The sequence below is a fragment of the Flavobacterium sp. NG2 genome (assembly GCF_034119845.1).
In the GTDB taxonomy this organism is placed as follows: domain Bacteria; phylum Bacteroidota; class Bacteroidia; order Flavobacteriales; family Flavobacteriaceae; genus Flavobacterium.
This window is the reverse complement of the sequence record NZ_CP139420.1, coordinates 1,770,144-1,827,814: the sequence shown is the minus strand read 5'-3', so window position 1 is coordinate 1,827,814 and position 57,671 is coordinate 1,770,144. Positions and strand designations below refer to the sequence as shown.

At 34.1% G+C, this 57,671-nt stretch carries 50 protein-coding genes and 2 tRNA genes (1 of these 52 only partly in view); 25 read left to right on the top strand and 27 right to left on the bottom strand.

The window, feature by feature from the left end; translation table 11 throughout:
• Positions 1-119 precede the first annotated feature (119 nt).
• Positions 120-269, bottom strand: a complete 150-nt coding sequence (locus SLW70_RS07850) for a hypothetical protein (protein WP_320891555.1) — start codon at positions 267-269, stop codon at positions 120-122.
• 109 nt (positions 270-378) lie between these two features.
• Here SLW70_RS07850 and SLW70_RS07845 point away from each other — a divergent pair, with 109 nt between their 5' ends.
• Both SLW70_RS07845 and SLW70_RS07840 read left to right on the top strand, forming a co-directional pair.
• The gene (locus tag SLW70_RS07845) at positions 379-1,002 is read left to right on the top strand and encodes a hypothetical protein (RefSeq protein WP_320891553.1); all 624 of its coding nucleotides are present in this window, start codon (positions 379-381) and stop codon (positions 1,000-1,002) included.
• A complete protein-coding gene (locus tag SLW70_RS07840) occupies positions 999-1,616 on the top strand; it encodes a hypothetical protein (protein ID WP_320891551.1) in 618 nt (205 codons plus the stop codon). Before SLW70_RS07845 ends, SLW70_RS07840 begins: the two co-directional genes overlap by 4 nt.
• Before the next feature lie 69 nt (positions 1,617-1,685).
• Here the strand turns inward: SLW70_RS07840 and bcp are convergent, their stop codons facing one another.
• Positions 1,686-2,141 carry a thioredoxin-dependent thiol peroxidase gene (gene bcp, locus SLW70_RS07835; RefSeq protein ID WP_320891549.1) on the bottom strand — a complete coding sequence of 152 codons (456 nt, stop codon included), beginning with the start codon at positions 2,139-2,141 and terminating at the stop codon, positions 1,686-1,688.
• A gap of 329 nt (positions 2,142-2,470) precedes the next feature.
• On the opposite strand from bcp, the gene SLW70_RS07830 reads away from it, so the two are divergent.
• On the top strand, positions 2,471-3,121 hold the full coding sequence (locus SLW70_RS07830; RefSeq protein WP_320891548.1) for an endonuclease III: 651 nt from the start codon (positions 2,471-2,473) through the stop codon (positions 3,119-3,121).
• A 48-nt stretch (positions 3,122-3,169) separates the two neighbouring features.
• On the opposite strand, the gene SLW70_RS07825 is transcribed toward SLW70_RS07830, so the two are convergent.
• From SLW70_RS07825 to SLW70_RS07785, 9 genes are all read right to left on the bottom strand, one after another.
• Entirely contained in the window at positions 3,170-3,310 is a 141-nt protein-coding gene (locus SLW70_RS07825) for a hypothetical protein (protein WP_320891547.1), read from the bottom strand.
• A 49-nt stretch (positions 3,311-3,359) separates the two neighbouring features.
• The gene (locus SLW70_RS07820; protein ID WP_320891546.1) at positions 3,360-3,944 is read right to left on the bottom strand and encodes an RNA polymerase sigma factor; all 585 of its coding nucleotides are present in this window, start codon (positions 3,942-3,944) and stop codon (positions 3,360-3,362) included.
• A 228-nt stretch (positions 3,945-4,172) separates the two neighbouring features.
• The gene (locus SLW70_RS07815) at positions 4,173-4,928 is read right to left on the bottom strand and encodes a glycoside hydrolase family 16 protein (RefSeq protein ID WP_320891545.1); all 756 of its coding nucleotides are present in this window, start codon (positions 4,926-4,928) and stop codon (positions 4,173-4,175) included.
• A 3-nt stretch (positions 4,929-4,931) separates the two neighbouring features.
• Positions 4,932-7,232 carry a beta-glucosidase BglX gene (gene bglX, locus SLW70_RS07810; protein WP_320891544.1) on the bottom strand — a complete coding sequence of 767 codons (2,301 nt, stop codon included), beginning with the start codon at positions 7,230-7,232 and terminating at the stop codon, positions 4,932-4,934.
• Between the two features lie 64 nt (positions 7,233-7,296).
• The gene (locus SLW70_RS07805; RefSeq protein WP_320891542.1) at positions 7,297-8,937 is read right to left on the bottom strand and encodes a family 16 glycosylhydrolase; all 1,641 of its coding nucleotides are present in this window, start codon (positions 8,935-8,937) and stop codon (positions 7,297-7,299) included.
• 11 nt (positions 8,938-8,948) lie between these two features.
• Complete coding sequence (locus SLW70_RS07800; protein ID WP_320891541.1) at positions 8,949-10,574, bottom strand: hypothetical protein; 1,626 nt, start codon at positions 10,572-10,574, stop codon at positions 8,949-8,951.
• Between the two features lie 10 nt (positions 10,575-10,584).
• A complete protein-coding gene (locus SLW70_RS07795) occupies positions 10,585-12,063 on the bottom strand; it encodes a RagB/SusD family nutrient uptake outer membrane protein (RefSeq protein ID WP_320891540.1) in 1,479 nt (492 codons plus the stop codon).
• A gap of 11 nt (positions 12,064-12,074) precedes the next feature.
• Positions 12,075-15,122 (bottom strand): TonB-dependent receptor, encoded by a 3,048-nt coding sequence (locus SLW70_RS07790; protein ID WP_320891539.1) that lies wholly within the window; start codon positions 15,120-15,122, stop codon positions 12,075-12,077.
• A 239-nt stretch (positions 15,123-15,361) separates the two neighbouring features.
• Positions 15,362-18,166, bottom strand: coding sequence for a triple tyrosine motif-containing protein (locus SLW70_RS07785; protein WP_320891538.1), 2,805 nt, complete (start codon positions 18,164-18,166; stop codon positions 15,362-15,364).
• 194 nt (positions 18,167-18,360) lie between these two features.
• Here SLW70_RS07785 and uvrA point away from each other — a divergent pair, with 194 nt between their 5' ends.
• A complete protein-coding gene (gene uvrA, locus SLW70_RS07780) occupies positions 18,361-21,147 on the top strand; it encodes an excinuclease ABC subunit UvrA (RefSeq protein WP_320891537.1) in 2,787 nt (928 codons plus the stop codon).
• A gap of 132 nt (positions 21,148-21,279) precedes the next feature.
• Here the strand turns inward: uvrA and SLW70_RS07775 are convergent, their stop codons facing one another.
• Positions 21,280-22,344, bottom strand: a complete 1,065-nt coding sequence (locus SLW70_RS07775) for an ATP-binding protein (protein WP_320891535.1) — start codon at positions 22,342-22,344, stop codon at positions 21,280-21,282.
• A 313-nt stretch (positions 22,345-22,657) separates the two neighbouring features.
• Between SLW70_RS07775 and SLW70_RS07770 the strand changes: the two genes are divergently transcribed.
• The 3 genes from SLW70_RS07770 (at position 22,658) to SLW70_RS07760 (ending at position 23,527) form a co-directional block, all read left to right on the top strand.
• Complete coding sequence (locus SLW70_RS07770) at positions 22,658-22,795, top strand: hypothetical protein (RefSeq protein WP_320891534.1); 138 nt, start codon at positions 22,658-22,660, stop codon at positions 22,793-22,795.
• A gap of 193 nt (positions 22,796-22,988) precedes the next feature.
• A complete protein-coding gene (locus SLW70_RS07765; protein ID WP_320891533.1) occupies positions 22,989-23,198 on the top strand; it encodes a hypothetical protein in 210 nt (69 codons plus the stop codon).
• Entirely contained in the window at positions 23,186-23,527 is a 342-nt protein-coding gene (locus SLW70_RS07760) for a type II toxin-antitoxin system RelE/ParE family toxin (RefSeq protein ID WP_320891532.1), read from the top strand. The genes SLW70_RS07765 and SLW70_RS07760 overlap by 13 nt, the downstream gene beginning before the upstream one ends.
• Positions 23,528-23,588: 61 nt before the next feature.
• On the opposite strand, the gene SLW70_RS07755 is transcribed toward SLW70_RS07760, so the two are convergent.
• Positions 23,589-24,416, bottom strand: a complete 828-nt coding sequence (locus tag SLW70_RS07755; protein ID WP_320891531.1) for an alpha/beta hydrolase family protein — start codon at positions 24,414-24,416, stop codon at positions 23,589-23,591.
• A 495-nt stretch (positions 24,417-24,911) separates the two neighbouring features.
• Here SLW70_RS07755 and SLW70_RS07750 point away from each other — a divergent pair, with 495 nt between their 5' ends.
• Both SLW70_RS07750 and SLW70_RS07745 read left to right on the top strand, forming a co-directional pair.
• Positions 24,912-25,577 (top strand): NAD(P)H-dependent oxidoreductase, encoded by a 666-nt coding sequence (locus SLW70_RS07750; protein WP_320891530.1) that lies wholly within the window; start codon positions 24,912-24,914, stop codon positions 25,575-25,577.
• Positions 25,578-25,584: 7 nt separating this feature from the next.
• Entirely contained in the window at positions 25,585-26,397 is an 813-nt protein-coding gene (locus SLW70_RS07745) for an SDR family NAD(P)-dependent oxidoreductase (protein ID WP_320891529.1), read from the top strand.
• 143 nt (positions 26,398-26,540) lie between these two features.
• Here SLW70_RS07745 and SLW70_RS07740 read toward each other — a convergent pair whose 3' ends face one another.
• Entirely contained in the window at positions 26,541-27,422 is an 882-nt protein-coding gene (locus SLW70_RS07740; RefSeq protein ID WP_320891528.1) for an AraC family transcriptional regulator, read from the bottom strand.
• A gap of 183 nt (positions 27,423-27,605) precedes the next feature.
• Here SLW70_RS07740 and SLW70_RS07735 point away from each other — a divergent pair, with 183 nt between their 5' ends.
• On the top strand, positions 27,606-27,899 hold the full coding sequence (locus SLW70_RS07735) for a putative quinol monooxygenase (RefSeq protein ID WP_320891527.1): 294 nt from the start codon (positions 27,606-27,608) through the stop codon (positions 27,897-27,899).
• Positions 27,900-28,034: 135 nt separating this feature from the next.
• Here the strand turns inward: SLW70_RS07735 and SLW70_RS07730 are convergent, their stop codons facing one another.
• From SLW70_RS07730 to SLW70_RS07710, 5 genes are all read right to left on the bottom strand, one after another.
• Entirely contained in the window at positions 28,035-29,111 is a 1,077-nt protein-coding gene (locus SLW70_RS07730; protein ID WP_320891525.1) for a LacI family DNA-binding transcriptional regulator, read from the bottom strand.
• A gap of 177 nt (positions 29,112-29,288) precedes the next feature.
• Complete coding sequence (locus tag SLW70_RS07725; protein ID WP_320891524.1) at positions 29,289-31,310, bottom strand: glycoside hydrolase family 97 protein; 2,022 nt, start codon at positions 31,308-31,310, stop codon at positions 29,289-29,291.
• 72 nt (positions 31,311-31,382) lie between these two features.
• Complete coding sequence (locus tag SLW70_RS07720; RefSeq protein ID WP_320891522.1) at positions 31,383-32,819, bottom strand: carbohydrate porin; 1,437 nt, start codon at positions 32,817-32,819, stop codon at positions 31,383-31,385.
• 291 nt (positions 32,820-33,110) lie between these two features.
• On the bottom strand, positions 33,111-33,923 hold the full coding sequence (locus SLW70_RS07715; protein WP_320891521.1) for an SDR family NAD(P)-dependent oxidoreductase: 813 nt from the start codon (positions 33,921-33,923) through the stop codon (positions 33,111-33,113).
• Between the two features lie 93 nt (positions 33,924-34,016).
• Positions 34,017-34,967: a PhoH family protein gene (locus tag SLW70_RS07710; RefSeq protein ID WP_320891520.1), complete on the bottom strand. Its 951-nt coding sequence runs from the start codon at positions 34,965-34,967 to the stop codon at positions 34,017-34,019.
• A 197-nt stretch (positions 34,968-35,164) separates the two neighbouring features.
• Between SLW70_RS07710 and SLW70_RS07705 the strand changes: the two genes are divergently transcribed.
• From SLW70_RS07705 to dnaN, 4 genes are all read left to right on the top strand, one after another.
• A complete protein-coding gene (locus tag SLW70_RS07705) occupies positions 35,165-35,995 on the top strand; it encodes an SAM-dependent chlorinase/fluorinase (RefSeq protein WP_320891519.1) in 831 nt (276 codons plus the stop codon).
• 14 nt (positions 35,996-36,009) lie between these two features.
• Complete coding sequence (gene gldF, locus SLW70_RS07700; protein WP_320891518.1) at positions 36,010-36,735, top strand: gliding motility-associated ABC transporter permease subunit GldF; 726 nt, start codon at positions 36,010-36,012, stop codon at positions 36,733-36,735.
• Entirely contained in the window at positions 36,735-38,420 is a 1,686-nt protein-coding gene (gldG, locus tag SLW70_RS07695; RefSeq protein WP_320891517.1) for a gliding motility-associated ABC transporter substrate-binding protein GldG, read from the top strand. The genes gldF and gldG overlap by 1 nt, the downstream gene beginning before the upstream one ends.
• A 110-nt stretch (positions 38,421-38,530) precedes the next feature.
• Positions 38,531-39,649, top strand: a complete 1,119-nt coding sequence (gene dnaN, locus SLW70_RS07690; protein WP_320891516.1) for a DNA polymerase III subunit beta — start codon at positions 38,531-38,533, stop codon at positions 39,647-39,649.
• A gap of 391 nt (positions 39,650-40,040) precedes the next feature.
• Here dnaN and SLW70_RS07685 read toward each other — a convergent pair whose 3' ends face one another.
• Together SLW70_RS07685 and SLW70_RS07680 are read right to left on the bottom strand one after the other, a co-directional pair.
• A complete protein-coding gene (locus SLW70_RS07685; RefSeq protein ID WP_320891515.1) occupies positions 40,041-41,534 on the bottom strand; it encodes a sulfatase in 1,494 nt (497 codons plus the stop codon).
• Positions 41,535-41,694: 160 nt separating this feature from the next.
• The gene (locus SLW70_RS07680; RefSeq protein ID WP_320891514.1) at positions 41,695-43,467 is read right to left on the bottom strand and encodes a MutS-related protein; all 1,773 of its coding nucleotides are present in this window, start codon (positions 43,465-43,467) and stop codon (positions 41,695-41,697) included.
• 364 nt (positions 43,468-43,831) lie between these two features.
• Between SLW70_RS07680 and dnaX the strand changes: the two genes are divergently transcribed.
• From dnaX to SLW70_RS07650, 6 genes are all read left to right on the top strand, one after another.
• Complete coding sequence (gene dnaX, locus SLW70_RS07675; protein WP_320891513.1) at positions 43,832-44,917, top strand: DNA polymerase III subunit gamma/tau; 1,086 nt, start codon at positions 43,832-43,834, stop codon at positions 44,915-44,917.
• A 278-nt stretch (positions 44,918-45,195) separates the two neighbouring features.
• Positions 45,196-45,540, top strand: coding sequence for a DNA polymerase III (locus SLW70_RS07670; RefSeq protein WP_320891512.1), 345 nt, complete (start codon positions 45,196-45,198; stop codon positions 45,538-45,540).
• A 318-nt stretch (positions 45,541-45,858) separates the two neighbouring features.
• On the top strand, positions 45,859-46,290 hold the full coding sequence (locus tag SLW70_RS07665) for a hypothetical protein (protein ID WP_320891511.1): 432 nt from the start codon (positions 45,859-45,861) through the stop codon (positions 46,288-46,290).
• 138 nt (positions 46,291-46,428) lie between these two features.
• The gene (locus tag SLW70_RS07660) at positions 46,429-48,957 is read left to right on the top strand and encodes a PIG-L family deacetylase (RefSeq protein WP_320891510.1); all 2,529 of its coding nucleotides are present in this window, start codon (positions 46,429-46,431) and stop codon (positions 48,955-48,957) included.
• 210 nt (positions 48,958-49,167) lie between these two features.
• Positions 49,168-50,898, top strand: a complete 1,731-nt coding sequence (locus SLW70_RS07655) for a sodium:solute symporter (protein ID WP_320891509.1) — start codon at positions 49,168-49,170, stop codon at positions 50,896-50,898.
• Positions 50,899-51,093: 195 nt separating this feature from the next.
• A complete protein-coding gene (locus tag SLW70_RS07650) occupies positions 51,094-51,351 on the top strand; it encodes a hypothetical protein (protein WP_320891508.1) in 258 nt (85 codons plus the stop codon).
• On the opposite strand, the gene SLW70_RS07645 is transcribed toward SLW70_RS07650, so the two are convergent.
• From SLW70_RS07645 to SLW70_RS07630, 4 genes are all read right to left on the bottom strand, one after another.
• Positions 51,306-52,148: a DUF2911 domain-containing protein gene (locus tag SLW70_RS07645; RefSeq protein WP_320891507.1), complete on the bottom strand. Its 843-nt coding sequence runs from the start codon at positions 52,146-52,148 to the stop codon at positions 51,306-51,308. The genes SLW70_RS07650 and SLW70_RS07645 overlap by 46 nt on opposite strands.
• A 75-nt stretch (positions 52,149-52,223) precedes the next feature.
• Positions 52,224-52,877: an HAD family hydrolase gene (locus SLW70_RS07640; protein ID WP_320891506.1), complete on the bottom strand. Its 654-nt coding sequence runs from the start codon at positions 52,875-52,877 to the stop codon at positions 52,224-52,226.
• Between the two features lie 36 nt (positions 52,878-52,913).
• Complete coding sequence (locus SLW70_RS07635; RefSeq protein ID WP_320891505.1) at positions 52,914-53,624, bottom strand: tRNA threonylcarbamoyladenosine dehydratase; 711 nt, start codon at positions 53,622-53,624, stop codon at positions 52,914-52,916.
• A 69-nt stretch (positions 53,625-53,693) separates the two neighbouring features.
• On the bottom strand, positions 53,694-54,344 hold the full coding sequence (locus SLW70_RS07630) for a TatD family hydrolase (RefSeq protein ID WP_320891504.1): 651 nt from the start codon (positions 54,342-54,344) through the stop codon (positions 53,694-53,696).
• A 292-nt stretch (positions 54,345-54,636) separates the two neighbouring features.
• On the opposite strand from SLW70_RS07630, the gene SLW70_RS07625 reads away from it, so the two are divergent.
• The gene (locus SLW70_RS07625; protein WP_320891771.1) at positions 54,637-54,777 is read left to right on the top strand and encodes an SsrA-binding protein; all 141 of its coding nucleotides are present in this window, start codon (positions 54,637-54,639) and stop codon (positions 54,775-54,777) included.
• Here the strand turns inward: SLW70_RS07625 and SLW70_RS07620 are convergent.
• Positions 54,774-55,286, bottom strand: a complete 513-nt coding sequence (locus SLW70_RS07620) for an adenine phosphoribosyltransferase (RefSeq protein WP_320891502.1) — start codon at positions 55,284-55,286, stop codon at positions 54,774-54,776. The two genes, SLW70_RS07625 and SLW70_RS07620, sit on opposite strands and share 4 nt — an antisense overlap.
• Positions 55,287-55,401: 115 nt before the next feature.
• Here SLW70_RS07620 and SLW70_RS07615 point away from each other — a divergent pair.
• Positions 55,402-55,475, top strand: a tRNA-Arg gene (locus SLW70_RS07615).
• Between the two features lie 142 nt (positions 55,476-55,617).
• Here SLW70_RS07615 and SLW70_RS07610 read toward each other — a convergent pair.
• Positions 55,618-55,695: transfer RNA gene (locus SLW70_RS07610), tRNA-Pro, on the bottom strand.
• Between the two features lie 236 nt (positions 55,696-55,931).
• Between SLW70_RS07610 and SLW70_RS07605 the strand changes: the two genes are divergently transcribed.
• The 3 genes in view from SLW70_RS07605 to SLW70_RS07595 are tightly spaced (at most 5 nt apart) and all read left to right on the top strand, a layout consistent with a single transcriptional unit that may run on beyond the window.
• Positions 55,932-56,699 carry an AAA family ATPase gene (locus tag SLW70_RS07605; RefSeq protein ID WP_320891501.1) on the top strand — a complete coding sequence of 256 codons (768 nt, stop codon included), beginning with the start codon at positions 55,932-55,934 and terminating at the stop codon, positions 56,697-56,699.
• Positions 56,700-56,704: 5 nt separating this feature from the next.
• Positions 56,705-57,604, top strand: a complete 900-nt coding sequence (locus SLW70_RS07600; RefSeq protein ID WP_320891500.1) for a ParB/RepB/Spo0J family partition protein — start codon at positions 56,705-56,707, stop codon at positions 57,602-57,604.
• Positions 57,604-57,671: the start of a DUF5683 domain-containing protein gene (locus SLW70_RS07595; RefSeq protein WP_320891499.1), read on the top strand. Its footprint extends 493 nt past the window's final position; only the first 68 of its 561 coding nucleotides appear in the window; its start codon is at positions 57,604-57,606; its stop codon lies off the right edge, out of view. The genes SLW70_RS07600 and SLW70_RS07595 overlap by 1 nt, the downstream gene beginning before the upstream one ends.

Here is a 57,671-nt window from a genome sequence, read left to right as displayed (position 1 = left end):
CTTAAACAGATATAAAGCAAGAACATTCGTAGTTCTTGCTTTATATTTTTCATTATAATACAAGAAATTTAGTCACTCCCAAATGTCTTAATTTCCACAAATAAAATTGCTCTGAAAACCTATATCATACATACTCGTTTCATCACCTTACTCGTTCTACTGTTTGGCCTATCCGCTATAAATGCCAAAGAAACAGAATGTATTTTCAGAATCAACGATACCATCATCTCCAAAACCAAATCAACAAATAAAGTAGCTACAGATAGCATCAAGATTCGGGTTAAAAAGAAAACTAAAAAAAAGCCCCTAAAAAAGACTAATTCAATTGTAACCTATACAATTTATAGCAACGGTACAATAGAAAAGTATATTCCGAAATTGATTAAAAAGGAATTTAAAGATAAATATAAATATGTCTACAAAGACTCCAAAGGTGGCCAACATGAATTAGGTGAATTCCGAATTTACAAAACTCAAAAATACAAAGGTCCCAAAGGCGAAACTGTAAATCTAATTAACTTGGAAGAAGTCCCTAAAAGTTATAAAAAAGGGAAATATCAGTACCATTTTAATGTTGACTCCCCCAGATCATATGTGAACGAAAGGACATTAGCCAGTTTTTTTGGAGCGATGTTAGAAGTTAACTATTTAGATATTGGATGTAACGGTTTCAGCCATAAAGACGGCTCATCTAAGCCTAGTAAAAGTCATATTAATGGAAACAATGGTGATTTTAAGTATCTTCGAATTGATAAAGCATTAGAGTGTGGTTCAGGAACAAGTTTAAACATCATCAAAAGTCCTGATTCCTTAGACTATAAAAGACAGAATAAATGGAATGATGCGTTATATAAATTTGGATGGAAATCAATGCTGGGATGGACTTATTTATCAAAAGGCAAGAAAAAATATCTAAATCATATTCCACATAACACGAAGAATCATTACCATCATCTTCATATTCAACATTATGAACCTCTTTATAAAGAAATAAAAGAATGAAAAAAATAGCCTTTCTAATGACACTAGCAGTCTTTTTTTCTTGTAAAAAAGAGACCGAAAAACCTATAATTTCTAAGGAAGTTAAACAAGATACTACAACCCTAATTTATGATTCTAAAGCAATAGCACCCTACTTTAAATTCGATGAAGAGCTTATTGAATATAAAATTGTTGGCTTAAAGGATAACCAAAAATTCACTCCAGATGAAATAACATTTCCGTTAAAAGAAAATGATTTTGATTATATAAAATCTCCTTCTTTTGATTATTATCTCGTCCATACATTTGATATTGACACGATACACTATAAGGTTCTTGCCTATAACAGTTATGGCGAAAATGACGCTAAAGTTTTGAATGTACAATTGAACAGTTATGTTTCTGGAAAACAAAAAGATGCATTATTATTAGACTGCCGATTTACTTTTGAAACCGAATATTATCGAAATTTCACTATCCGTTCCAATCGCACTATTGAAATTAAAAAAGTAGCTGTAGAAAGTTTAATTTTTAACGAAGCTGGTGATATAATAGGAAACAAAAAAGTAAACGACACCATTAGTGAAGTTGTAAAATACAAGATGAATCCATCGGGGAAATTCACAAAAATGTAGATTAATCGCTTCTTGATTGATATAAAAACAGAAAGCCTCCTCTTAATCGAGAAGGCTTTCTGTTTTTTTTTATTCCTTTAAAATTTGAGCAGCGTGCTCTTTAGTTTTCACCTTTTCGATTACTTCTTCAATGATTCCGTTTTCGTCGATGATAAAGGTTGTTCTATGAATTCCATCATACTCGCGTCCCATGAATTTTTTAGGCCCCCAAACGCCAAAAGCTTCAATGACTTCTTTGTCTTCATCGGCCAATAAGGGAAATGGGAAATGATATTTTTCTTTGAATTTGGCTTGTGCTTTGGCCGAATCAGCACTAACTCCAATTATAGCATAATTATTCGCTTGAAAGCGTTCAAAATTATCTCTTAAATCACAGGCTTCGGCAGTACATCCAGGAGTGCTGGCTTTTGGGTAAAAGAAAACTACTAATTTTTTTCCTTTGTAATTGGCTAATTCATGAACTTTTCCATCTTGGTCAATTCCCCAAAATTCGGGTGCTTTATCGCCTTTTTTAAGTGTTGTCATAGTTTGATTTTTTGTTTCAGGTTTCAGGTTTCAGGTTTCAAGTTTCAGGTTTCAAGTTTCAAGTTAACCTACTTTCAAGATATGAGTACAGCTAACTCTTAGCTTATATCCCAAGTCATGCTTTCACAAAAATAGGTAAAATGCCCCAGATGGTAGTGGAAAGCCCGGACTGAAAAAACCTATTTTTTTCTTGGTCAAAAAGAGCGACCGATAGGAAGCTCCTTTTTGACCTTAGAAAAAAAGGTTTTTGAAGGAGGACTTGTAACGTACAGCTGGATTAGGCGCATTGTACTTTTTATGCTATTTTTACATTCCATAAAATTACTAAAATGACGAAGCAAGAGCGTGTAACATTTGTTATAAATACGTTAAAAGAATTATATCCCACGATTCCGATTCCACTTGACCATAAAGACCCTTATACCTTACTGATTGCGGTTTTATTATCAGCGCAGTGTACTGATGTACGTGTCAATCAGATTACCCCTTTGCTGTTTGCGAAGGCTGACAATCCGTATGATATGGTTAAAATGTCGGTAGAGGAAATCAAGGAAATCATTCGTCCTTGCGGACTTTCGCCAATGAAATCGAAGGGAATTCATGGTTTATCACAGATTTTAATTGAAAAACATAACGGTGAGGTTCCTCAGAGTTTTGAAGCACTTGAAGAACTACCTGCTGTAGGGCATAAAACGGCGAGTGTGGTGATGTCACAGGCTTTTGGGGTTCCTGCTTTTCCTGTTGACACGCATATTCATCGCTTGATGTATCGTTGGAATTTGACTAACGGCAAGAATGTACAACAAACGGAAAAAGATGCTAAACGTATTTTTCCTGAAGAAATTTGGAACGATTTACATCTTCAAATTATTTGGTACGGACGAGAATATTCACCTGCTCGAGGATGGGATTTGGAGAAAGATATTATCACGAGAACCATTGGCCGAAAAACAGTAATTGATGACTATTATAAAAAATAAAATCACTAATTCGAATAGTCAAATTAGTGATTTAATTGGGGCAAAAAATCAGTTTGAAATAACTTCAATACTATTATTCTGAACCTTCAAAATACGTAATGCTTTTGAGTAATTCAATAAAAAAGAAACGACTTCTTTTTTAGGTTTTAATGTTTTTGGAACAACATTTTTTGAGTAAATTTTTGGCATAGTGTAGTATTTAAATTTATACTACAACGAGATTTTTATTTAAATATTGTTAATTAGTTAAAATAACTTGATGCTTATCAATTACCTTTCTCAAATTCATTAAGGCGTAGCGCATTCTACCTAAGGAGGTATTGATACTCACACCTGTAATTTCAGAAATCTCTTTAAAACTCATGTCTTGATACATGCGCATTACGAGCACTTCTTTTTGGTCAGCTGGAAGTTCTTCTAATAATTTTCGAACATCAGTTTCTACTTGTTCTAGAATTATTTTATTCTCGATATTCAGTTCCTCATCACTCATAATCGAAAAAATAGAGAATTCCTCAGTTTCGCGAAATAGGGGCATTTTTTTGTTTTTGCGAAAATGATCTATGATTAGATTGTGCGCTATACGCATTACCCATGGGAGAAATTTCCCTTCTTCATTATATGAATTGGATTTTAACGTTTTAATTACCTTGATAAAAGTGTCTTGAAAAATATCATTTGAAATATCTGTATCAGAAATTTTTGAATAGATAAATCCGTAAATACGTGATTGGTGTCTTTTGATTAATACTTCCAAGGCTTTTTCGTTCCCTGCTACATAATCTTTTACGAGCACAGCATCTGAGAGTTCTACAATAGCCATAATTATACCTTTTAGTTAGTTTTACTGGAGTTTATTTCTAAAAAAGTATTTTTATTGTATAGGCTAGGTGTTTTTACTGTTAATTCGTTTACCAAATTTAACAAATATTTATTCTAAAAAACAAATTTATGCTAATAAAAATATAAATAACCAAAAAAAGCAACTCCTTCTAAAATGTTTGAAACACAGAGGAATTGCTTTTCTAAATTGCAAAATTGCGCTTTGTAGCTACTGATAAACTTTGATGTAATCAATGCAAAAATCTTGCGGAAAAATGGTGTCATCCACTTCTGGACCTCCAAAACTTCCTCCTATTGCCATATTAATTATCAAATAAAAAGGTTGATTATAAGGCCAAATAGCTTCTGTTTTATTGATAGGGTTAAACGTATATACCAATGTATTATCTACAAAGAAATCAATCTTTTCCTTTGTCCAATCAATAGCATACAAATGATAACCTTCTTCAATATTATCTATACTAGTTTTCTTTGTATTGACAGTATTGCCATGGCTGTCTTGTGTATGAAGGGATGTAAAGACCATTTTAGGTTCTTTACCCACATATTCAAGGATGTCTATTTCTCCACATTTGGGCCATCCAACTTGGTCAATATTTGCCCCCAACATCCAAAATGCTGGCCAAATTCCATGACCAATAGGTAATTTAGCTTTAGCTTCTATATAACCATATTGAAATTCTTTTTTCCCTTTGGTCGTAATACGAGTTGAACTGTATTTATCTCCTTCTTTTTTGGCTGTAATAACTAATTTCCCGTTTACTAATGTATGGTTTTCATTAGTATACAATTGTCTTTCGTTATTACCCCAACCGCAGTTGGGGCATCCATCTCCTAGTTCAATGTTCCAATTTTTATTGTTTAGTTCTTTCGTTTTAAAATCTTCTTCCCATACTAATTTTTTACTTTTTGGCTGCGCAAAAGACAGAGTTGTAATGAGAATCAGGAATAAATAGCTTTTCATCCTTTAATTTTTTAAATATTGAAAATCAGCTTCCAGCGTTTTTACAGAATTCCCTCCAACAAACAGTTTAAATTCGCCTTCTTCAGCTTCCCATTTCGAATTTGCTGTATAGAACTCAATTGTTTTTTTGTTGATGGTAAAACGAACTTTTTTTGTTTCGTTAGGTTGTAATTCAATCATTTCAAATCCTTTCAATTCTTTTACAGGACGAGTTACAGAAGCAAAAACATCTCTTAGATACAACTGAACCACCTCTTTACCCGCATATTTCCCTGTATTTTTCACAGTTACAGTCACTTCTATACTACCCTCTCCAGAAAAAGATTTTTGATTTAATTCTAAATTTGAGTACTCAAACTGAGTATAACTCAATCCATAACCAAAAGGATACAGAGGCGTATTTTTTTCGTCGATATAATGTGACCAAAAAACGCTTTCAGGTTCATTCATCACTGGGCGTCCTGTGTTCTTGTAATTGTAGTAAATAGGTACTTGACCTACATTTCGAGGAAAAGTCATGGGTAACTTACCACTTGGATTATAATCACCATACAAAACCTGTGCTATCGCATTTCCGCTTTGAGTACCTAATTGCCAAGCTTCGACAATAGAAGGAATATTTTCATCAGCCCACGGAATAGCCAATGGTCTTCCGTTATTTAAAACCAATACAATATTAGTATTCACTTTATACACTTCCTCTAATAACTCTTGTTGTACTCCCGGCAAGCCAATATCAGTTCTACTTCGTCCCTCTCCTGATTGCAAACCGTGTTCTCCCAAAACCATTACCACTACATCAGCCGTTTTAGCAGCTGCAATTGCGGCAGGAAAGCCACTTTTATCTGTATTATTTATCTTTGTTTCCCAAACAAATTGCGTTCTACCTTCGGCAACATTAGCCCCTTTAACGTAAGACAATTGATTGCCTTTGTAGTTTTGCATTCCTTCAAGAACTGAAACAGCCGTTTCATCATCGGCGGCTATACGCCAACTTCCTAATGGACTTGTTTTATCATTGGCCAAGGCTCCAATCAAGACTATTTTTTGACCTGATTTTTTAAGTGGCAACAACTCTTTTTCATTCTTTAAAAGAACAATTGATTTTTTTGCCATTTCCAAAACACCGTCATGAAAAGCTTTTTTGCCAACTGTTTCTTTCTCATAATTTTCATCACAATACAAATACGGATTATCAAACAATCCTAATTCGAATTTCACTTTTAAAACTCGTCTTGCAGCATCATCAATTAGGCTTTCTTTTACTTTTCCTTCTTTTACCAATTCGGCTAAATGTGCCACATAAGCACTGGATTCCATATCCATATCTGAACCTGCATTGATAGCAATCTCAGCAGCCTGTTTATTATCCCTAGCATAACCGTGAGCAATCATTTCGTTGATAGATCCCCAATCTGAAACTACAAAACCATCAAATTTCCAATCCCCTTTCAAGATTTGTCGTTGTAAATATTTGTTTCCCGTAGCTGGTATTCCATTTAACTCATTAAATGAATTCATAAACGTTCTTACTCCCGCATCAACCGAAGCTTTAAATGGAGGAAAAACGATATTTTGCAAGGTAGACTCCCCTATATCTACGGTATTGTAATCTCTACCCGATTCGGCAAAAGCATAACCTGCAAAATGTTTGGCGCAAGCCAAAATAGTGTTCTTTGCTTTTAAATCCTCTCCTTGAAAACCTTGTATACGAGCAACAGCAATTTGACTCCCAAGATACGGATCTTCACCCGAACCTTCCATTACTCGACCCCAGCGAGCATCACGAGCAATATCCACCATAGGAGCAAAAGTCCAGTTGAGCCCTACTGAAGCCGCTTCTTCGGCAGCAATAGCCGCTGATTTTTTGATTTCAGCTAAATCCCAACTTGCTGCTTCGGCTAGCGGAATTGGACTGATGGTTTTATAACCATGAATAACATCAAATCCAAAAAGAAGTGGGATTCCCAAACGGGTTTCCTCTACTGCAATTTTCTGTAATGCCTTAATATCTTTAACTCCTTTTACATTCAGCATCGAACCTACTAAACCTTTTTTCAGGTCTTCGTATTTTTTGGCTGCTTGCCCCTCTTTGGGTGTCGGCCCAGTGATTTCCCAAAAACCGTTATATTGATTGAGTTGCCCTATTTTTTCATCCAAAGTCATCAATTTCAAAAGAGAATCTACTCTTTTCTCTAATTGATTCTCTTTTGAAAAAGAAACTTTTGGCTGGATTATTTTATTGCTACAACTGAATAGAACAATGGTAGTGACGACAAATGAAACCTTTTTTATTATTCTCATTTTCTTCTATTTTTATAATTAAAAGGCCGAAATAAATCGACCTTTTAATACTATTTATAATTCTCTATTGATACACTCTTACGTAATCAACTTCCATTGCTGATTGAGTGAAAGCAGAATCAATTGTTCCTCCAAATGTACCGCCCATAGCCACGTTTAATATCATAAAGAAATCTTTGTTGAACGGCAATGAACTATCATTCGCTACGGTATGAAACAAGACATCATCAACATAAATTTTAACAGTTGCTGGACTCCATATTGCTTTATAGATATGAAATTCAGAAGAAGCATTGGTAATGGTTTTAGTACTTCCGTTTCCATTTCCTCCAGAACGACCAGGATAATGCAAAGTACCATGAATTACATTAGGTTCGTTCCCCTTATGTTCCATAATATCAATCTCACCACAAGCAGGCCAAGTATTGGTTGCATAATCCGACCCAAGCATCCAAATGGCAGGCCAAGTACCACCACCAGCTGGCAATTTTGCTTTCACCTCAATTTTACCATAAGTAAATTTGAATTTACCCTCTGATTTCAATCTTGCTGAAGTATAACCAGACCCAACTTTTTTGGCAGTAATTTTTAAAGTTCCTCCAGAAACCACCACATTATCAGTAGCACTAGTATAGGTTTGAACTTCGCTATTTCCCCAACCGCCAGCACCTAAATCATAGGTCCATTTGGCCGTATCAGGAGCTCCATCAGTATTAAACTCATCTGACCAAACTAAATTGGTATAATCAGTTGTCGATTGTGATGGTTTTGTTGTTGTAAAAGTATGATACCAAGCAATTCCTGTATTTCCTCCCATAATTGCTCTCACTACCATTCTATTTTCGGTAAGAGACAATATCTCATAAGAACTTTGTCCTATATAGTACCCCATAAAGCCACCGTCAGAAATATTGATCATCGTACCACGTGTTTGTGTAGCTGCATTAGGATTCTTCAAAATAACAGACTCCGATGGGCTTAACGAAACTGATTTTGTTCCCGTAGCTGTATAATTCAAACATAAGTCCTCACTTCCTGAACCACCACCTACACTTAAGAAAGCAGCATTAAAGAATGCGTTTCCTCCATTATCTAAACTATACTTCAATTGACCACCTACCAATGAAAAGGTTAATACATTATCATACAAACAACTACTTTTAGCATCACCCGCTTTTTCAAAAGCTGCTGCTTGATACCAAAATCCATAGTAATTTTGAGTAGCATCACTATTATTAGGACCTACCCCTAAATGGCCTACTTCTGAAGCTGAGAAATACCATTTTTTAGAATTTCCTCCCGTTAAAAAAGTAACCGCTTCATCATCACTAAAAGTACTCAAAACCTCAACATCGACAGTTGTGTTAGTCGTAATTCCAGCCGTCCCAGAGGCAACAACTGTTACCCTATAAGTATTCACTCCTACTTTAGTAAAACGTTTTTCAAATACACCGTTAGGAGCATTCTCAGTGGTTCCGTCGTCAAAAATTAACTTATAGGAAATGGCATTATCTGCTTTCACTGTGAATTTTACTTTACCCGTACCGTCACCAACAGGAGTGGTGGTGGTTTTTCCAATAATTTCATAGGATATATTCAAATTTGAAGGAGCTGTCAGACTCCCAAAAGAATAATCATCTTTCGAGCAATTTACCATCAATAGCAATGTAAAAATGGCAATTGTATTTATTAATATCTTTTTCATCTTGTATCTTTTTAGTTGGATTGTTTTATATCGTCAAAATAGTAAGTCGTTCCTGTACCTGCGACATTGAAATCAGGGAATAAAATCACTCGATCATAGGCGTTAGCCGTATTGAAAGAAGAAGAACTCGTGAGATCAAAAGTCATTACTTGCCAAGAATTAGCTACTGTAGTTGTCCCTTGTACTTCAACAAAAACCGTTGGATTTCCGTTTCCGTCTTTTGGAGATGTTGACACTTCCATTTTGAATAATATTGTCGCTCCAACCTTAGGAGACCAAACATTCACTTTTATTTTGGTTCCTTTGGTAAAATTGACATTGGAATCCAAATCTAAACTCGCTCCCGCCCAAACTTGAGCACCAGCTGGTTTTTCGATTTTAACTACTTTACTAGAAACATTATTCCCTGTTTGATCAGGATTAGTCACTACTGAGGCTGGAATTGCACCAAAATCAGAGGCTCCAAATCCGTTCCATTTGTATGTCAAAGTAGTCGACTCAAAATCAATCGGCATTTCAATTAAGGCAGTAGGTGTTTTATAGAAATAAATATTATCAATAAAGACACTTCCTCCAGCCCAAGGCGTTCCAACAAATTTTAATTGGAAAATATCGGCTACTGTCAATCCTTGGCTAGTAAAAGCAGAAATCGGAATATCAATTGAAGTCCATTGGTTGGCTACTAAATTTTTAACTACAGGTTTTTCACCATTTGTTTTACTGATAAGTGATGTTTCAATTTTTTCCAAATCAGCAGTCCATACATCCATATGAAAGAACTCCATACCTGACACATCAATAGTTTTTCCGTCAGCTAATGCAATACCTTGGTAACTCAATTTTATATAATTCAGCATTTTATCACCGTTAAGGTCAAACTCTGTCCAACTACTTCCTTGACCAGCTTGTCCCCAATCTGGAAAATAATTGGTTCCAGTAACATCAGCATATTTTGAACTATAAATAGAAATCACATCCGAAGCTTGTCTATTAGGAGGTGTAGAAGCTGAAGTAAATGGTTTATTTACGTTTGTTACCGTGAACTCTTTGATATATTCTGTTGTTTTAATAGCAGCACTTTTAGAAACAATTCTAATTGTATATACACCTGTATTGGTATAGGTATAAGAAGCTGTTTCTCCATTATTGGCTAGAACTGGATCAGTTACTCCAGGTTCACCAAAATAAACTTCATAAAACAAAGCATAATCAGCTGTTGCTTTAACATTTACTTTTTTGGATACAGACAAATCATTTTCAATAGTAACTACTAAATTTTCTGGTGCTTTAAATGAAACTTCAACCTTTTGAGTTACCTCAGTAGACTTACCGTTAATTGTTGTTCCTATAATTTTAGCATCATAGATTCCTTCTTTATAAATATGATCCACAGTTCCTCCTGGGCTCACATAAGCAGGGACAACAGTGCCGTCTCCATAATAAATTTCAAATTGTGAAACTCCTTCTCCACGAGGTAAAAAAGTAACTTTTCCTGTATTATCCTGTGTTACGGTCGTTAAAGCCGAAATGGCTGCTGGTGCTCCTAATGCATCTAAGTCAATCAAATCATTCTCGGTAGAACAACCAAAAAATATCGACAGTGCAAAAAAGCTTATTATATGTTTTATATTTTTCATAATGCTAATTTTAATATTTAGGATTTTGATTCCAGTTTCCGTTAGAGAATTGAATTTCTTCAATAGGAATTGGGAACAATTCATTTTTACCTGCTGTAAAGCCTGGAATTTCTTGAGCTGCTTTTCCAATTCTTACCAAATCAAAGAAACGATGTCCTTCCCCTACTAATTCTACTCTTCTTTCTGCCCAAATAAAATCAGTCAAGGCATCACCTGAAGCAGTTATATCATGATTTAAGTCGCCAAATGCACGTCTTCTCACTTCATTCAAATATCCTCTTGCTTTTGCGTCATCAATATTACCTCGACGATAAGCTTCGGCAGCCATTAATAATACATCGGCATAACGAATGGCTCTGTAATTATTTGGATTTGTTAAATTCAAATCTCCTGCTGCAGTAGCGCTACGTTTTCTCGGAATGTATTTTCTATTAAAATAGCCTGTATGTTCATATCCTTGACCGAAAGTTGCTCCTGTTTTTAAAGCCCAATCATTAATATCTAAGATGGCCACATCTTTACGTTTGTCTCCTACTTCAAAAGCATTAACAATTTTAGACGTTGGCACATTAAAACTAAAACCTGAAGTAAACAAGGTTCCTGTATAGTTTCGAGGCCCATTAAATCCTACAGCTACATTACCTTCACTACATTGCAAACATCCAAATCCAGCTCCCTCAACATCAGTATATTGAATTTCAAAAACGGATTCGGCACCATTTTCTCCTTCTGCTTCAAAAATGGAGTTATAATCGGTTACTAAAGAATATTTAGACAACCCAATTAAGGTTTCAAATGTAGTCGCTGCTTCAGGAAATTTACCTTGATATAAATACGCTTTTCCTAGCAAAGCAAGTGCAGCTCCTTTGGTAGCTCTCCCTTTTTGGGAAGCCGTAGCATTCAAATTATTTGCTGCATAGGTTAAATCTGCTTCTATAGAAGCGTAAACTTCTTTAACCGAAGAACGAGGAATCGTTTTTTCGTCTCCAATTTTAAAACGAGCATCTCCTTTTAATGGAATTCCTCCAAACCACTTTACCAATTCAAAATGGTAATAGGCTCTTAAAAAACGAGTTTCGGCAATAATTTGATTTTTTCCTTCAAAATCGATTTTGTTTTGGAATTCTAAAATATAATTTGCACGATTAACTCCTGCAAACATCCAGTTCCAAACATCTCTCAAATTACTATTGACTGGCGTGTGAATCATATCATCAACTTGCTGAAAACCAATAACGTCCGTTTGGCTTTCACCACCACATAAGGTATTATCAGAAGCTATTTCTCCTAATAAAACATTAACATAGGTCGACTGTAAGCCATCGTAGGCTGCTATTAAAGCATTATCAAAATCGGTTTTTGAATTGAAATAGTTTTCAGAATCAATAGAATAAACCGGATCGCGATTTACAAATTCATCACTACATGATACAGTTAGCATTGAAAAAATGGCTACTGCTGTAATGGTTATATAGGTGTACTTTTTCATCTTAATTGGAATTAAAAATTAATATTTAGTCCTAACAAATAGGTTCTAGGAATAGGGTAAAATCCGTAATCGATTCCACCACCTATTGGAGCTCCATTAGATGCGCCTGAGTCAAAACCTTTGTATTTAGTAAAAGTGTAAAGGTTATTTACTCCAACGTACAATCTTAATTTTGAGATTTTAGCTCGCTCTGAAATGGTTGGATTCAGCGTGTATCCTAATTGGATATTTTGAATTCTCAAATACGAAGCGTCTTCAACAAAATAATCAGAGAAAACATTGTTAGCAGTAGCACCAGTGGTTACTCTAGGAACCGTTGTACTAGTCCCCTCACCTGTCCATCTGTCAAGAACATAAGTTAGACGGTTTGCATCAGATAATGTTCTTTCATAGTTACGAACCATATCATTACCTACTGAAGCAAAAGTATAGAGAGCAAAATCTAAGTTTTTGTAATTCATTTGTAAATTGAACCCCATAGTTGCTTTTGGAATAGCATCACCAATGTTTGTTCTATCATTTGCATCAATAACATTATCTCCATTTACATCTACATATCGAATATCTCCAGGGGCAGCATTGGCTCCTAAAGCAATTTGAGATGGATGTGCATCGATTTCAGCTTGGTTTTGGAAAATGCCATTAGTTTTATATCCGTAGAAATATCCTATTGGCAATCCAACTTCCATTCTTGAAGGAGAAGGTTGACCTACGCCAAATGCACCACCTTCAATAAAACCTGTTCCATTGTTTACTTCCAAAACTTCATTTTTCAAGAAGGTAACATTGTAACCTACGCTCATATTAAAGTTGTCAGAAAATTTATTTTTGTAATCAACAGAAAATTCTAATCCTGAATTTCTTACTGTTCCAGCATTCACTGTTGGTGCCGAAGCTCCGGGTGCATAATTCCCCGTGATTCCAGAAACAGGAATGTTCGGAATTAATAAATCTTTACGAGTGTCTATAAAATAATCGGCAACGATAGATACTTTGTTATTAAATAACTTCATATCCATACCTACGTCAAATTTTTGAGCTTCCTCCCATTTTAAGTCTGGGTTGGCAATTTGACCTGTAGCAGTACCATTTACTAAAGCTCCATCAAAAACATAAGTCGCTTCACCAGATAATAAACTTACATAACCGTTATTTGGAATTTGGTCATTACCAAGTGTACCGTAACTTGCTCTTAATTTCAAGAAGTTGATTTTTTTATTTTCTCCAAAAAATCCTTCATCAGATATTACCCATCCTCCTGTAAAAGAAGGAAAGTAACCTACTTTGTTTCCTGGACCAAATTTGGTTGAAGCATCACGTCTTAACATAGCAGACAAAAGGTATTTCCCTTTGTAATCGTATTGCATTCTTCCAAAATATGAAAGACGACGTTCGTCATAACCATAAGAACTATTAGTTTTTGCATCCAATGTTCCTGTTGTTAACGAAATATCCGCAAAATCCCAAGAATTGTTTGGCACATCATAACCTGTAGCAGTCAATCCATTACCCCATTCTTTAAAAATTGTATTTCCTAAAGTGGCTACAAAATTATGATCCTCACCGATTTTCTTTGTATAAGTCGCAAAAGCATCAAATGAATAGTTATTGTCATTTACAGCGCCTTGAGTAACAGAACTTCTGGTTACATCAAATACTTTTCCACCATAACTAATTTGCTGAGCAAAATTCTTTGATTTACTGTTTGAAGTGTTGAATCCCATTGAACTCGATACTACTAAACCATCTAACAATTTATATTCTAAAGCAAAGTTTCCATTTAATTTCTTGAAACTATAATCGTTGTAAGTGTTAGCAATTTGTGCCAATGGATTGATAATTTCTGTCCCTAATCCCGTTGTACTTGGTACCAAAGTAAAATTACCATTGGTATCATAAGGATTAAGAGTTGAAGGCGTATTCAAAGCATTAAATAAAACAGAACCCAATCCATTTTCATTTAATGTTTTACGCGTGAAATAAGTATAAATCACATTGGTTTTTAATTTCAAATTTTCAGACACATCTGCGTTCAAAGCCATTCTAGCAGTGTTTCTTAAGAAACCTGATTTGCTTTCACCCACAATACCTTCTTGGTCTAAATGAGAACCACTAACCGCATAAGTTACTTTGTCAGAACCACCTGAAATAGACATATCATGATTGATTATTGGAACACCCGTACTTAATACTTCGTTTTGCCAATTTGTCCCTTTTCCTAAACCACTTACATTAGTATAAGGCAACGTTTTTCCTCCATTTGCATAGCTTTCGTTCAAAAGCAATGCATATTCAGTAGCGTTCAAAAGGTTTAATTTATTGGCAGCTTCCTGAAAACCTAAATAGGTATTATAAGAGATTCTTGATTTTGAATTCTTTTTTCCAGATTTAGTGGTTACTAAAATGACACCATTGGCCCCAATTGTTCCATAAATAGCTGCTTGTGCATCCTTTAAGACTGTAATAGACTCAATATCATTAGGGTTTAATAGTCCTAGTTCTCCCACATAACCATCAATAATCGTTGTTGGACGGTTTTCACCATTGGTAGCAATACCACGAATACGAATATCCAAAGCAGCACCTGGCGAACCCGATTGCGTAGTTACATTCACCCCCGAAACGGTTCCTTGTAACGCTTGTTCTACTTTAACAGGTTTAAGAGTCTCTAGTGTTTTACTATCTACAACCGAAACTGCTCCTGTTACTTCTCTCCTTTTTTGGCTACCGTAACCTATAATTACAACTTCTTCTAAACTTTTAGCATCTTCTTGCATTGTAACAGTCATTGCATTATTGGTTGCCGTTACTTTATATTCAAATGTTTTATACCCTACATAAGAAAAAACAACAATACTTCCCGACGGAACTCCTTTAAAAGAAAATTTTCCATCAAAATCTGTTGACGTACCTTTAGTAGTGTTTTTAATCTGAATGTTAACTCCAGGTATAGATAACCCAGAACCCTTTTCTTTTACAATTCCTCCTATATCAAAACTTTGGGCAAAACCTAAAGTAGAGAGAAATAGAAAAATCGTTAATAGATAATTTGACTTCATATAGTTTGTTTTTTAGTGAATTATAAAATTAGTACGTTAATATTCAGATTCATCAAAAATAACCCCTACAAAAAACATACAACACAATAAAAACCTATTATTTATAAAAATATCACAATAAAACCCTGTAAATACTACTGTATCTGTTTTGTATAGTTTTGTTAAAAAACATAAAAAAACCACAACATTTCGTTAATGTTGTGGTGTTGTATAGTTTTTTGAAGCAGTTGAGAGCCTAACTATACAGCGAGGATATACTCAACAAGGCCTTGTTCATGCGATAAATCCATTTTTTTACGTAATCGGTACCTTTTTATCTCCACACTTCGTACTGAAATATTCAACAAAGGAGCTATTTCTTTTGATGATAGATTCAATCTCAAATAGGCACATAGTCGTAAATCATTAGGTGTTAATGAAGGGTGTAATTCTTTTACTTTTTTCAAAAAGTCCTTATCTGTATTATCAAAGGCTTCCTGAAAAACATTCCACGCATCATCTTTGGTTATATTTTTATTAATCGTTGAAATTACCGACTTGATACTTCTGTTACCGCTTTCTGCTGTTTTCTTTAAATCCTCTTGTATAAAAGCTAGCAATTCATTTTTACTATTCAAACTCATCGTTGAAGCAGCTAATTCTTTGTTAATGGAATCAACATCTTGTGAAAGTTGTTCGTTTTTAAGACGCATCATTTGTTGTTCATTTTCTAGTTCTTTGATTTCCAACAACAAATTATTCTCGGCAATTAATTTATCTTCTTTTCTCTTATAATATTTCTTGTATTGTTTGTGAATTAACCTAGCCGACACCAGTAATAAGATGATATATATAAAAATGGCCAAATTAGTTCCGTACCAAGGTTTTAAAATGGTAAAAGAATATACCTCTGTATTTTCTAGATTAGAATTAGCAAATTTAGATTTCACTTTAAACACATAATGACCTGATGGTAAATTCTTGAAATTTACATATGATTTTGTACTCCAATCACTCCAATTGTCTTGAAAACCTTCTAAAACATACTGATATTCAGGATTAATGTATTTATTGTATTCTGGTACAGTAAAACTAATACTAACATTATTTTCATCGTGATTAAAAACGCCCTTTTCTAGAATTGCATTATTATGAATGCTACCATTCAATGCACTTTCCATTACACCTGTAATAGAGACTTTATAATTCTTGAAAACCAAATCATTAATATTCATCGTATAATAACCATCCGTGGTTCCAAAGAAATATTCGGAACTTGATAATTGCGAAATATTCTCATAGCCAAGCATTGAATTGGTTAATGAAGCAGGAATAGGAATACTGTTTTGTTTGAGTTGGTCACTCAACTTGGTAGCCGCATAATAACTAGTATAGTTTTTTGAAAACAGCCAAATTTTTCGGGAATCATCTACTATCATTTTACCAGAAGTATACTCATCCTTTTCAAATACAGAACTCAACAAAGCATCTTTCTTAAATTCTTTCGTTTTTGGGTCTAACTTAAACACCCCTTTCTTATAGGCATAGTATATGGCATCATTAAATTTGGCTAAGCCAGCATTTTTTCCCTTAGTAGGGGATTTATAAGTGATGTATTTATTAACTTTTTGAAAATTATTATCTATTTCCAATCTAAAAACGCCTTTATATTCATGACTAACATAAATTTCTGAAGCATCATTGGTGATCTCAAAAAACCTTGATGAATAATCAAATCGTTGTAATTTATTTCTAAAACGCCATTGATTATCAATTTTTTCCAAAACAGAAATACCATAATAATTCCCTTGTAATAGTAGATTTTTATGACCTGGAACTCTTTCAAATTTCCAAGTTCCAGAATTAGAAAAAATAGTTTGGATTATTCCATTCTTTACAATAAATGTACCTCTATCGTGTCCACAAAATAAGGTTCCGTCATATACAAACAATGACCAAACTTGCCCTTTAGTACCTTTAACCAACTGAAAATCTTCATTGCTTTGGTACTTTTTGTAAAATAATCCTTGATTAGTTCCTACATACAACCATTCCCCAAAAAGTTTAGAACTATAAACTGTTCCTAGAACCCCAGATTCATCTACAAAACTTTGGATAGGTGATTCCAGATTGATACAATTAATTCCATTATCCAAACCAATCCAAAGATTTTTTTCTGCATCTTCAAATAATGACAAAGCGGTATTATTACTCAACCCTTTACGCTGAGAGATATGGTATTCTTTTTTTCCTTCTTTTGATAAAATAAAAATTCCATTTGAAACGGTACCTATCGCAAATCCCCCACCCGATAGAGATTCACAACTATACACACTACTAGCTAGTAATGCTGTATCGACTTCCGTCACAAATCTTGACAACTTATTTCCAGATAATTTATAAAAACCATCCGTCTCTGTTAGTAGTAACAATCCATCCTTTATGGTAAAAACATTTACAATTTTATTATTTTTCAACAATGAATGATTTGAAACCAATCTGCTTTTACCTCCTTCAATTTCATACAAGCCCTTATCATAAGTTTGATAATAAATAGCATTTGCTGTTCGACACGACTTTAAAATACTCGTACTAGGGGCTATAATTTTAAACTTCCCTGTTTTGGAATCATAGATATAAATTCGATTTAAGGACTGAAAGATAATCCATTGATCAAAATTCAAGATATTCCAAAACTGCTCATCATCTAATATGTGTTTTTTAATAGAACTACTCAATGAATAATATTTTAAAATACCATCTGTTTTTCGTTTCCAATACCCAAACTCCATATAGCTACCAGTATAAACCTTATCACCAATAACTTTCACAGAGCGGATGATGGTTTCATTTGGCGAAGGATACAATTGCCAATTAGAACCATTAAATTCTAGTAATCCTTCATTATTTGCAAAAAACACAAATTTATTTTGGTCTTGTGAAATCATCCAGTTTTGATTTCCAGCGCCATAAATACTAGGTGCGTATTTTACAATTGGCGGTAACTCTTGTGAAAAAAGAGAAAAGGACAACAGTAGGTATAAAAAAGTAAATTTCGTTTTCAATTTTATTTGTTTTTGGATAATGTAAATTTAAAACTAAAAACAGTTCGTTTATAAAAATGCTATACATATTAACTATACAACCAAAAAATATATTACTTAAGCCATAATAAGAACGTAAAAGAACTAAAATTAGGAATTGTTCACCCTCTTTTCTCTGTTCAAAATGCTTACTTTTGTGCAAATTGATTTTTTATATGCAAGTTGACTTATCTACTCTGGATCCAAAGAAAAACATCATTATCAAAGGCGCACAAGTACATAATTTAAAAAATGTAGATGTTGCCATTCCTCGTAATAAATTAGTTGTAATTACTGGACTTTCGGGTTCGGGGAAATCGAGTTTGGCTTTTGATACTTTGTATGCCGAAGGACAACGCCGTTATGTTGAAAGTTTATCATCCTATGCACGTCAATTTTTGGGTCGATTGGACAAACCTAAAGTAGAATACATCAAAGGAATTGCACCTGCTATCGCTATCGAGCAAAAGGTAAACACGACTAATGCTCGGTCAACTGTAGGAACCTCAACAGAGATTTACGATTACATCAAATTATTATATGCCAGAATAGGACGAACCTATTCGCCTGTTTCAGGAACAGAAGTCAAAAAAAACACCGTTACCGATGTTATTAATGATGTCAAAAACTTGGAACCAGACAGCAAATGGTTGCTGCTCGCCCCTATTCATCTTGAAGAAGGAAGAGCTTTAGAGCATAAACTCAATGCTTTATTACAGCAAGGTTTTGCTCGTATATTAGTCAATAACGAAATGGTTCGCTTGGACGAAATTGACCAGCATTCATTAGACAATAAAGACATTCTATTAATTGTTGACCGAATTGTAGTCAAAGACGAAGAAGAATTCTACAATCGTCTTGCTGATGCCGTTCAAACCGCTTTTTTTGAAGGAAAAGGCATTTGTTACTTACAAGAACTCAAAACCGATAAACGTTTATCCTATTCCAATAATTTTGAATTAGATGGCATTACGTTCCTAGAGCCAAATGTGCATTTATTCAGCTTTAACAATCCTTACGGAGCTTGTCCTGTGTGCGAAGGTTACGGAAACATCATTGGTATTGATGCTGATTTGGTTGTGCCTAATACTTCTTTATCCATTTATGAAAATGCTATTTTCCCTTGGCGTGGCGACAGTATGAGTTGGTATCGTGACCAATTAGTCAACAGTGCTTACAAATTTGATTTCCCTATTCACAAACCTTTCTTTGAGCTCTCAGACGAACAAAAAGAACTGATTTGGATAGGAAACAGCCACTTTGAAGGATTAAACGACTTTTTCAAAGAATTAGAAGCTAAAAATTATAAAATACAAAACCGTGTGATGCTTTCCCGTTACCGCGGAAAAACCAAATGTACCGCCTGTAAAGGAAAGCGTTTGCGTATCGAAGCATCATACGTAAAAATCAATAATAAAACGGTATCCGAATTGGTTGATTTACCGATTCAACATCTGGTTGATTTTTTCAAAAACTTAACTTTAGACAAATACGAACAGCAAATCGCCAAGCGTTTGCTCATCGAAATCAACAACCGCCTGTCATTCTTGACCGAAGTAGGTTTGAGTTATTTGACTTTAAACAGAAACTCATCGACCCTTTCAGGAGGAGAATCGCAACGCATCAACTTGGCAACTTCATTAGGAAGTAGTTTGGTAGGTTCTATGTATATTTTGGACGAACCTAGTATTGGCTTACACCCAAAAGATTCGGAGCGATTGATCAAAGTTTTGCTATCCTTACGTGATTTAGGTAACACCGTAATCGTCGTAGAACACGACGAAGACATCATGAAAGCGGCCGATATGATTATCGACATCGGTCCTGAAGCTGGAACTTTTGGAGGAAATCTAGTAGCGCAAGGTACTTATGACGAAATCCTAAAATCAACTTCGCTTACCGCTAAATACCTCAATGGAGCACTCGAAATCGAAGTTCCTAAAAAACGACGTTCTTTTAAGAATTTTATCGAAATTATAGGTGCTCGCGAGAACAACCTGCAAAACATCAATGTCAAATTTCCGCTCGATGTGTTGAGTGTAATCACAGGTGTTTCTGGAAGTGGAAAAAGTACGTTGGTCAAAAAAATATTGTTTCCAGCCATGCAAAAAAAGCTGGACAACGCAGGTGAAAAAGCGGGTCAGTTTACCGAAATCAAAGGCTCTTTCTCCCACATCAAGCATATAGAATATGTAGATCAAAACCCTATTGGGCGTAGTTCCCGTTCGAATCCTGTGACGTATATCAAGGCCTATGACGATATCCGAGATTTATTTGCCAAAGAAAAACTATCCAAAATACGTGGGTATTTGCCTAAACATTTCTCATTTAACGTTGATGCGGGTCGTTGCGAAACTTGTAGCGGTGAAGGAACCATCAATGTCGAAATGGTCTTTATGGCCGATGTGTCATTGCCATGTGAAACTTGTAATGGCAAACGCTTCAAAAAAGAGATTCTCGAAGTCCAATTTGAAGGCAAAAGCATCCACGATATTCTAACACTAACCATTGATGATGCGGTCGCTTTTTTCGAAAAAAACAAGCAAGCCAAAATCACCCAAAAGCTAAAACCCCTTCAAGACGTAGGTCTGGGCTATGTGCAATTGGGACAGTCCTCCTCTACTCTTTCAGGTGGGGAGGCGCAGCGCATCAAGTTGGCATCCTTCCTAGTTAAAGGTGCCACTAAGGACAAAGCCTTATTTGTCTTCGATGAACCCACAACTGGATTGCATTTCCACGATATCAAGAAACTCATGGCTTCCTTTGATGCTTTGATCGATAAAGGACATTCGATTCTAGTCATTGAGCACAACCTCGACCTCATCAAATGTGCCGATTGGATCATCGACCTCGGTCCTGAAGGTGGCGAAAACGGAGGACAACTCCTAGCCGAAGGAACTCCCGAAGAGATAGTAAAAAGCAAAAAATCAGTGACAGCGATGTATTTGAAGGAGAAATTATAGCGTTTTAGTGCACAAAGTTGCACTAAATATAAAAGGTTAGTTAATTTTCATTTTAGATTGCTAATATTTCAAAATAGTGCGTTTATTGAGGAATAAACAAAAAATCAAAAGGAAAATTAAATAATTAGTTACTTAACTCACTAAACGGATAGCAGGTATTTTTGCTTTTAATTTTTTCTCATTATTTGGAATCACAAGTGTGACTACTGTTCCTCTGTTTAAGCTACTATTAACCCTAATCAGACCGTTCAATTTCGTCACACACTTTCTAGTAGCAAACAAGCCAATACCTGAACCCGAATTTGAATTATTAGCTTTATAAAAAATCTTAAATAAATTCTTTAAGTGTTTTTCATCAATTCCTATTCCATTATCTTTTATTATAATTTTCGCATTTTTTGAATTTGACGACAATACTATCTTAATACTTTTGGAATTTAAACTATTTTTTTGAAATCGTATCGCATTATCAATTATGTTTAAAAGTACATTACTCACAATCAAATTATCGGAATAAAAATCATTTTGAAAATTACTTTCAACCTCAAACTTAATTTGCTGAAAATTAGGCAAATGACTTAGGCATTTTATTGTTTCTTGAACTAAAGACTCTAAATCAATTTTTTCATATTGTGTTTTCACGTATCGAATGGAATTAATATAGATAAGATTCAAAAGTATTTTATCTAATTTTTGAGCCTCCAAACGAATATGATTTACTACATTATTACTATCTATTCCATCCTTTTCGGTGATAACATTTAAAAGACCCAAAATGTTAATTATTGGATGCCTTAAATCATGTGAACTTTTATATGAAAATGTTTGTAATTCATCTTCTAGAATTACTTTTTCAGATTCATTTGTAATGATAAGACCAATTCCGTCATTTAATTTAAAAATCTTAATCGTTAAATCTAAAGCACCAATTTTTGGATGAGCAACATAATCTTCAATAACGACACTTTCTCCCGTATTTAATACCTTTGACAATATTTCGAAAAACTTACTTCCAACAGAAAAGCTTGGCAATAAAACACTAATATTTTGCCCATAAATATACTCTCTACTCACTTTGAAAGTTTCAAGCGCTGCATTATTAACTTCAATCAAATTAAATTGACTGTCATAAACGACAAAAATCTCATTGGATTTATTAAAAAACTCTTTGTAATAATTCAAATTTATTGATTCCATAAGCATTCAATTTAAAAATCAATCTATACCAAATTTCATTATACTATTCCTATTAGTATTTATGTTTGACACAATAAACCAAAGATAAGTTTTTTACTTACAATAAATAAAAAAAGCGTAGTATTTTTACATCAATAAAAAATGAAATCGTATTGTTAAAATTTCACTAACTTTTCAATTAATAACACCTTGTAAAACAAGTATTTGCGAAATAATTCAAAATCTTTACAAAGAACAATAAATTGATCGCTTGCAAATGCACAAAGGTTAGCGCAGATATTCATCTGTACCCGCAACAATAAGCAAATAACAATTGAAAAATCTTTATAGAGGCACATACGGAGATTGCTTCACTTGTTCGCTTTCGCTAGAGTCCTCCTATCGTCGGGAAGACAAGATTGGGGTTACTGGATGTATTGTACTTGACAAAAGACAAGATTGGGATTACTAAAACTAAAACTTCGTGAATCTTTTTATTTTAACTTTGTGATATAAGTCCTCACTACAAATAAAAATGGGTGTAAATTCATTTAATCTCTATCATCCGTGTTCCCTCACACAACAAGCGGTAATTTAACTCCCAATTAAATCAATATAAGAAATACAATTTGTAAATTTGTATTTCATTAAATACAGCTATACCCATGAGCACCTTAGAGTTAAAACAAGAACTACATGAAATTATAAATAACGGAGACGAAAAATTCGTTAAGCTATTTTATGACTTGGCAAAAAAATATGTTGCTCAAATCAAAAAAGACAAAATGATTGCTGAGTCTGAAGAGGATATTAAAGCGGGCAAAATCCATAGTCAATCTGAGGTTCAAAAAATGATTGAAAGTTGGAAAGCATAAGCAAACCTGTTTATTGGACCGCTAGGGCTATAAAAGACTTAGAAAAAGTTACCCGATTTAATGCAATGCTTTTCAACTTCACTAAAGCAATTCAAATTGCAACAGAAATAAGACAAAGCACCGAAATCTTAGAACAAAAGCCATTCAAGGAAATAGGAGCCATTGATGAAGATTTTGTACATCTTAAATATGAATATCGTAAATTGATTCATCATCATTGCAAAATAACCTATAGAGAAGGTAAACCAAAATTTACATCAATAGAGTTTTCGATACAAGACAACGACCTTCTAAAAACAAATAATATAAATTCTGGGGTTTCACTTTAACGAATCCGTTTCATCCGCGTCCCATCACGCAACAATAAGTAAATAAGTTCCCCACCCCTTCTCACAGCGACTGAAAGAATTTTAAAATCTGACTCAATGCCTCTTTTAAATCATTAGGCAATTCAGCACTTTCATAAGGATGTGAAGCCCCAAAAACATGGTTGGCTTCTTCAAAAACAGCAACCGTACAATTAGATAGGTTTTTAACTAGATTAACTTCCGTTACAGGAACCGCTGGATCTTTAGCTCCTTGGAGAAATAAAAATTTTCGTTTATCAGCTTTCAGTAAGTTTCTGATGTCCAATTGCTCTTTTATTTTTTGAGTGTTTTCCGCCAGTTGATAATACATCGGCATTTTTTGATTCGTTCTTCCGTTAACGACGTATTTCACACCTTTTTCCTTCCATTGTTTGTCATTTACTTTTCCGTAACGGCTTAGAGGATCCAAAACTCCCGCTAAGGTTGCACAGGAAACAATCTCTTGATGCGCTAAACTGTAGGCTAATGCCGTTGCTCCTCCTTTAGAATGTCCTATCAAAAATACTTTTTCAAAATCCAAGCAAGTTGCAAAATCTTCTTTTTTGAGTTGTTCTAATACAGCACCAATATCGTAGATTTCTTTTTCAAAATTGTTATTCCCAAAGGCCTCTAAGTCCACAAAATCCATAGGATGCTCAGGAGAAGTTCCGTTATGCGAAAAATTAAATTTCACAAATTGGAATCCGTTTTGCGCAAAATAATGTGCCATTAAATGAAAAGCACCCCAATCTTTAAAACCATTAAAACCATGGCAAAAAACAAGTAGAGGTTGTTTTTGATTTGGAGTATATTCAATGTCATACCCTGCTGGTTTTCCTTCGGCGCCTATGTATATTCCTTCTTGTTTCATTTCCCCTTATTTAAGTGACAAAGATACTATTTATAAAATCTCGTACTAGTTTGCAACGACAACAACTTAAACCCAAAATCCACATTAGGATTTTTTCAGGTAGACAAGTCTATGTTCCAGTGCGTAAACTAGGTTAAATTTAAAAATCAATTATAAGGTTTACAATGTTGTATTTCAAACGATATGTCTAACCCAAAACAATCAGAAAACTAATAATCCATCTGTTATTGCATTTTGCAGCTAAAAGGAACGAATTCTTTAATTAAATCAAATGTTAACATATCAGCATCACACGACAAAACTGGTATTTCAAAAGGTTTCAAACCCTTAAATCCTTATCATAATACTGAATTTGGCTTAAAAAAAGCTACAAATACAACTGTCAAAAACAAAATAACCTTTTATTTTACCTACATCCCCTTTTTTTATACCCGAATAAACAACTACCTCTGTCTTAATTTTGTACCAATAAATAACAAAAAATAAAAAAAACAGATGGATATTACAAAAGAACAAATCATTACCGCTTTTCAATCTAGACATGCTACTAAAGAATTTGATGCTACTAAAACAATCAGTAGCGAGAACATAGAATACATTCTAGAAACAGCTCATTTATCACCAAGTTCATTTGGATTCGAACCTTGGCATTTTATTGTTGTACAAGACAAAGAATTAAGAGAATTATTGAAACCCGTAGCATGGGGAGCTCCTTTGAAACTAGACACAGCTAGTCACTTTGTTTTAGGATTAAGCATGAAAGCCTCTATGACTAAATGGGATTCTGAATACATTATGCATATGATGAAAGACGTCAAACAATTGCCTGAGGATGTGATCGAAATCTATTCAAAATTTTACAGAGAATTCCAAGAGCGTGATTTTGCATTGGATACTGATAAAAAATTATTTGATTGGGCTTCTAAGCAAACGTATATTGCTTTAGGAAACATGATGACATCGGCTGCTTTAATTGGAATTGATAGCTGTCCTATTGAAGGGTTTCATCAAGAAAAAGCAGAAGCTTTACTAAAAGAAAAGTTTGGAGTCGATACAGACAAATATGGCCTTTCGTATATGGTTGCTTTTGGGTATAGAAAAGAAGAGCCTGCTTTTGCTAAATCTAGAAGAAATAAAGAAGAGATTGTTAGTTGGAAATAATACAATCATGAAAAACATACTCATCACTGGAAGCACGGACGGTCTAGGAAAACTAACTGCACTAAAACTGGCAAAAGAAGGACATACCGTTCATATTCATGGGCGAAGTGATGCGAAAGTAACAGCTATCCTATCCGAAATAAAAGCACTTTCTGGAAATGATAAGAGCAAAGGATATGTAGCTGATTTCTCGGACTTAGAAGCAGTTTCAAGAATGGCTGTACAAATCAATACCGAAATCCCTGTTATTGATGTATTAATCAATAATGCTGGTGTTTTCAAGAGCAAAACAAGCGTCAACAAAGACGGTTTAGATATTCGGATGGTAGTCAATTATTTAGCTCCTTATTTGTTGACCAATGCTATTTTACCCGTATTGAAAAAATCTGACAATCCAAGAATTATTAACTTAAGTTCAGCAGCACAAGCACCCGTATCAGAAACGGTTTTAACGGGAAAAGAACAAGTTTCAGAAAGTGAAACCTATGCACAAAGCAAATTAGCGCTTACGACCTGGAGTTTTGAATTGGCACAAATAGAAAAGAACATTGTTGTTATAGCCGTAAACCCAGGGTCATTGTTAAATACTAAAATGGCGATAGAAGCCTATGGCCAACATTGGTCACCAGCTGAAAAAGGAATGAATATCTTATTTGAATTAGCTATCAGCGAAACGTACAAGGATAGTTCTGGAATTTATTTTGATAATGACAAGGGTGAAGACAAAGGACATATTTCGACCGCTCATCCTGATGCTTATAATACTTCAAAAATTAAAAGCTTGATAACATTAACTAAAAGTCTTGTTGCCAAATATTAATTATACCAAACAACATTCTCTCGTGAGCCCTGATAGTAGCGGCATCCTTGTGGCGGCTGGCATTTATGCCGCCACAAGATAGAGCGAATAGCAGGAGCAATCTTTCCTGAAAAAGCCAAATGTTGTGCTCCAAAAAAAACAACTTAAACTTTACACACAGCTCTCTTTAACAGCATATACTCCCCATCTTTCTTAAAGTCTCGAATGGACTTTCCTGTATATTTCTTGAAGGTTTTGGATAGATGACTTACATCTGTAAAATCCAAATCATCTGCAATTTGAGTTAAGGTAAAATCCGAATTTAAAAGTCTGATTTCAACCAATTTGAGTTTAGCCTTGATGATGTATTCACGCAAAGGCATATTGATTTGTTTTCTAAAAAACTCACTCACATAAGTAGGCGACATAGCGAAAACACTGGCTAGATTTTCAATTTTTAACTGCTCCGATTTGTGGATATTATCGTTGATATAGGTCAGCATTTTAGTGATGCGTTCATCCGTATTGGTTGAAGAAACCTCATTGAAACTTCCTTTTTTTATATTTCGAATTAAGATTTCCAAAACGCTCATCATTAAACTAACTATCAAACTAATCGATTCGTCACCGTTGCGTGATTCTTGCAAAATTATAGCCACTAAACGTTCTAAATGCTGTCTGTCAAGATCGCTTTTGATGATATCACCAGGTAACTGATTGTAATTAGAAAGGATATAAGCTGATTCTTTAAACCATTCATTTCTATCAATTGCAAAACGATGGGAGTTCTTAAAAATAGCGTCCGTAAATTTTAAAAAAACAAATTTCGATGGCGATTGAATATCGAAAGAATGACACTTTAAAGGAGGCAACAAGAAGATACTTCCTTTACTATAAGGATAATGGTTGTAATTAATACATTGTGTTCCTTGTCCTTCATTGACTAATACCAACTCAAAGAAATTGTTTTTGACGGGACGTTGTTTCCATTCGGTTAATTCAATTTCTTGTATTTCAAAAGGTCTATAAACTTCTAATACTTGCATTTTTAGATTATTTAGATACAAAAATACACAAAAACCCATTATAGCTAAGAACACAAAGCCGAAAAACCTTTAAAAATACATTAATATACACTGTAAATACTTCAAATTACTCCTGTATCTTAACTATCTTTGTATTGTTTTAATAAACAAATCAAGAACATTCACTATTTAAGACCTAAAAATATGAGTAAACAATTGACTATCATTGCCAGAATTCTAGCCAAAGACGAAAAAAGAGATTTAGTCAAAGCCGAGCTACAAAAGCTTATCGAATCCACTAGAGCCGAAGAAGGCTGTATCAACTATGACCTTCACCAAGACAATGACAATAAAAATTTGTTTTTATTTCATGAAAATTGGGAAAGTCGTGAGTCATGGCAAAAACATATGAATAACCCAAAACTTGCCGAATACCTAAAAGCAACGGATGGTGCTGTCGAAGAATTTACAATAAACGAAATGACCCCTATTTCCTAAACGATAAAAAAAATTCTTTTTAAACTTAAAAAAATGAAAGCAAAATAAAAAAATAGAGCGGTAAAAATTTACCGCTCTATTTTTTTTACCTAAAACAGCTTTTTAAAGAAAGCCATTTTCTACATACAAAATCACTTAGGACACTCCTGGCAATAACTTCTGTATTTCCTGAAGCAAACCTTCTATTTTCTGAACAGAGTCAACATCTTTTTCAACAATCATTGTACTCTGCCTTTCTATTAATTCTACCTTAATTAGTTGTTTTGAAATTTGGTCATTATCATTACTCAACTGCCCCAATATGATTTGAACCGCTTGTTTACCAATTTCAAAAAAATCTTGACGAATAGTTGTCAAAGGCGGATTAAAATAAGCACTATTCAAGGTGTCATCAAAACCTGTTACTGCTATTTGTTGAGGTACATCTCTTTTTTGTTCTTGACAAGCACGCAAAGCTCCCAGCGCCATCTGGTCATTCGCCACTAACAAAGCATCAAATTTATGCGGTTGCAACAACAACTTTGTAGTTCCATAATAACCACTCTTAGCACTCCAATCTCCTTCTTCCTGATTTACAATTGTAGCATTAGCTTTCAATATCTCCTGTTCCCAAGCTAATGTTCTTTGTTTTGCCGCACAAGAATCGGATGGACCGTTTAATAATGCAAAACGATGACGTCCTTGCGATAACAACAAATTCACCACTTTCTTAGCGCCATCATAATGATCTGCTGACACTTGATTCACATTTGTATCCGTGGGAACATCAATAAACAAAAAAGGAATTTGCTTGTGCTTCTCCACAATCTTCTCTGCGAGCTCTTTAGTCACTGGACGGTTTATAATGATTGCCTGTACTTGTTGTGACTTCAATTCCCTAATCGCTTCTTCTATTTTTTCTTCTTCATGCTCAGATACCACAATCGAGATAGAATAACCTTCTTTTTTACTCTCCAACCTGATTCCTTCTACAATACTCGAAGCACCTTCCATGGAGATTTCAAGTGAAAGCACACCAAATATTTTTGTTTGTTTACGAACAAGTAATTGTGCTCCTTTATTAGGAACATAGCCTAATTTATCGATAGCATCCTGTACCCTTTTTAAGGTTTCAGGATCCACACGCTCACCACCATTGGTAACCCTAGAAACCGTTTGAGTCGAAACACCCGCTAATTCTGCTACTTCTTTAAAAGTTACTTTTTTACCCATATTCGTATTCTTTATTTCACAAATATACACGCATTACTTATTATTTCACCCTCTCAATCTTCATTTAACAGCGTTTTACAAGCGACAACCATCATATGTTCTAACAAAAAATCTACTCTCGAAAACTAATTGCAGCTTCCGAAAGTAGATTGAATGCTTATTCCAACAAATCTGAATTTACAACTTTACCACAAAACCACCTCCTGGTGCCATGCGTATCGTCAATTCACCATTAACTTCTTCTGTTTTTTTAGTAAAATCAACTCCATTCATATCCGAATTTAAACCATCTTTGAATATTGTTGCCGTACCCGTTTTTCCAGTTATTGCTTTTATGTCAATCGTAATTTCACGAGCGTCCCAATTGTTTAAACCTCCAATATACCAAGTATCTCCTTTTCTACGAGCTGTTACAATATACTCTCCCATTTTTCCATCAATTGTTTTGGATTCGTCCCAAGTAGTAGGAATCGAAGCGATAAACTCGGTACTCACAGGGTTCTTTTCATAGTTAGTAGGCGCATCACAAAGCATATTTAACGGAGACAAGAAAATCACATACTCCGCTAATTGATGACAACGTGTTCCTTGACTCATTGGTTTTGAGAAATTAGGATAATATTGTGTTTCCACCACATTGGTAATTGTATTCAATGCTTTTACAGCATTATTCATCGCACCTTGCGTATAATCCACAGGACCTGAAATCATACGGATATAAGGCAAGGTTACATCATAAGTTACTTGATCACAAGTTTGTGGCTGCCATTTCATTTGCTCTAATCCATGCACTCCTTCAAAATTCAAAATATTAGGATAGGTACGTTGCAAACCTGCCGGCTTATAAGTACCATGCAGATCTGTTAGCAATTTATATTTGGCACACATTTTAGCAGCACGCTCATTAAAATAAACCAATTCTTGATCATCTCCATTCATGAAGTCAACTTTGAATCCTTTCACTCCCATTTCGCTGTAATGCTTACACACTTTTTCCATGTCTTTATCAAAAGCATAATATCCAGCCCAAAGTATGATTCCTACATTGCGTTCTTTTGCATAAGCTATTAATTCCTCTAGGTCAATTTCAGGCACCACTTGCATTAAATCATACACTTTGTTTACAGACCAACCTTCATCTAGAATCACATATTCAATTCCGTTTTTAGAAGCAAAATCAATATAATATTTATAGGTTTGATTGTTGATTCCAGCTTTAAAATCAACACCATCAAGATTCCAGTTATTCCACCAATCCCAAGCTACTTTTCCTGGTTTAATCCAATCTGTATTTCCAATTTCATTTTCAGCAGCTAACTTGTAAGTCATTGTAGTATTAGCCAAATCCACGTCATTACGAGTAACAATTGCAGCTCGCCAAGGAAAACTACGCTCGTTTTCAACTGTAGCAATATAATCATGACGACTTTTTACAATTACCTGTAGGTTGTTGTACCCTGAATGCTCTTCAATATCATTACGCAATGGCGCAAAAAACGCAGTCATTGTATTTTTTACCTCATTCGTTTTAAAATACATACCAGGATAATTTCGCAAATCGCTTTCCGTAATCGTGATTCGTTTTCCTTTTGGAGCCTCAACACTCAAAGGCAAAAACATCAAGCGTTCTTTGTCTAATTCTGAAATTTTCAAACGTGTATAGGTATTTTCAAAAGATTGAGAAAGTTGGTGTTCCGTATCTCCCGCCGAATACACATAAGGAACCGTTGCATTGGCATCATTGGTAAACTTATACTCAGCTAATTCGCTCACTACATTGTATTTTCCTTTTTTAGTAGTAGTAAATCGATAGGCTACTCCATCATCATACACTCTAAATTCTAAACTCCAATTTCCTTTAAAAAGGATAGAAAGTTGATTGTAATGATCTTTTACTTTTTTTGTTTTATAAAAAGGAGCATCAATAATAGCGTTTACACTTTTAGTTGTACTTTTTAAAATTTCAGAGTCAAGTCCCCAAGTAATTCCATCAGATAAAGTCATTGCAAGTTGAGAAGGCGCCAAAACTTGTACACCATCTTGTGTAATAGTATAGGAAATATTCTTCCCAATAGAAACTTCTGTCTGTGTTTTCCCATCAGGGGATTTAACGGTTATTTTTTTTATTCCTCCTTGCATAGCTGTTGCATTTAAAATAATCATCCAAAAAAAGACGCTTAACGAAAATATATTTTTCATGATATAAAAATTTATGTGTTTAATAAAATTTTTTTAATTATAGTTAATTAGGTTGTTTAATAGTTTGCAGATTTACCACCAGATTTCAAATTGAAGTCCGTAAGTAAAACCAGAAGTTTTGTTTGCAAAAGGAGCACCAGTAGGAGTTGTTCCTATTTTCCCTTTTAAATCATTGCTCCAAAAAGCGTATGTAATCAAGGGACGCAAAACCGGACGTGAATAGAATCCTTTTTTTAATGAAATTTCAGGTGTAAAAGATATTTTATCTAAATTCCCACTCACTGCCAACTGTTCGTTTTTGATGTATTCATGAGTAAACTCTAGGCTTAGTTTGAAATTATCATTCAAATAATACATTCCTCTCGCTCCTGATGTTAACCAATATGTCATATTTCCTCGACCTGGAATATAATCTCTCTGACTTGGACTCATGGCATTATATACATATGGATCTGTACCATAATCACGGATGATAGCCATTAAGACTCCGTTAACAGCAAATCGATCAAGATCATCGTACAAAAAATTATTACTAATTTCCAATGTATAGGCTGTATTCAAATTATTTAAAACCGTAGCCGTATTATCGGGGTTTTCTCTTTCCGCTACTCCTGTCCAATGATTTTTAGAAATTGTAGCTCCTTGTCTAAAAAGAATAGCTGTGGTATTTGTAATGCTCTTTTTTTCATAATCCAACCATGCAAAAGCACCAAAACCTTGCTTTTCATCATAATCAAGAACATCGTTTTTGACACGGTACGAATAGTTTACTGCCAAATTTAAATTAGTCGTTGGTGTAATTGGTTTATTTACCCATCGGGCATCCAAAGTGTAATTATTTAACCGAGATATTTCTCCATTTTTAAAAGAAACTACATTTTTATCATCAAACGTCCACACTCCAATTTTCAGATCTTCGTTTGTATTTTTTTGAATCAATTTTTCTACTCCCATTCCCCAACCATTTTGAGCTGGATTAATCCATTGTTTGTCTAGCAAATGAATCGCTTTTCGGTCATAATACCTTTTACCCATCCATATAACTTCACCCTTGCCTAATAGATTTTTTCCACGAACATATAATTGTGCCGCTTTATCAAATTCCATTTGTTTTATACTTCCAAAGGCTTCATAAAAAGTAGACATCCACACCATATCAATAGTTTTGTCTTTTTCAGCATTCAAAAAATACATATAATCAAACTCTAATTCCCCGTAGGTATCGGCTTGATTCCCTAAGCTGTATTTATTTAATGCTCCTGGCATTTGAAAATGTGCTTGCGTTTCTCCACCTTCACTTTTCCCAATACCCGACCTGATATAACCAGAAGTACCAAAAGTACTTTTATCATCTTTAAATAAAACCTGAGCTTCTAGCTTACTCAAATTGGATACTACTAAAAATAGGAGCAACAAACATTTCAATTGCTTCCTTGATTTCTCAAGAGCTTTCTCTTTTTTTTCATTAGGAGAATTCCCTCTCTCCTGTTTTAATTTTTTGTAAATCATTTCAATAAATATGGTTTTTTGGTTACAAACATCGATTTAATGTTTACGCAAACATACTTAAATTTATTATAACTAAACAAAAAATATATAAATTTTAGCCGAATCATATGTTTTCGTAACCATACATTTACAAAAAAAATTGCAAAAACAACTTTTGCCTTTGCAATCACAATATTCTTACTCCTTTAAAATCAAGAAATTAGCTTTCAACCTTAATTTTTTTAAACAAAAAAAACTCCAACCTTAAATGAATAAAGTTGAAGCCTAATATGTATTTCTTAAAAAGTACTTTTAGAACACTGATTTCCGAATCAATCGCGCAAATAATCGGTAACCGAGTCGTTTTCGAATAATATTTAAAAAATTCGCATCAAAACCAATGGTATATCTTTTAAAATCCTGAGGTGGATTTTGAGCTATTTCAAACAGCTGCTCCACAATTGACTGCTTTAAATCGGTATTTTTCTTGGTTTTCTTAGCCAAAACAGCATCAATTTTCTCCATCAACTCATTGTAGGAGGAAATAGACGATTCTTCGGATTTGACTACATTTTTTTGAAAATTAGAAGGTGTATTCCCAAACTGTACCGTTGCCACACTGATATTAAAATCTCGTAACTCATACGCCATGCATTCTGAGAAACTCTCTACAGCATGTTTTGTAGAGTGATAAAAACTCCCCAAAGGCAAATTAACCAATCCAGCAATCGACGTAATATTGATAAACAGTCCTTTATTTTGTTTTCTAAAAACAGGTATAAAAGCACGACAAACCTTAACAACACCCAACCAGTTTACATCAACAATAGCATCAATTTGAGAATCTTCGGCTAACTCAACAAAACTTCTATAACCTACACCCGCATTATTAATCACCAAGTCGACTGTTTGATACTCGGTTAAAATTTGTTTTTTACAATTAACAACACTCTCTGTCGAAGTTACATCTAGCTCATAACACGCAATCCCTTTTATATTTGATAATTCTTTTCCACTTTCTAGACATAGCATAGTAGCAATCACATTCCAGCCATTTTTTGCAAAATACAAAGCTGTTGCCTTTCCTATTCCTCCACATGCTCCTGTTATCAGTACCGTTTTCAATTTATCCGATTTAATTTCATCACTCTTTTTAATAAAGAACGACCCCAAATGAGGTCGTTCTTTATTAATTTCTCTTTTTACAAAGATATTTATTTAATCTGTGTTTTCTGTGTATTTGTATGCATCAATTACTTTTTTAACTAATTTATGCCTAACAATATCCTTGTCATCAAGATAAATGATTCCAATACCTTCAATATCTTTCAAGACCAATAATGCTTCTTTGAGTCCAGAAATAGTTCTTCTTGGCAAATCGACTTGTCCCGGATCTCCAGTAATCATGAATTTAGCACTTTTACCCATACGTGTCAAAAACATTTTCATTTGAGAATGCGTTGTATTTTGAGCCTCATCCAAAATGACAAAAGCACTATCTAAGGTACGCCCCCGCATAAATGCCAATGGCGCAATTTGAATAATTCCTTTCGAAATATAATCTTCTAATTTTTCATTAGGAATCATATCTCTCAAAGCATCATAAAGCGGCTGCATATACGGATCAAGCTTCTCCTTCATATCGCCAGGCAAAAATCCTAGATTCTCTCCTGCTTCGACTGCTGGACGGGTTAAAATGATTCGTTTTACTTGCTTTTCTTTGAGTGCTTTTACTGCCATAGCCACACCAGTATAGGTTTTCCCTGTTCCCGCTGGACCTACCGCAAACACCATGTCATTTTTATTAATGGTATCAACTAATAGTTGCTGATTAGGAGTCATTGGTTTAATCATTTTCCCCCCTACTCCATGCACTAAAATTTTATCATTAATGGTTGTTTTTTTATCTTCCTCTCCATCTCCATTAATAACACGCTCAATTACATTGTCGTCAATATTGTTATACCTTGAAAAATGCAACATCAGGCGTTGAAATCGTTTTTCAAATTCATCTAAGATTTCTTTTTCTCCAAAGGCCTTCAACGTTGTGCCTCTCGCCACAATTTTTAGTTTCGGGTAGTACTTTTTAATAATTTCAAGATGAGTGTCTTGAGCGCCCCAAAACTCTTTTGGTGCGATGTCTATGAGCTCGATTATTCTTTCGTTCAAATTTGGCAGTTTTAAGTTAACATTGAGACAACTATATTTTTTTGATACTGTAAGGAAGTAAATCTTAATCTCTTTCCTAAATTAAGTGGAATTTGTTTTTTGTTTTTTGCTTTTTTGAGTTTACTATTATTAGCTTTGCGTTTCTCAAATTTAATAAAAATTAGTTTTAGAATCCAGTAATAGTTATAAACAAAATTATGTCAATAATTACCCTTACTACCGATTACGGCTTGAAAGATCACTTTGTAGGTGCATTGAAAGGGAAGATACTATCTGAATACCCTGAAGCCACTATTATTGACATCTCACACGACATCGACCCATTCAACACTGTAGAAGCCAGTTACGTAATCAACGCAGCTTATTCTAGTTTCCCAAAAGGAACAGTACACCTCATTGGCGTCGATTTAGAATTAAATAAAGAAAACCAACATATTGCCATGCAATGGAACGACCATTATTTCATAGCTGCAGACAATGGCATTTTAAGCATGCTTTCGCAAAAGATAGTTCCGCAAAAAATTGTCTCCATTAATGTTCACGATCGCTTTCCTAACGATGCTACCGACTTGGATGTTTTTGTTAAAGTAGCTTGTCATATTGCCAGAGGAGGATTACTCAATGTTATCGGAAAAGAAATCAACTCTATCAAAGAAGTTACAGAACTAAAAGCTACGGTTTCCGAAGACAACAACTCATTAAGAGGACATATAGTCTATATTGACCATTTTGGGAATGTTGTGAGTAATATTACGAAAAAACAATTCATCGAAGTCGCCAAAGGTCGTCCTTACGAGATTGTAATGAAAACCAAAAATATTAAAACCATTTTACCCCGCTATTCTTCGATTGCCATTTCTGAAAAATACCCAATCAAATATTACGAAGGGGAAAAATTAGCCATTTTTAACGAAGCTGGTTTTCTTGAAATTGCTATTTTCAGAAGCAACCCTTCCACTGTAGGCTCAGCCAATAGTTTGTTAGGGCTAAATTACCGAGATGCTGTTACCATTCAATTTAAAAATTAATATCAAAAAATTAAATGAAAGCCATATTATTACGAGAAATTAAATCCTTTTTTGGTTCACCCATAGGATATTTAGTGATAGCTCTTTTTTTACTTCTCAACGGATTATTTTTATGGGTATTTCAAGGAGAATACAACATCCTAAATACTGGTTTTGCTGATATGAGTCCGTTCTTCACTTTAGCACCTTGGATTTTAATTTTCTTAATCCCTGCCGTTACCATGCGTAGCTTTTCGGACGAAAAGAAACAAGGCACACTAGAATTGCTTCTAACCAAACCTCTGTCTATTTGGCAAATCGTAAATGGTAAATTTCTTGGTGCTTTTTTATTAATTGTAATAGCCATCATCCCAACATTCATCTATGTATATACGATTTCAAATTTAGGATCTCCCGAAGGCAATATTGATATGGGAAGTACCATTGGTTCCTACTTTGGACTATTGTTTTTAATTGCTGGCTATTCATCCATTGGAATTTTCACTTCAACATTATCTGAAAACCAAATTGTCGCTTTTATTATAGCCGTATTTCTATCCTTCTTTTTCTATTTCGGATTTGATGGACTAGCTACTTTAAGTCCTGTTTTTTCAAATTTTATTTCAGCTTTAGGCATGCAAGAACATTTTAAAAGTATGAGCCGTGGTGTTATTGATACTAGAGATGTTCTGTATTTTTCTAGCCTTACTATAGCCTTTCTTTCTTTTACCGTTTACAAACTTAAATCCGTTCAATTGTAATGGCAAATACTGAAAACAAAAATCTAAAACCGCTAGTATTTACACTCGCTTTATTATTGCTTTTAAATTTAGCTGGAAACTTCTTTTTCCACCGATTTGATTTAACCAAAGACAAGCGATACACTCTATCCGAAACCTCTTTAAACATCGTTAGTCAAGTAACCGAACCTTTGTATATCAAAATATACATGCAAGGAGATTTACCTGCAGAATTCAAACGACTACAGCAAGAAACCAGACAATTGCTAGAAGAATTTCAAGCCTATAATAAAAATATTAGTTTTGAATTCATCAATCCTTTAGAGAATGAAGACTCCAGCATAGACAACATCAAAAACCTCTATTCAAAAGGACTAACACCTGTAAACATCACTGTTGACGACAAAGGAAAACAATCTCAGGCTATGGTTTTTCCTTGGGCCATTGCCTTTTACAAAAACAAAGAAGTCAATATCCCGCTATTAAAAAACATCATGGGAGCTTCAACCACCGAAAAAGTAATTGGCTCCGTACAACATTTAGAATATTCCATTGCTGATGCCTTAAATAAAGCCTCCAACGAGAAACAAAAGAAAATTGCTGTCATCAAAGGAAATGGAGAACTAAAAGAAATTATGATGGCCAAATTTCTTTTGCAAATTAGAGAAAGCTACCACATAGGCCCTTTTACTTTAGATTCTGTTGCCAAAAGTCCAAATAACACACTAGAAGCCTTAAAAAAATACGACTTAGCCATTATCGCTAAACCTACCGAAACTTTCTCTGACGCTGAAAAACAAGTACTAGACCAGTTCATTACAAACGGTGGAAAAACCTTGTGGCTTATTGACCAAGTAACAGCCGAGATGGATAGCTTATACAATCCAGCTGGCGCAACACTTGCCTTCCCGAAAGATTTAGGATTGAACGATATGTTCTTTAAATATGGTTTTCGCATCAATCCAGATTTAGTAAAAGACGAATTAGGAAGCCCTATTAAACTAGCTACTGGTGAACAAGGTAGTGCGACACAATACCAAGACTTCAATTGGAAATTTGCTCCTCAGGTTTACCCTGAGAGCCAACATCCTATTGTGAAAAATTTAGGCGGAATCAAATTAGATTTTGCCAATTCCATAGACACATTAAAAAACGGCATCAAAAAAACGATACTCTTAGAATCCTCTAAATACTCTAAAAGAATAGGCACCCCAACCGAAATTAACTTGAATATCGTTGCCGAGGAGACCAGCCCCAACCATTATATCAACACAGGAAATATTCCGCTAGCAGTGCTATTGGAAGGCAATTTCAAATCGGTATTTCAAAATCGTGTGCTACCATTTACTCAAAATGATTTTATCAGCACTGGAAAACCTAGCAAAATGATCGTAATTTCAGATGGTGATATTATCAAAAATCAGTTGGACAAAAATTACGAGCCTGTAGAACTAGGCTTTGATCAACGTTCAGGAAATCTATATGACAACAAAGATTTGATGCTCAATTGCGTGAATTACTTACTCGACGACACAGGACTTATTAACATTCGCTCTAAGGATTTAGATTTACCTCTATTAGATAAAGAAAAAGTATATGAGAACTACACCCAGACTCAATTACTAACTATCGGGCTTCCCCTTGTAATTCTTGGCCTTTTTGGCTTTATTTTCACCTATATTAGAAAAAGGAAATACAGCAAATAGTGTTAATAAAAATTTTTCAATACTAATTTAGATTACGATATATTTGTAAAATGTATTCCTTTTACAAATAAAAATACAGAATACATACTTCAAAAAATAAAACATATCAGATGAAATTTATAGTATCGAGTTCGTACTTATTAAAACAATTACAAGTTTTAGGTAGTGTTATCAATAGTAGTAATACGTTACCTATTTTGGACAACTTCCTTTTTGAATTAGACAACAATGAATTGACTGTTTCTGCTTCAGATTTAGAAACAACCATGTCAGCCACTTTAGAAATAGATTCTACCAGTGTAGGAAGTGTTGCTGTCCCAGCTAAATTACTTTTGGAAATCCTTAAAACATTCCCAGAACAACCTTTAACTTTTACAGTAGAAGAAAACAGCACTATAGAGATTAGCTCTAATTCTGGAAAATACGCATTGGCTTATGCTCCAGGAGAAGAATTCCCTAAATCAGTAAACTTAGACGAACCTTCAGTTACTTTAGTTCCTGCTGATGTTTTAGCGACTGCAATTAGCAAAACCATTTTTGCTGCTGGAAATGATGATTTACGTCCAGTTATGTCTGGAGTCTTTTTCCAATTTTCTCCAGAAGGATTAATTTTTGTTGCTACCGATGCTCATAAATTAGTAAAATACGCACGTACAGATGTAAAAGCATCTGAAGTAGCTGATTTTATTATGCCAAAGAAACCTTTGACTATCTTAAAGAACATTCTTTCAGCTTCTGATTCTGAAGTAAAAATCGAATACAACGACTCAAATGCAACCTTCTCTTTTGACAACTACATCTTAATGTGTCGTTTGATTGATGGAAAATATCCAAATTACGAAGCCGTTATTCCAAAAGAAAATCCAAATAAATTAATGATTGACCGTTCTCAATTTTTGAGTTCTGTACGTCGTGTTGCGATTTTCTCTAACAAAACAACACACCAAATTCGCTTAAAAATCGCAGGTGCCGAATTAAATGTTTCTGCTGAAGATATTGACTACTCAAACAAAGCAGAAGAAAGATTGACTTGTGATTACCAAGGTGACGATATGCAAATAGGATACAACTCTCGTTTCCTTACCGAAATGTTGACCAACCTACAATCAGACATGATTATGCTTGAAATGTCATTACCTAACAGAGCAGGTATTTTAACCCCAATTGACGGTTTAGAAGAAGGAGAAACAGTTACCATGCTTGTTATGCCTGTAATGCTAAATAGTTAATTTAACCTATATTTAATATTAAATTAATATTTTATTGTGTTTTATTTTGCAAACCCAATATTAATACATATCATTGTAGAACAAATGCGCTATTAACCAACCATTTTTTTATATTTAAAAAAACCGCTATTTCCAATAGGATATGCGGTTTTTTTTTTCTTTAAAATCACCCTAACCAATCACAATTATTTAAACCCAAAACACAGATGAAACAGATTTTTACAGATTTTTTGGTTATTTTACAACACAAAATCTGCGGAAATCTGCGTAAAAAATTAATAAAATCCTAATGCGGATTTTGGGTTAAAAACGACCTAATACCAAAAAAATCAGGCTATTCTAGAAAACTAATAATTCTCGAATAACCTGATTTTTATTTTAAGACTGATGATTACTTTCTCTTCTCCATCATTTCTTTATACTCCAATGGCCCCATTCTTAATTTATCTACTTCAAAAGTATCATCATAACCAGGTAACCTTCCCGATTCCCAGTACTCAGCATCTTTTTGCGAATACACCCACAAAGGTGCGATGTGAGTTTTAGTCCATTCTTTTGTCTCAGCAACCATTTCCTTTAGTCTATCAGGAAATTGACCAGACAAATCCTTATGCTCCCCTAAATCTTTTGTAATATTGAATAACTGCCATGGCTCATTCCCCATTCGAACAATCTTCCAATCTTCTTTTCTAGCAGCCACATCACAATACCCCTCACGGTAACGTAATGAATAAATCATTTCGTCTTTATGCGGACTTGTATTTGATGCTAAATCGTTCCAAATATTTTTCCCATTCAATACTTTCCCTTTTGGCGGATTTGTATTTGCTAGGTGAGCGAAAGTAGGATATAAATCTAAAGCCGAAACGGGATGATCAAAGTGTACTCCTGCAGCAATTTTATTAGGCCAATGAAAGAACATTGGAACACGGAAACCACCTTCAAATGTATCCCCTTTAGTTCCTTTCAATGGAAAATTATTAGCTCCATGATCAAAATTACCTCCATTATCGCTAAAAAACACAATTAAGGTATTTTCATACTGACCATTTTCTTTTAATCTTTTTACAATCTCCCCTACTCCTCTATCAACAGCATAGACCATAGCCGCATACGTACGTCTGTCTTTGTCTTTTATATTTGCAAAAACCTTAAGATCTTCTTCTTTTGCTTCCAAAGGTACATGGGGTGCATTATAAGATAAATACATAAAGAAAGGCTTATTTTTCTTTTTTGATTCTGTTACAATACGCACAGCTTCTCTAGACAAAGCATCCGTTACATATTCAGTCTCACTTACTTCCTCATTGTTATGCATCAAAGGTTTCAAATAATCATTAATAGGATACATTCCAGCACTTTTTTGCTTTTCATATATGGGCTGATACTGATTCGGAAAATAGCGATGACCACCACCTAAGAAACCAAAAAACTCATCAAAGCCTCTTTTATTCGGTCTAAATTGTGGATTATCACCCAAATGCCATTTTCCAACAATAGAAGTATAATAGCCTGCACCTTGCAACATATTACTCATATATATCTCATTCACTGGAACTCCTAAATCTGTTACTCTTCCGTTATCACTTAAATTATAAGGAGCTCCTATTTGGTGTGGATAACGCCCTGTCATTAAAGCGGCTCTACTAGGCCCACAGAAAGGATGTGCTACATAAGCAGAAGTCATAATCGTACCCGCTTTGGCTAATTTATCTAATTCAGGCGTAATAATATCTGGTGAGTTATTAAAACCAACATCAGCATACCCTAAATCATCACATAAGATTACAAGAATATTAGGTTTTGGAGTCTTTTTAACTTGGGCAGAACATCCAAATGCCGACAAAATCATTGTCAACCCACATAAAGCTGATTTCATTTTCATTATCATAGTTTTTAGTATTAAACGAATAGTAAGAGAAGAGAAACTCTTCCTGACTAACAAAATAACAACTAAAAAAAGTCTTTTGTTATCTGTATTTTACCAATAACTGACCGAATTTTAACCCATGTCTACCAATTTGACAGAAAACTAGAAGTAGGTCTTAAATAACTCCCATTTTTTTCATCAAAAAAGAAGCACTTTTATTTTGGCAAACGCCAGCTCTTAATTTATAATCAAAATGCAAATCATCATTTACAATTTCGACTTCAAAGCATTTATTAGTCAAAACCGTTGGAAAGTCATTGGTCGTTAGACAAACTTCAATATCATGAGTAGCAATAGCTCCAATGGCTTTTTTAGCAACCATTTTCTTCACTACCTCTATCGTTCCATTGCGTTTATCATCAGAGTTAGTTCCTCTTAAAATTTCATCTAGCAAAACAAATGCAGCTTGGTTTTCAAGTGCATTCATAATTTGCTTTAATCGCTTGATTTCAGCATAAAAATAGGATTCACTATCTGTTAATGAATCAGATAATCGCATCGACACCAATACTGGCAACGGATGTACATTAGCTTTAGTAGCACAAACCACAGCTCCCATTCCTGACAAAACCATATTAACCCCTAAACTTCTCAAAAACGTACTTTTACCAGACATATTTGAACCTGTCAAAATCATAAACGATTCTGGATGAAAGCAAACCGTATTTCCTACTCTAGTTTTTGAATTTAGCAAAGGATGACTCAGGTTTTCAAAATCAATTTTATAATCTGAATTTAAAACTGGATAGACAAATACTGGATTATTATAGGCAAAATTCGTCATGCTATTCAAGGATTCAAATTCGCCAATCACATCCAACCATTCTTCGAGAGCGTGAGCATGTTCATTTTTCCATGCAACCAAACTTTTCAAAACATGAAGATTAAATAAAAAAGTTCCATTGAATAAAACGGCTGTAATCAAATTCGCAATCGTATCATTTTTCGAAAACAAGTCTGACAATTGTTTTAAATGAACACTCGCATTATCGGTTTTGAATTGAAGCTTTTGCTGTAAAGCAATTAATTTTGGTGAATTAAATGATTCCGTTTCGATTTTCTCTAATAACACCCCATATTGACCAATGACTTTATCAATGTTATCAGAATTGGCAATTTCAAGTTTAATTCGTTTTAAAAACTTTCCTAAAACAATCAAATTTAACACAAACAAATAAGACAAACTACTTAAAAGTACCAGATTAGAAGTCGCAAAATACCCAATAATACCACCCACTAACAGCAACGGACTAGCATACGAAAAAATCACCGCCCATTTTGGTAACGACTCACTATTAAAAGTACTCCATTGCAATAAAGCTTTATAACTGGATTGCGTATCCTCAGTCACTTTGGCGAAAGCCGAAAACTCTTGACGCCAATCTATTTTATCTTTTAACTCTTGTGTTGCTGCCTGATTTTGCAAAATAACTTCAGGACTGGAAACTTTTACTAATTGCTGTGCCAAGGTTTTTTTACCAATAAAAGTCGCCGTTCTATTGAGGTTTTGAAACAAAGAATGTTCTCCAAAAATATCCAAATCATACGCATAAGGATGATTAAAATCATTAAATTCTATTCCGTTTTCGAAAGGGAGTTTGTTATTTTCGAGATAATCAATTTCATCGGCATTGATTTTCAACAATGCTTCTTTGATTCTTCTTTCGAAAGCCAACTTAGAATGCATACGCATCAAACCGATAAATCCAACGAAAAAGACAAATGCCAAACCCGCAAAAAGCAATTCACTGTTTTGAATATAATAGTAAAATGAAAAACCAAACAACAGAATAACCACCAAACGCAACAAACTTACCGAGTTGTATTTTTTATTTAATGCTTTTAATTCGTTGCTTAATGCTTCCTTTTTTGAATGATAGATTTTCATGAAATTTGATTTGACTACAAATAAACTAGGTATTTCTTTTTTAACCACAAATTACACAAATTAGCACTAATGATTGTGCTAAAATACAATTACACTAATTACAATAGCTTGACTTAAAAATTACTATTATTATAAAAAATAGTGTAATTATAAAGGCTAAACAATTTGTGATAATTTATGTAATTTATGGTTACCTTTTTTTAACAGTCTCAAATAATAATTGAATTTGAGGCATTACAAAAAGCAAATATAGCATTTAAGAAATCCCAATCGTATCGAAACCAAGCTTTAATATTGGAATTAAAATTTTCGACTTGTTTTTTGGTTTTTCAAATCCTATATTTGCTTTCGAATTCAAAATTCTATGGAACAATTTATAGTATCGGCGCGCAAATACCGTCCTCAAACATTCAAAGATGTTGTAGGACAAAAAGCCATTACCAATACTTTATTGAACGCTATAGATAACAACCACTTGGCTTCGGCTTTGTTGTTTACTGGCCCTAGAGGAGTTGGAAAAACAACTTGTGCGAGGATTTTAGCTCGAAAAATCAACCAACCTGGTTATGATGATTTGAATGAGGATTTCTCATTTAATGTATTCGAACTCGATGCGGCTTCAAACAACTCGGTTGATGACATTCGAAACCTGATTGACCAAGTGCGCATCCCACCACAAACTGGTAAATACAAGGTGTATATTATTGATGAGGTGCATATGCTATCCTCTGCTGCTTTTAATGCTTTCCTGAAAACATTAGAAGAACCGCCTAAACATGCCATTTTCATTTTGGCAACGACCGAAAAACACAAAATCATCCCAACGATATTATCTCGTTGTCAAATATTTGATTTCAAAAGAATCACCGTTAAAGACGCTAAAGAACATCTTGCTGAAGTTGCAACAAGCCAAGGAATAAGCTTTGAAGATGATGCTTTACACATTATTGCTCAAAAAGCTGATGGCGCGATGCGTGATGCTTTATCTATTTTTGACCGTGTGGTTTCCTACTGTGGAACCAACCTAACACGTCAAGCCGTAACGGAGAATTTGAATGTTTTAGATTACGAAACATACATCCAAATTACAGATTTATTACTTGATAATAAAATCCCTGAATTACTAATTGCTTTTAATGACATCTTAGCTAAAGGATTTGATGCACACCATTTTGTATCTGGATTAGCAAGTCATTTTAGAGACTTATTAGTTAGCAAAACACCTGCAACACTAACCTTATTAGAAGCTGGTGAACAGGCGCAAAAAATGTACGGAATTCAAGCACAAAAAGCCGACCAAGATTTTTTATTGAAAGGTATTGCTATTGCAAATGAATGTGATTTAAAATACAAATTGAGTCAAAACCAACGATTGTTAGTTGAACTTTGTTTGATGCAATTAGCCTCTATCACTTTTGATGGAGAAAAAAAAAAGTTGAGTCTTTCATAATTCCACCTACTTATTTTAGAAAAAAAGACTACTCTATAGCGGATCATTCAACTGCAAAAGCGGTTGAGCCAATAAAAACAGTAACTCAAACTCCAGCTGTTACAGCTGAAGTAACTCCTGAAATCGCTGTAAAAAAAGAAACTCCCAATTTTGATGGTGGAAATGTTTCTGCTTTTTCATTAGCCAGTATTCGAGCTAAAAAAGCGCTATTAGAAACTTCAAAACCTGTTGTTAGACCTACTACCCATTTACCAACGGAATCCTTTACTGAAACTGAAATGTTAATTCAGTGGAATAAATATGCTAAAAAATTAGGGGATAAAGGATATAAAATCATGGAATCACTTCTATTGATTAATGACCCCAAACTTAATGGCACTCAAATCACCATCGAACTACCAAATGAAGGTTCTAAATTAGATTTTGAAAGTGAAAAAATTGGCCTTTTAGGGCATTTGCGTGGTCATTTACACAATCACGATATTACTGTAGAAGTAATTGTAAATGAAAAAATGGAAAACAAAAGAAGCTTAAATGACCAAGACCGCTACAATAGATTACTTGAAATCAATCCTAATATTGAACTTTTAAGGAATACATTTGGTCTTGATTTGGATGCGTAAAACTACAATTTACTTCTTTTTATAAAACAACATACTTTTTCTTAGGAAAAATTAGGTCTTAAAAAGTTCTAAATGGAATTCTTAAACAATATTTACCCCTGTTTTTAAACACCATTTACATTTGAAATCAGAATTTCATAAAATTAATTATTCTTTTTTACATCTTAAAAATACCTGATTTTCAATAAATTACAAGCATTTCTTCAAAACAAAGTACATTTCATAATCAACACACAAAAATGTTTTGGCACAGTTGTTGGATTCTAGATAACAGAATTAAAACAATTATTAAAAAGAAATATTTAAAGTATAGAAATCATGAAAACAATTAAACTATTAGCCATCGGAATTTTATTTGCTGTATCAAGTTCAATGCAAGCGCAAGTATCTGTTAATTTAAATATAGGAACTCGTACAGCTTGGCATCCTGCACATGTTAACGCAGCTGTTGATTTTTACTATATCCCAGATGTACATGCTTATTACGACAACAGAGCGTCCTTATTTGTATATTTTTCTGGAAACAACTGGGTAAGATCAAGATATTTACCAACTCAATACAGAAACGTCAATGTAGATGCTTGCCATAGAGTTGCCTTAAATGGATACAGAGGAAGTCGTCCTTACGAATATTACAGTAATCACAGAGCACCACAACGTGTGGTTTATGTAGACAGAGATCATCATTATGACAAACATGATTACAAACACTACGACAAACATTATAAAAAACATAAAGGGAAACACTAATCAAATTTGGTTTTAAATAGGTTAGTGAATAAAAGAGCATCTAAGGTGCTCTTTTTTTTGTTAAGAAAATTTGAAAAAATAGTCCTTAAAATATTTAATCATTACATTTGAATTCATTGCAAAATAACGTTACAAAAGATGTATAAAAACAGAACAACACCTCTTATATTGTTACTCTTTGTACTCCAATTTTCATGGGGACAACAACCTCAAAAACCAAATTCAGCAGAAATCTACAACCAAATTCAAAAGCTTAATTTCCTAGGCTCTGTCCTTTATATTGCAGCACATCCCGACGATGAAAACACAAAATTGATTTCCTATTTTTCCAATGAAAAAAAGGCAAGAACTGCTTACCTTTCGTTAACAAGAGGTGATGGCGGACAAAATTTAATTGGTCCCGAATTAAGAGAGCTATTGGGCGTAATTCGGACGCAAGAATTGATAGAAGCCCGTAAAATAGATGGTGGCGAACAGTTTTTCTCACGTGCCAATGATTTTGGCTACTCCAAAACACCTAAAGAAACACTTCAAATTTGGGACAAAAATCAAGTATTAGCAGATGTTATTTGGACTATTCGTAAATTTCAACCGGATGTGATTATTAATCGATTTGATCACCGCACTTCTGGAAATACACACGGGCACCACTCGGCTTCGGCTATCTTAAGTGTCGAAAGCTTTAACCTTTCTAATTCCACAACGGTTTTTCCTGAACAATTACAATATGTGCAACCTTGGCAAGTCAAAAGACAATTTTTCAATCCTTCATACTGGTTTTACGGTAGCCAAGAAAAATTTAATGCTGCCGACAAATCTTCTTTTTCCGCATTAAACACTGGCGTATATTATACAACTTTAGGCAACTCCAACCAAGAAATTGCTGCTTTAAGCCGAAGCTGTCATCAATCACAAGGCTTTGGAACTACAGGAAGTCGAGGTGATGAAACCGAATATTTAGAACAAATTAATGGAGCTCCTTTAAAAGACAAATCCAATATATTTGAAGGAATTGATACTAGCTGGAACAGAGTAAAAGGAGGAAAACCTATTGGGGAATTACTATCAAAAATTATTGCTGAATATAATTTCAATAATCCATCAGCAAGCGTGCCTCATTTAATCAAAGTATACCAAATGCTTCAATCATTGGATGATTCCCATTGGAAAACGATTAAATCAGAAGATATTAAAAACTGTATTTTAAATTGCGCCGGTTTATATCTCGAAGCAGTTTCAAGTCAACAAGAAGTAACTCCTGGAAGCCTTTTAAAAGTAAAAATTGAGGCCACTAATAGAAGTACAACTTCGATGGAACTAATCAGCTTAACTACTTTGCCAAACAAAACCACTATACCCCAAAACAAAGTATTAGCAAACAATCAAATCAATAAAATCGAACTTGAGATTCAACTACCCAAAGACATCGATTACACCCAACCTTATTGGCTTAAAGAATCTGGGAGTACTGGAATGTATACCGTTTCAAATCAACAAATCATTGGAATACCTGATGTTATTCGTGAAACAAAAATTGGTTTTAACATAAAAATAAATGGTTTCGAAATTCCGATTGAACGTACGATTGTTTTTAAGCAAAATAGTCCCGTTAAAGGTGAGATGTATCAATTTCTAGATATCACACCCGAAGTAACAACCAGTATCCTCAACAATGTTTCACTTTTTAACAGTCAAAAAAGTAAAACCATTGCTGTAAAAGTAAAATCTGGAATAGAAGAAATAAATGGAATTTTAAAATTAGAACTTCCAGAAAACTGGTTAGTAAGTCCAAAAAACATTGCTTTTGACATCAAGAAAAAGGGTGCTGAGAAAATATTTTATTTTGACGTAACCCCTCCACTTGAAAACTCCGAAGTATACGCAAAAAGCATTGTTCAACTCAATAACAAACAATATAGCAGCGAACAAATTACGATTGACTACCCTCATATTACCAAACAACAAGTTTTGAAATCGGCCACAGCCAAGTTTTTAAAATTAGACTTAAAAATTGGACCACAAAAAATTGGATACATTATGGGAGCTGGTGATGCTATACCCGAAAGTCTTCTCCAAATGGGCTATGATGTTATCCTCCTCAAACCTGAAGAAATCAGTACAGAGAACCTAAGACCTTTTGATGTAATTATCACTGGAATTCGCGCCTATAACGTGGTCGAGGATTTAGTTGGTAAACAACAAATACTATTCAATTTTGTAAAAGAAGGAAAAACCATGTTGGTACAATATAACACCCCTAGCCTATTAGCAGGTGTCCAATTAGCCCCATATCCATTGACAATTTCTAGCGACAGAGTAACGGAACAGGATGCGGAAGTTCGTTTTCTAAGCCCCAATCATGCTATTTTAAATTATCCAAACAAAATTACAGCAAATGATTTTAAAGGATGGACACAAGAACAAGGATTGTATTATCCTAATGAATATGACCCTGCTTTTACCCCAATCCTTTCATCGAATGATGCTGACGAGAGTCCGAAGAATGGTAGCTTATTAGTAGCTTCCTACGGTAAAGGTTATTATATTTATACAGGCTTGAGTTTTTTTAGGGAATTACCCGAAGGCGTTTCAGGTGCGTATCGCTTAATGTCAAATATTATATCGTTACAAAATAATGCCATTGAAACAGTCCAAAACAAACCTTAAAATAATCAAAAGAGGAGATACAAATTTCACAAATTAGAAAAGTTATATTTTATAGTAAATTAGAGATTTTGCTCTATCTAAACCTTAATAAACAACAAACATGGAAGTTAAAAAAAAGCCTAAATGGGAAAAAAAGTATACTTGGGTTTTAGTTGCTAATGCAATTTATATCTCTATTTTTTATTTAATAATGAAATTATACTCATAAGGATGCAACTATTTGATTGGATTATACTTATTGTTACGCTCTTATTCATCGTTATTTATGGCGCTTGGAAAACCAAAGGGAGTAAAAATGTTCAAGATTTTATTTTGGGCGGTAACGAAACACCTTGGCATACCGTTGGATTATCTGTGATGGCAACTCAAGCTAGCGCGATTACATTTCTATCCACTCCAGGTCAAGCGTACCATGACGGAATGGGATTTCTACAATTCTATTTCGGATTGCCTATCGCCATGATTGTAATTTCGTTGACCTTTATTCCTATCTACCATAAATACAAAGTTTATACAGCTTACGAATACCTTGAAAAACGATTTGATTTAAAAACCCGTTCACTTGCGGCCTTACTATTCTTGTTTCAAAGAGGCTTAGGAACAGGATTGACAATTTATGCTCCAGCCATTATTTTATCGGCACTGTTAGGCTGGAATTTGACCTATATGAATATTGTGATAGGAATATTGGTCATCATTTACACCTTTTCAGGAGGAACAAAAGCGGTAAACGTAACGCAGAAACAACAAATGTTTGTGATTATGTCTGGGATGTTTATTACATTTTTCCTGATTCTTCGCTTTTTACCTAATGATATGACTTTTAGCAATGCCCTACATATTGCAGGAGCAAATTCAAAGATGAACATTGTTAGCTTTTCTACTGACCCTGAGGACAAATATACCTTTTGGAGTGGTATTACTGGTGGTTTTTTCTTGGCGCTAGCCTATTTTGGGACAGACCAATCACAAGTAGGACGTTATCTTTCAGGTAAATCCGTTCGGGAAAGTCAGATGGGATTGATTATGAATGGAATTCTAAAAGTTCCGATGCAATTTTTTATTCTATTAACAGGCGCCATGGTATTTGTCTTTTTCCAGTTCAATCCAGTGCCTCTGAATTTCAACCCGAATAACAAAATTACGATTGAAAAATCTGCCTATAAATCAGAATACCATGCCTTAGAAAAAGACCTAGAAACTTTATCTGAAGACAAAAAAGTTATCAATCTATTGTATATAGACCAGTTGAATCAAGATTTTGACAATCCAATCCTTCGAAAAGAGTTAGTCGCGCTATCCTTAAAAGAAAAAGATTTAAGAGACAAAGCCAAAGAGATTATTCTGAAAGCCGACAGCAATAGTGAAACAAACGACAAAGACTATGTGTTTTTCCACTTTATATTGAATTATCTGCCCAAAGGTTTGATTGGCTTATTGCTTGCTGTTATTATCTCAGCGGCTATGTCTTCGACTGCTTCAGGGCTTAATGCCTTGGCCTCAACGAGTGCCATTGACATTTATAAACGTAATCAAAAAGAAGAAAGAACCGAAAAGCATTATTTGAACGCTACTAAGTTCTTCACCTTATTATGGGGAATTGTTGCTATCCTTTTTGCTTGTATTGGAACTTTATTCGAAAACCTTATTCAGTTGGTTAACATCATTGGATCGATTTTCTATGGTACAGTTTTAGGGATATTCTTGGTTGGTTTTTATGTGAAATATGTAAAATCAGAAGCCATTTTCTATAGTGCTGTAATCAGTCAGTTGACGATTTTTGTTATTTATTATTTTACCAATAGTATTTATCCAAGCGGAAAAGAAACTTTAGGATATTTATGGCTGAATTTCATTGGAGCTATGCTTACGATACTATTATCTATTATTATACAAGGGCTATTCTTTCGTAAAAAAGAAGAAATAGAGACAAAAGAATAAACCACTATGATCCTGAAAGTTCAAGGATTTGGTAAGAAGATTTTAAACCTAAAAGATTATTGTTTTTTTTTTTAAAATTAGCCACAGATTAAAAGGATTAGCACAGATTAACCCTTTTAATCTGTGTTTTTTTTTAATAACGGGAGATGAATAAAGTGCTTCGTTTTAAACTTAATTTATGACCAATAAATCCTATTGTCATTCATGAGCCCTGATGGAAGCGGCATCCTTGTGGCGGCGGGCATTTATGCCGCCACAAGATATAGCGGACAGCAGGAACTCTGCTTTCCTGAAAATGCGGGAACTTCTGCTCCAAAAATTTTAAAAAGAAAAAAGGATTTGGTACAAAAAAAATCCCGATTCTTTGATTTGAAACGGGATTTTAAGTTTTTAAAGAACGAAATGAATTATCTACTCCATTCATTAATACTATCTTTATTTAATTTCACGTAATCTTGATTTCCTGCAATTTCAGCAGCATTCATTGACAATTTAGCTGTTTCAATAGCACCTTTTTTGTCGCCATTTCTAGCCTGAATCAATGATTTTAAGCGCAAGTAAAAGAACGGTTTCTCAGGAGTTAGCTCTAACGCCTTTTCAATATAGTCTGCTGCTTTAATACTGTCGCCGTTAGATTGATAAAAATATTGCGCTGCTGCATAATAATCAGCTCCTTTAGGCCCTGAAAGTACTTTTTCGATACTTGCCATCGTGCTTTTATGTGTAGGAACTTCAAATCGTAAAGAAACCATTGAATGTTCCCAAGAAATTTCAAGATTAGCACCATTAGAATCTAATCCATTAATCCCAATTGTAAAAGTTTCGACAGCATTTGGTACAGCTATTTCCTTTGCATTTGTTCGCAAAGCTACATTAGCTTCATCAAAAACTTTTGGAGTTCCCCAATTGTCTGTGGTTTTGTAAAAGATTAACTCCCAGTTCTGAATATTTGGAATTGTAAATAAAGCGTACTTCCCTTTTTTCAAGGTTTTACCAGCAATTACAACATCATCACTAAATGAAATTAAGGTATTTTCATTGGCTCCAGTTCTCCATAATTTCCCAAAAGGAACCAAATTTCCATATACAATTCTATCGCGAGCAGAGGGCCTTGAATAAACAATTTCAACCTCTGTTAATCCTACTGTTTGGTTGATTGTAGCCTTTGGACTTTGTTGTGGAATTCTAACTTGTGCTTCAACAGCTAGTTGTGAAAATACTAGTGCAATTATAATTACTATATTTTTCATAATTTGTTTCGTTATTATTTATTCAAAAGTACAAAATCAAAATCCCTTAATTGTTAATTAAAGTCTAAAGCCAACTTAAAATTCTGCTACAGCGGTAAAATTCAATTCGTCAAAATGACTAATGATTTTATCTGCTAATTCTAAATTTTGATCTTTAGAATGTATGCTATTATAACCAACACAATAGATTCCAGCTGCTTTTGCTGCTTTAACTCCATTTGTACTATCCTCAATTACGATACAATTTTCTTTTGGCGCAACCGACAATGAAGCAGCGTGTAAAAAAATGGCCGGATCTGGTTTTGATTGTGGAAAATCTTCACCACTAACAATGTGAGTAAAATAAGGATGCAAATTAAAACGAGTAAAAACGCGTTCTATTGTGACTTTGGAAGCCGAAGAAGCCAAAATTAATTGCATTCCGTTTTGATGAAAATCCTTAATTAAATTTTCGACTCCATCTAACAATTGTAAATCTTCTTTGGTATCGAAAGCATCATTAAACAAAGCTCTTTTTCTCAAAATATAATCCTCTACTTCCCCATTCAAAGCAAATCTATCTTTTAATTTCTGATAGGTGTTACGAGTCGACAGTCCTGTAAAAGTAGTGTACAGTTCCTCTGTCACATCAATTCCAAGTTCTTTATAATGTTGAAAATAAGCATAACGGTGTACAGGTTCTGTATCTACAATTACGCCGTCCATATCAAAAATTACTGTTTTTATCATTGTATATAAGTTATTAACCGTCAACTAAACGGCAAATTATTTAAGTAAAAATCGGATTACGGTTTCAGCAGCGTATAAACCAAATAAACCTGGCATATAACTATTAGTTCCATAAAATGATTTTTTAAAATTAGAACCATCAGTCATTCGTAGACTCGATTCTTTTTGAATTTCAGTCGAAAAAACTACTTTTACTTTATTTATTTTCTCTTTTTTTAATCTTTTTCGAATGGTTTTTGCCAAATGACAATTTTCAGTTTTACTGATATCGGCAACCTTAACTTTTGAAGCATCCATTTTACCTCCAGCTCCCATACTCGAAATAACTCTTACTTTTTTGCGTCTAGCAGCCATGATTAAATTAAGCTTCGGAGTAACACTATCAATACAATCCAAAACATAATCGTACTCCTTAGAAACTAATTCATAAGCTCTATCAGGAGAGAGAAATTCTTTGATGCGTATTAGATTTAATTCTGGATTAATATCCATCAATCGATTTCCAACAATATCAATTTTAGGCTGTCCTACAGTTGAGTGTAACGCTGGAAGTTGGCGGTTAATATTTGTAATATCTACAACATCACCATCTACAATAGTCATACTCCCTACACCGGCTCTAGCCAAAAACTCCGCAGCAAAGGAACCTACACCTCCTAGCCCAACCACTAATACATGGGCTTTTTGTAATTTTTCTAATCCTTCCTTTTCAAATAAAAGCTCCGCTCTTTCGGTCCACTCTGCCATATTTTTTGTTTTAGGTTTAATTTTGTTTCAAGTTTCAAGTTTCAGGTTTCAGGTTTCAGGTTTCAGGTTTTAACTTCGCTTGAAAACGGTTTGAAAATTATGATTCACTTGATTTTGTATTTCAGTTACAGTAACTTCTTTATATTTTGCTGCCAAAGCATACACTTCCTGTATCCCTTCATCAATCATATCCGTTTCAAGGAAATATTTAGTATTTGGAGTACTTAAAAACACCGTTTTTAAATCAGGATTTTTCAATAAATTTTTACCAAATGACAGATAAAATCCATTATCTATAAGTTGTTTGGCTAACTGTTCTTTTTTGGAAAACCCATGAATTATTATTGGAGTAGTGATTTGTAATTTTGCTTTTAACTGAACCAATTCCTGAAAAGCCAATACACAATGTATAACAACAGGTTTCTGATGTTTTTCGGCTATCAGTAATTGCCTCTCAAGTACCTCCAATTGCTGTTCAAAAGATGTTTCACTACGTTTATCTAATCCACATTCTCCTATTGCCAAACATTCAGGCAAGGATACCATCTTTTCTAGAATTTGAAAATCACTTTCTAATCGCCCTTGATCAATAAACAAAGGATGAATTCCAATCGAATACGATGTCAAACTTGAATCAAATTCCTGAGGATATTGATTTACTAGCTCTAAAACCTCAAGTTGATTCGTAAAAGTATGGGTATGTAAATTAAAATAATTCATTTTGTCTCTTATAAATTCAAACGGTTGTTTGCGAATTGAATTTGAAAATAAATGGAAAGCTTCATAAATTTTGAATGCAAAAATAGTGTAAATAGTTGTAAATGCACAATTAGAACATTTTCAATAGGTTCAAACCTATAAATAAAATTGGCCAGAGATTAAAAATAGAAATGAATCTCTATCTTGCATAAATGTACTGTACCATATTAACGATACAACTAATGAAATGTTTATGATTCGAACTTCAAAGGGTTTTTATGTTGAATTAAAAATCAATACCTTTGAGAAAAAGATGTTTCCAATATTAGCCAAAATAAACAAAATCATCCTTCCTAGCTTTAGCAAGCAAAAGTTGGATTTGGCCAAAGCCAAAAAATGGCAGTTGGCAATTATTGCGTATCGCTATTACATCACTACTCGAGCATTAGATTAATAACTCAACGCTGAGAATACCTTTTTACCTTCAAACTTTTCTTTTCCATTAAGAAAGCTTATTTCCATTAAGAAATTGAGTTGCACAATTTCGCCTCCCAATTTTTCTACCAATTCACATACTGCTTTTGCTGTTCCTCCTGTTGCCAAAACATCGTCGTGTATCAATACCTTATCGCCTTTTTGAATAGCGTCTTTGTGAATTTCTAAAGTATCTGTGCCATATTCCAAATCATAAGAAACCGAAATTGTATCAGCAGGCAATTTATTTGGTTTTCGTACAGGGACAAAACCTGCATTCAATTCTTGGGCTAACAACATTCCGAATAAAAAACCACGGCTTTCGGCTCCTACTACCTTATCTATCTGTTGCCCTTCTAGTGAATCTACTAAAATTCGCAAGCATTCTTTAGTCGCTTTTGGATCTAACAACAATGGAGTGATGTCTTTAAACAGTATTCCTTCTTTTGGAAAATCCTGAATATCACGTATATAATTCTTAATTGCCATTTTTTTTGATTTTAATTTTATTTTAGGCTTGCAAATTACACATTTATACTTATATTTGCACCCGCAAACAACTTATTAGTTAATACCAACTAATTGAATGTTTAGCAACAAAAAAGGCCTCGTGGCGCAACTGAATAGCGCACTTGATTACGGCTCAAGAGGTTACTGGTTTGAATCCAGTCGAGGTCACAACATAAATCCTTAAACTCACTTTAAAAAAGTAGTTTAAGGATTTTTTTTTGATATACATCAAAAAAGTCGATTTATCGGGGATTACTACAAAAACTTGCCCTAAACAAAAAAATCCTTCCTGAAAAACAGAAAGGATTCTTGGTCGGGGTGGCAGGATTCGAACCTGCGGCCTCCTGCTCCCAAAGCAGGCGCGATAACCGGGCTACGCTACACCCCGTAACGCGGCTGCAAAGATACATCTTTTTTACATTCAAACAAACTTTTTAAATAAAAGCTGCGATTTTTTATTTCTCCATTTATTTAACCCCAACAATTACGCCTTCTAAAACCTTAATCCTCATTAATAATTCTAGCCAAATCAAACTTAATCAAGCATTAACAAATGTTAACAAATTAGATTTTTAGAAACCATAAATAATTGTATTTTTACCGTTCAAAATTTACACTATATAAATGGGCAAAATCATTGCGATTGCTAATCAAAAAGGAGGCGTTGGAAAAACTACAACATCAGTAAACCTTGCAGCATCCTTAGGCGTTTTAGAGAAAAAAGTTTTATTAATTGATGCTGACCCTCAAGCTAATGCTAGTTCTGGGTTAGGAATTGATGTCGAAACTGTAGAAATTGGTACTTACCAAATTCTTGAACACAGTCACATCCCATCCGAAGCTATCATTAGTTGTACTGCTCCTAATGTGGATGTAATTCCTGCACATATTGACCTTGTTGCCATCGAAATCGAATTGGTAGACAAAGAAAACAGAGAATATATGCTTAAAAAAGCATTAGAAGACATCAAAGACAACTATGATTACATCATTATTGACTGTGCTCCTTCTCTAGGGCTTTTAACATTGAATGCACTAACAGCTGCAGATTCAGTGATTATCCCTATTCAGTGCGAATATTTTGCTTTAGAAGGACTAGGTAAATTATTGAATACAATTAAAAGTATCCAAAAAATACACAATCCTGACTTAGATATCGAAGGTTTATTACTAACGATGTACGATTCAAGATTAAGATTATCTAACCAAGTTGTCGAAGAAGTTCAAAAACACTTTAACGACATGGTTTTTGAAACAATTATTCAACGAAATGTAAAGTTGAGCGAAGCACCAAGTTTTGGTGAAAGCATTATCAACTATGACGCAACAAGTAAAGGTGCTACTAATTATTTACACCTTGCCGAAGAAGTAATTAAGAAAAATAGCAACTAAATTTTATGGCAAAAGCAATAAAAAAACAAGCCTTAGGAAGAGGTTTATCTGCCCTACTCAAAGATCCTGAAAACGATATTAAATCGGCAAATGACAAAAATGCTGACAAAGTCGTTGGAAATATCATTGAGTTAGAAATTGATGCTATTGAAATAAATCCGTTTCAACCCAGAAGCAATTTCAACGAAGAAGCTTTAAAAGAACTTGCAGTATCGATAAAAGAACTTGGGGTTATCCAACCGATTACCGTTCGTAAATTAGATTTTAATAAATACCAATTAATCTCTGGAGAAAGACGTCTTCGTGCTTCGACACTTGTGGGATTATCTACTATTCCCGCTTACATCCGTATTGCTGATGATAATGAATCATTAGTAATGGCATTGGTAGAGAATATTCAGCGTCACGATTTAGATCCAATTGAGATTGCACTTTCATACCAACGTTTGATTGATGAAATCCAGTTGACGCAAGAACAAATGAGTGATCGAGTAGGAAAAAAACGTTCTACAATTGCAAACTATTTAAGACTTTTGAAACTAGATCCAATTATCCAAACCGGAATAAGAGATGGATTTATTAGCATGGGTCATGGTCGTGCCATCATCAATATTGAAGACTTAGACGTTCAAACGGATATCTACCAAAAAATTGTAAGCCAAAATCTTTCGGTACGCGACACAGAAACTTTGGTAAAAAATTATCATGAAAGCTTAAAACCAAAACCAGCAACCAAAGCCAAAGCTTCCTCTTTTGAAATAAACGAAGAACAAAAACGAGCGTTTACCAACTACTTTGGCAATCTAGTTGACGTAAAAGTGGCGGGCAATGGAAAAGGAAAAATAACAATTCCATTTAAATCAGAAGAAGATTTTAAACGAATTGTGGAATTAATTAAAGGATAGTGAATAAATCAATTTCCATATACCTACTCCTTTTTATAATGGGAACTTCATTTGTTTTTGCACAAAA

Bases quoted from the DNA above. Each gene is read 5' to 3' on its own strand.
- SLW70_RS07850 (WP_320891555.1), bottom strand. From the start codon at position 269: ATGCTATCTGTAGCTACTTTATTTGTTGATTTGGTTTTGGAGATGATG.
- SLW70_RS07840 (WP_320891551.1), top strand. From the start codon at position 999: ATGAAAAAAATAGCCTTTCTAATGACACTAGCAGTCTTTTTTTCTTGT.
- bcp (WP_320891549.1), bottom strand. From the start codon at position 2,141: ATGACAACACTTAAAAAAGGCGATAAAGCACCCGAATTTTGGGGAATT.
- SLW70_RS07830 (WP_320891548.1), top strand. From the start codon at position 2,471: ATGACGAAGCAAGAGCGTGTAACATTTGTTATAAATACGTTAAAAGAA.
- SLW70_RS07825 (WP_320891547.1), bottom strand. From the start codon at position 3,310: ATGCCAAAAATTTACTCAAAAAATGTTGTTCCAAAAACATTAAAACCT.
- SLW70_RS07820 (WP_320891546.1), bottom strand. From the start codon at position 3,944: ATGGCTATTGTAGAACTCTCAGATGCTGTGCTCGTAAAAGATTATGTA.
- SLW70_RS07815 (WP_320891545.1), bottom strand. From the start codon at position 4,928: ATGAAAAGCTATTTATTCCTGATTCTCATTACAACTCTGTCTTTTGCG.
- bglX (WP_320891544.1), bottom strand. From the start codon at position 7,232: ATGAGAATAATAAAAAAGGTTTCATTTGTCGTCACTACCATTGTTCTA.
- SLW70_RS07805 (WP_320891542.1), bottom strand. From the start codon at position 8,937: ATGAAAAAGATATTAATAAATACAATTGCCATTTTTACATTGCTATTG.
- SLW70_RS07800 (WP_320891541.1), bottom strand. From the start codon at position 10,574: ATGAAAAATATAAAACATATAATAAGCTTTTTTGCACTGTCGATATTT.
- SLW70_RS07795 (WP_320891540.1), bottom strand. From the start codon at position 12,063: ATGAAAAAGTACACCTATATAACCATTACAGCAGTAGCCATTTTTTCA.
- SLW70_RS07790 (WP_320891539.1), bottom strand. From the start codon at position 15,122: ATGAAGTCAAATTATCTATTAACGATTTTTCTATTTCTCTCTACTTTA.
- uvrA (WP_320891537.1), top strand. From the start codon at position 18,361: ATGCAAGTTGACTTATCTACTCTGGATCCAAAGAAAAACATCATTATC.
- SLW70_RS07775 (WP_320891535.1), bottom strand. From the start codon at position 22,344: ATGGAATCAATAAATTTGAATTATTACAAAGAGTTTTTTAATAAATCC.
- SLW70_RS07765 (WP_320891533.1), top strand. From the start codon at position 22,989: ATGAGCACCTTAGAGTTAAAACAAGAACTACATGAAATTATAAATAAC.
- SLW70_RS07755 (WP_320891531.1), bottom strand. From the start codon at position 24,416: ATGAAACAAGAAGGAATATACATAGGCGCCGAAGGAAAACCAGCAGGG.
- SLW70_RS07750 (WP_320891530.1), top strand. From the start codon at position 24,912: ATGGATATTACAAAAGAACAAATCATTACCGCTTTTCAATCTAGACAT.
- SLW70_RS07745 (WP_320891529.1), top strand. From the start codon at position 25,585: ATGAAAAACATACTCATCACTGGAAGCACGGACGGTCTAGGAAAACTA.
- SLW70_RS07740 (WP_320891528.1), bottom strand. From the start codon at position 27,422: ATGCAAGTATTAGAAGTTTATAGACCTTTTGAAATACAAGAAATTGAA.
- SLW70_RS07735 (WP_320891527.1), top strand. From the start codon at position 27,606: ATGAGTAAACAATTGACTATCATTGCCAGAATTCTAGCCAAAGACGAA.
- SLW70_RS07730 (WP_320891525.1), bottom strand. From the start codon at position 29,111: ATGGGTAAAAAAGTAACTTTTAAAGAAGTAGCAGAATTAGCGGGTGTT.
- SLW70_RS07725 (WP_320891524.1), bottom strand. From the start codon at position 31,310: ATGAAAAATATATTTTCGTTAAGCGTCTTTTTTTGGATGATTATTTTA.
- SLW70_RS07720 (WP_320891522.1), bottom strand. From the start codon at position 32,819: ATGATTTACAAAAAATTAAAACAGGAGAGAGGGAATTCTCCTAATGAA.
- SLW70_RS07705 (WP_320891519.1), top strand. From the start codon at position 35,165: ATGTCAATAATTACCCTTACTACCGATTACGGCTTGAAAGATCACTTT.
- gldF (WP_320891518.1), top strand. From the start codon at position 36,010: ATGAAAGCCATATTATTACGAGAAATTAAATCCTTTTTTGGTTCACCC.
- gldG (WP_320891517.1), top strand. From the start codon at position 36,735: ATGGCAAATACTGAAAACAAAAATCTAAAACCGCTAGTATTTACACTC.
- dnaN (WP_320891516.1), top strand. From the start codon at position 38,531: ATGAAATTTATAGTATCGAGTTCGTACTTATTAAAACAATTACAAGTT.
- SLW70_RS07685 (WP_320891515.1), bottom strand. From the start codon at position 41,534: ATGAAAATGAAATCAGCTTTATGTGGGTTGACAATGATTTTGTCGGCA.
- SLW70_RS07680 (WP_320891514.1), bottom strand. From the start codon at position 43,467: ATGAAAATCTATCATTCAAAAAAGGAAGCATTAAGCAACGAATTAAAA.
- dnaX (WP_320891513.1), top strand. From the start codon at position 43,832: ATGGAACAATTTATAGTATCGGCGCGCAAATACCGTCCTCAAACATTC.
- SLW70_RS07670 (WP_320891512.1), top strand. From the start codon at position 45,196: ATGTTAATTCAGTGGAATAAATATGCTAAAAAATTAGGGGATAAAGGA.
- SLW70_RS07665 (WP_320891511.1), top strand. From the start codon at position 45,859: ATGAAAACAATTAAACTATTAGCCATCGGAATTTTATTTGCTGTATCA.
- SLW70_RS07660 (WP_320891510.1), top strand. From the start codon at position 46,429: ATGTATAAAAACAGAACAACACCTCTTATATTGTTACTCTTTGTACTC.
- SLW70_RS07655 (WP_320891509.1), top strand. From the start codon at position 49,168: ATGCAACTATTTGATTGGATTATACTTATTGTTACGCTCTTATTCATC.
- SLW70_RS07645 (WP_320891507.1), bottom strand. From the start codon at position 52,148: ATGAAAAATATAGTAATTATAATTGCACTAGTATTTTCACAACTAGCT.
- SLW70_RS07640 (WP_320891506.1), bottom strand. From the start codon at position 52,877: ATGATAAAAACAGTAATTTTTGATATGGACGGCGTAATTGTAGATACA.
- SLW70_RS07635 (WP_320891505.1), bottom strand. From the start codon at position 53,624: ATGGCAGAGTGGACCGAAAGAGCGGAGCTTTTATTTGAAAAGGAAGGA.
- SLW70_RS07630 (WP_320891504.1), bottom strand. From the start codon at position 54,344: ATGAATTATTTTAATTTACATACCCATACTTTTACGAATCAACTTGAG.
- SLW70_RS07625 (WP_320891771.1), top strand. From the start codon at position 54,637: ATGTTTCCAATATTAGCCAAAATAAACAAAATCATCCTTCCTAGCTTT.
- SLW70_RS07620 (WP_320891502.1), bottom strand. From the start codon at position 55,286: ATGGCAATTAAGAATTATATACGTGATATTCAGGATTTTCCAAAAGAA.
- SLW70_RS07605 (WP_320891501.1), top strand. From the start codon at position 55,932: ATGGGCAAAATCATTGCGATTGCTAATCAAAAAGGAGGCGTTGGAAAA.
- SLW70_RS07600 (WP_320891500.1), top strand. From the start codon at position 56,705: ATGGCAAAAGCAATAAAAAAACAAGCCTTAGGAAGAGGTTTATCTGCC.